This is a genomic window from Atopobium deltae (assembly GCF_001552785.1).
GTDB classification, from domain to species: domain Bacteria; phylum Actinomycetota; class Coriobacteriia; order Coriobacteriales; family Atopobiaceae; genus Atopobium; species Atopobium deltae.
In genome coordinates this window covers 1-54625 of record NZ_KQ959516.1, presented here as the reverse complement: position 1 = coordinate 54625, position 54625 = coordinate 1, and the positions used below count along the sequence as shown (strand labels likewise).

The window sequence follows — 54625 nt, the reverse complement described above, 5'->3', positions numbered from 1 at the left end:
AGTACCACTTGCCGTTAATCTTTTCCCACTTATCGGCAGGATAGCTTCCGTCTTGGTGTTTGTACCACCAGCCTGTTTCGTTTTTAATCCAGCCTTGCGCCGTGGTGCTGCCTTGTGTAATTTGCGCCTTTAGTGCTTGCCCTGTGCGATAAAGTCCCCTGGGCGAATAACAAGCTCCCTAAAGATAAAGACCTTGAAAAGACGAGCAGAGGCGCTTGATATTCGCTCTGAAGTATTGGCAGCGCTTGTAAGTTCGATGCGCGCGTTGTTAATGGTTCTGCGTGACCACAAAGCCTTTTTAGCCGTGCCCGTAGCGTGCCAAAGAGTGAGTGTGTCATGTGCCAGCTCCCACATAATCTAAGCCAATCCGCAGTACAAAAGCCCTGTGCCATAAGGCCAAGGCTCGACTACATCAATGTCGCTTTTTGAGGCTTCTGCGTCGGTGTAGGTCACAGAAGTAGCGCCGACGCTTTGAGACTTAATGCCTGTGTGAGCGCCATCTACTCCTGCGATGTGCTCACACAAAGCGCCCAGAGCGGCTAGCCACTTGTCGTGCCAGCAAGGCTCGATATCTTGTCCTGTAATAGCAACAAGACGAGCATAGGCGGCAGGGAGGAAGACGTTGAAGTCTTCCTCACCAAGACGGCTGTGTGTCTGTTTGTAGACGTCGTATGTCAGCTTAGGAGCCATCGTGTTGCGCCCTTTGATTTAGCCGTTGTGCTTGTTGACGTAGATGCCAGCTTGCTTGTTCTTCTTCACGATGGTGCCGTACACCCAGCGGAACTGCGAAAGCCAGCAGTCACCATTGGGGTGCGTGCCAGGTGCGAACAAATAAGCCACAGCACGCTTCACAATGTAGCGAAGCGTCTTGTTACCGCCGCTCACGACGATAAAGTCGACGTTTTCACCGAGAAGTGCCTGCGGTACCTCGAAGACGGTAAAGCCGTCATAGGAGCCTACGGTGTCGGTGATGTTGGTGTCGTTGGAGAACTGGCGCTCTACAGCGTCCTCAAGGCACGCAAGCGCTGTGGAGCTCATGTAGAGATCTCCACCGACAAGTCCTGCCTCGGTAAACTGCGAGCGAGCCTTGCGGATCTGCTGCTTGATGTTTTCTTTGGTCAAAGCTTCGGTAGCGGTAGTTTTAGCCTTAGCAGCTGCCACTTTGAAGAAGTCCTTATCCACCGCAGGGATAAACACGGTGCGCTGATACTCTGAGGCAGCCTGTGTAGAAAGCACAGAAGCAGTGTCGATGTCCTGTACCGCGTCAATGTTAAACGATGCCTGCTTGTCGTGGTCCAAGGTGTAGGAGGTGTAGCTTAGCGTCACGTCGTTTGTGGTCTTGAAGCCGTCGTAGTCATTGACAGCATCAGAGGAAAACGAGATGTCGGGGACGTTTACGGTTTTTGCGTTCACAAACTCTGCCGCTGCATCAGAGTAGCGAGCTGCGAATGACGAGGTGGTTAAGACCTCGTCCAAGGTCTTTGCAAATACCTCGGGGTACTTGTTGATGGTGTTAGCCATAGCGTGTTACTCCTTACTTTTTAGGGGGAAGCCCTGCAGCCTTGCGAGCAATCTCTTCAAGTGCTTCTTTGTTCGAGATAGCTCCAGCCGACGTGCCTCCCGTGGATGTGGTTTTTGCTTTTTCAAAAAGGTATGGCTTTGCTGCTTTGAGCTTGTCGATATCTCCGTCATAAGCGTCCAGCGCAAGGCGTCCAAGCTCCATGTCTACGCACCCAGCACTTGTAAGCTTTGCGTTGGCTTTTTCGGTCTCAAGGCTTGTCTGCAGTGCTTTGAACTCTTCTTGGAGCTCTTCAAACTCGGTTTGCGAGCTTGTGCTTTCTTCGAGCTTGGCTTTGAGTTCTTGGATCGTCTTGTCGCGATTTGCGATGTCTCGCTCATACTTGTGACGGTTAATCATGTTTTTGACGTCTTTGTCCTCGGCATCTTGGGAATGTGTTTCCTCGTCGTGGAGCTTCTCGTCAGTTTTTGGGTCTTGGGAAATGGTTTCCTCGGCAGCTTTGGTGTCTTGGGAAAGTACTTCCTCGCCAGAAGCGTTTGCCATCTAATCCTCCTTGTTGCTAAGAGTTAAATCTCTTGTCGCATACAAGGCTATACGTGCGGTAACGCTAAAAAAATGCCCTCCACGCAGGAGGGCATAGCTTGGTTATATGCAGTATGGTTTAGGCTATTTTAGCAATAAAGCTCCGCCACGATTCCTTTTTCTGCAAGAGCGGCTTTTTTCATTAAGGAGTTTTCGCATAAGTACTCAAGCCCTTTAATGGTGATGGTTCTTCTTTTGGACCATGTCAGCCCTCCATTTTGGAAGCTTCCAACATCGACGCACTCTACATAGCCTTCTTGAGAAAGCATGTGCCATAAAGCCTTAAGACGATTGGAAGAGATGCCGAGCGCTTGTGCGCTTAGCGAGTCAGGGTCTGCTCCTTCGTCGTAATCCGTTGCTTTTTGTAAGGTTTTAAGCATGCGGTAGATAGTGCGAAAGTCATCTATACAGATCTATCCTTCATCCAGAGACTCTAAATACCGATATGCCTTTTGATATTTTTTCGTGCGTTGCAGGTCTTCCTTTGTCACGTTTTCAAGACGCTCCAAATTCATGTTATCAGTCAGATCAGCCATTTTTATGGCACGTGCGTCAGGATCTTTTGCTAAGGCTTTGATGTAGTTCATATATGAAACGCCTTGAGGACGAGTAAGGAGTTGCACAATCTCAACAACATGCGCATCAACACCTTGTGCCAATAAATCCTGTGCAGTGGTAGAAGTGTCTTCCAAAACATCGTGCAGAAGCGCCGCTACTTTTTGTGTATCGGTTTTGCACGCCGCGCTTACTCGTTTGGGATGCTCAACATAGGGCATGCCCGCTTTATCTACTTGGTTTTTATGAGCTTCTATAGCTATAGATAGGCTCAGTTCGATTTGCGATAGCATCTTTGACCTCTTCCTCGGTGGCTTCGTCGTACCAATCGTGGCATAAAACAATATCGGCGTAGAGATGCTGTGCTGGCACCCACTTTTTGTCTATCCAATCGTAGCGATAAATAAGACTGTCAATTTTTTTTGCCAAAATAAGACGGTCTTCATTCATGTAATATTTCATTTTTCAACTTCTTCTACTTTGTGCGGCGATAGTGCGAAAGTCATCTATCGGTTACCATCCGTGCTTCTCGAGATGCTCTCGTTCTTTAGGGGTAACGTGTGTAGGATAGTCATAGAGTTCATCGCCCTCGTTAACCTCATAGGTAAGATAGTAGGGTTCAGGAATTTGAGCTTTCGACATCTCATAGATTTCTCGATCGAGACGAACTACCTCACTCAGGGGGACACCCTTATAGAGACAATTGAGTCCTTGAGATGGGTGATATGTACCTTTAGGAGGGAAAACTAAAGTCTTCCGCATGATATATCGTAGTCCTTAGATAAGCTCTTAATCGTATTTATCATGATACCACCAGCATCGTTATTAGTAGGGTTTTGCTTTAAAAATTTGTCTGATATCAACCGTGAAGTAATAAACTCACCGCTTGCGGTGTATTCATAGACGCTTCCATTACTGCCAGCGACATATCCCGCCTTGTACTCTTTTCGAGCACATGCTACAAAGTCTTCAGCTGAAGGAGGATACCCACGAGGATGTGTGTGAAGAGCAACCACCACTTTTTCACCTGCTTGTTCGTTCCTTGCTCTAATCTCTTTAATAGCCTCTAGTGGAGCTTCTACGTGTGCGTCTGTCCCGCTAGACTTTACCGACCAGAAGGTTTCGCCGTTTCTTGTATCAATAAACGCCATGCCTTCTTGCAGGGTCCCAGAGTTTGTGATGAGCATGATCTTTGCGTGCCTTAGCAGCTCTTTGCGAGTTTGTTTGTTCTCGTTGATCTTTTTAAACTTAGCAGCGAACTTTTTAGAGTTAATGAGATCAGGGTTTACTGTTGTTTTCGCGATTAAGTCTTTGGGAGCAGATTTTCTCTTGTGCTTAATTGAATTTTCAGACTCTTGAGCACGAAGCGCTCTGTCGTTCTTAAAATCAAATCTACCCAGCCCTCGGGGCTGCTTAGCCACGCCATAAGCACGCTCTCGCTCATAGTTGCGCGTGAGGTTATTCTCTCGGCAATGCTCACGCAGAAGCGCTTGAGTGTGCCCGAGTCTTTGGCGATCTGCCATCATGTCTAAGTCTTGAGCTTGCCCTGTAGCGATTCTGCGCTTGTATTTGCGCACTTCGCGCTCATAAGCGCGCTGCTTTTGTGTCGCCTTCTTTGACGAACACACCAACACGGGCACCATTAAGCGCTGGCTCGCCGCAGATGAAGTCTATCCCGATCGTGGAGACCCCAACACCGACTACGATCCTTCGCATTCCACCTCGTCGGGTCGCCCTGGTTTTCATGACATTGATTCCGCCTCGGTGCAGGCAAAATATGTGATGCAAGGTGGGCAAAGTCTGGGTGAGACTTTCTACTATCCCAAATCCGTTGTGCAAGTCTACTTCAAGCCTGTCAACAAGGGCAAAGCAAGCGCCCGTGTAACGCTGTATAACATGCTGTTGTCGCCCAACATGTTTATGTTTGAGCTTGTTGACGATAAGGACAATGTCATCGATACCGCGGGTAATGACCTGTAAGGTAACGCCTATTTTAAGGACATTTCGTTCAAGCGCGAAGGCAAGATAACTCTACGGGAATATCGTCCAAATCAAAATGTCGTAGGGTTTGTAAGCGCCGCGCCTATCAAAGACAAACCGGTCCACAATCGTGGTCGAGGGGATGACGTAGTGGATAGAAAGGTTGTTGATAGTCCAAAACGACGCGGGCGAAACCGTGGGTGCAAGCAGCAGCGCATACACCAAAAACATCAGCGTAATGCTGCTTCAGATAAACAGAATCCCGCGGAACAGCGCAGCTCTGTTGTGTGTTTTAATGTCTGCCGAGAAGCCGCTCCGCTCGCCGCGTCTGCCGAGAAATTCTGCGTGGTCGCAGCGCTCGCTGCAGCTGAGGATAGGTCCGCCGTAGTTGTCGCGCTGGTATTTGTGCGCTGTTGCGTGTTTGCCTGCATACAAGTCCTTTCTCACGAGGAAATGACGCAAAGGTGAACGACCATTCACCTTATGATGAAAGGTATGCCAGTGCATTGCTCGACCGCGCGGTGAATCTTCATTCACTTATCATGCACTCCGAAACTAAGCTGTAATCTAGGAGTTTGATTTGCTGCTGCTGGAGTTGGAGCCGTCTTCGGGCAAGCTGTTGGAAGGCGCTTCAAAATAGCTCATTGATCCAGCATTCGATCCAGCGCTGTCTTCGGACACATCGGATGCATCTGCCAATGCACCTGTCGGCGAGCTAGACGAGCTCGTCGAGCTAGGCGCGCTCGCCGAGCCGAAGATCTTCTCGGCAACGCCACGTGGTATAGCAGCAGCGGCCAACTTCGCGGGAATTTCTGCAGCTTGAGCACGTTGTTGGCGCGCGGCATATTCATGCATCTCGTCGATGGTGGGGGGCAGCCCATTGTGCAACAGGCTTTTGTAATCGGCTGAGGGCAGGCCAATGTTTTGCACCGCGTGCGCAACGGCTTGCTGAAGCGGCGTCAGCGCGTGCTGCCTAAACTGCCCAATAAAAGAGCGGACGAACTCGTGGAGCAAGGCTTTTTCGGGGCCCTCGAGCTGCGCGATCGCTTCAAAAATTTTGCGCAGCTGCATGCCATTGGCGCCCGCGAGCTCATTTAAGGTTGTGCAGCCCGAAGCTTGTAGGCAGTCAAACAAAAGCTTCGAAAATTGACGGCGTTCCGTCATCGAGCGCTCGCACATAATACGGGTCATAGAGGCACCAAGCTCGAGCACACCTGCGATGGGTTGCTTGGCACGCACAAAGCGCGAGCCCAAAACCGACCAGCTCAGAGCGTCGTGTTGCGCATTGACGGGCGTGCCGTCCTGCACTTGTATGTAGCGGATGGGCACCGCATGGTGCATAAGGCTGCTCACAAAGCAAAACGGCGGCGCAAACAGGCGGGTCTTCTGCGCAATGCGCTGCAATGTATCATGCGGCAATACCTCGTCGAGAAACCCAGGCGAGTCGAAGCACCACACCCTAGCTATGCGCTTTTGCAGCTGCTTGTCGACTGAGGCTGCGCAATAGGCAGCTAGGTTGCCGCCCTTTGAATGCCCACCAAGCTGCAGGGACATCTTGGTACGCGCCGCTACAAACGAAAGATAGCTTAGCGCATCCTTTTGTGCGGGAATGGTCTCGAAACTCATGTTCAGGTCTTCTTGCCAGCCAAAAAGGTTTGCGTCCGTTCCGCGAAATGCGAGGTAGCAAGTCTGGTTATCATCACAAAAAAAACTCACGGCGCCAAACTGCTCGCGTTTGTGTCTGTTATGTTTTTGTCGATAAAACCCCACGCGCACATCCTTAAAACGGCTGGTCTGTGCCGCTTTTTGGAGCAAAAATGGCGTCAGGTGGGAGGTAAGACCGTTGGCTTCGTAGATCTCGGCTTTCGTATGGCGTTCAAAAAAGCGTTGGGCGACCTGTGCCAGGCTATCGCCTGTGCTTGGATGTCCCTGTGGCACGTACCCGCGTAAGTCAAGGTAGGAGAGCTGAGCAAAAATAAGAGCATCGATCTCGTTAAAGGGCATTCCAGCAAAACTCACGTCACCAAGCCAGTCGAGGTAGCCCATGATGTTAGTTGCGGGCGCTATGGTTGTGGTTGCTGCGGCGGGAGTTGCGGCGGCTTGCGTTGCTGGCGCGGCCGCTGGCCCGTCGGTCTTCTCGCCAGCGGGCGCGTCATCGAGTGGCGCGGTCTTCTCGGTAGTTATGTTCATATCCATCCTTTTTAAAAACATAGTGGACGCTATAAGGCTTGTTCATGGTAAAATTATACATTACGAACGAGGTTATTTCGTTGCTGGAATTATTGAGAAGCTTGCTGACCGCTCAAGGCTTGCGCCGCCGTTGGTGGCCGGCCCAGCAGTGCGGAATTGCCTCGGATGTGCCTAGAAATAAAGCTTAACCGTAAAGGGGTACACGATATGCTTCACCGTTCGCGTGCATCGCGTCCTTCGAGTACATCGCGCAAACGTATCGCGTTCATACTAAGTCTGACCATGCTTTTTGTACTGGGGGCGCTGTGTATATGTCTGCCTGTGCAACCCACCGCTGCACATGCGCGCACCACGTTGCAAAAACGGGGAATAAACTTGTATCCTATGTCCCTTTCGGAGGAGATGCTGTACTTTTGCAAGTACGAAAGCAACCTGAATTATGATCAGGGGCTTTCGTATGGCGACGGCTACAATGCCTTGGGATTTTTTCAATTTGACAGACACCACGACTTGGGCAATTTTTTAAAGTCGGTATATACCTACAATCCTTCGAAGTATTGGGCGCTGGCTAGCTTAGGTACGAAGTACAACTGGAACTTTAGCAGTGGTCCCACGCACACAAAAAATGGCTTTACGGCGCTTGGTAATGATTTAAATTCAGCGTGGCATGCAGCATTTAGAGCTGACCCCACGGAATTCTCGCAATTACAAAATTGCTGGGCCTATTATTCGTACTACGATGGCGTTGTTGGCATTCGTAAAAGCATGCGCCACTTTGGTATTAACCTCGATAATCGTCCCGATTGCATCAAGGGCTTGTTGTGGGGCATGTCCAATCTTTTTGGCGCAGGTGGCGGATACGACTATGTGCAGCGCGGGAAGTATTACGGCGCCAATTGGTTTATTCTTAAGTCGGGTATTACCAACACTATGAGCGACGAAGAAATTGTCACTCGCCTGTGCGATACCGTGGTAGCCAACGTCGCTGCTCGCTATTCCAAACAACCACAGTACTGGAATGGGTGGCAAAACCGTTATCGCTACGAGAAGCAAAAATGCCTTGATTACCTGCGTAATTCGACTAAGCTGCAACTTGCAGGCGTGAACGCACCGTCAGTTGCGTATGTAGGACAAACGGTGCAATTCGCGCCACGGATTAGGGGCAACGCCGATGGCGTTCGCTATAGCTATGCATGGTCGTACGAGAACGAGCCTAAGTCGTGGTCGCCGACGACGTTTGCTCAAAAAAGCAGCTTTACGCCACAAAAAGCGGGCCGCTACACGGTATATGTTTCGATGACCGAAAAAAGCGGCGCCACCACGACCCGTCAAGCAACGCTCACAGTCTATAGCCCCTGGAGTTTTGTCGCAGTTCACGCGCCCCTGCAGGCAAAAGTGGGGCAAACACTGTATTATTCAGCTGTCATGCATGGTGATTTTTCTGGCTTGCGCTACAACTATATTTGGTCTCGTAATGGAAGCTGGCAGCGTGGCGAGTGGGGTTCTGCGTCTTCTGCCGAGAAGACCATCGAGCGTGTGGGGAGCTTCACACCACAAAAGGCGGGAACCTATACGCTGTATGTGGAAGTCATTGACCAGCAGGGCAATTCGTGGATAAAGAGCACGAACGTTCATGTGAGCTGATAGTGCGAGCGGGAATAGCCCGCATAGCACCGCGGAGCGTGAAAAAATACGAACGTTCACGTGAACTGGTAGGAGTTGTAAGATATGCGAGTACCAAGGGGAGTACCACAGGGAGCACCAAGCGAAGTGTCGCAGCGAGTACCAAACGGAGTACCACAAGAAACACCGAAGGTATCCAGAAGAAGCTTTGTATCACTGGCATCTGCAAGTGCCCTCACAGCGCTGGCGGCATGCGCAGGATGTACCCGTTGGACAGCGCCTCGCCCCACCGATCCCAAAAAGCCCACAGACACCCGCGACCTAAATAAATACAAAGACTTGGCGATCGCCATGGATGCGTGGAACTACGACCAGGTCAATGACGTGTGGTGGCAAAATGCTCTAACCTACTGCCTAACGCCTGCAACCAAAATGTATGGACGCCTTGCCATCTATGTGCCAGGCCCCTTCTTTACGGGTAAGGCCCATGGTAAAACTTACAGCTGTACCATTAACGAAAAAGCGCAGGTGGGGAATTTCACCCCCAAGACGGCGCCCGTCGTCATGCCCCTTAACCCCATCTTCTTTACGGGTCAAAATGCACCGACGGCCTACTCCTACGAGGGCTTGAAGCCGTATTTGAGCGCCGGGTTTATCTACGTTTACGCTGGCTTTCGCGGGCGCAACAACGGCTACGATAGCGAGAGGAATACCTCATTTGCGGGAGGCATTCCCTGGGGTGCTGTCGACATCAAGGCAGCTATCCGCTATTTGCGCTACAACGCAGAGGCTCTACCAGGCGATTTAGAGAAGATCATTCCTTTTGGCGTGGGTTCCTCGGGTGCACTGGCTTGTATTTTGGGCGCCACGGGCAATGCGCCAGAATACGAGCCTTACCTGTCCGATATTGGCGCTGCCGCTTACGATGCACAAGGACACAACTTGTCCGACAGTATTTATGCCGTCCGCGCGTGGTCGCCTTCGCTGGCGTGCGAAGGTGGCAACGCCGCCTTCGAGTGGTATTGCGGCCAGTACGCTAACGATAAGACCCGCGACGCGAAGTTGTGGACCTCGTCATTATCGTATGATCTGTCACGCGCCTATGCTGAGCATCTTAATAGTCTCAAGCTGACCGCTAACAAAGAGCCCCTTACGCTGGAAAACACGATGGGTGGCCTCTACGTTGATGGAAGCTATTATCGCTATTTGCTTAAGCTGCTCGAAGATGCAGCTTCTAGTTTCTTATCGACCGTCACGTTTCCGTACACACCCGCCCAACCGACGCTGGGCGCGGGCATGTTCCCTGGCGATGGAAACCTCAACCCTCACGAGGCTGAGGCAATCGCGCGTGCAACCACAAAAGATCCTGCCGAGAAGACCCCGCCAGTTTCGTACGCCACGCGCGAGGATTACATCAAGGCGCTTAATGCGGATTATCGCTGGATTACTTTTAACGAGCGCACGAATCATGCCAAGATTACCAGCATCGGTGCCTTTATCGCCCATATGCGTCCCGCGGTCGATGACGTGGCTGCCTACGATTCGCTTTCGGGCAAGTCATACTTTAACCAGCTGTTTGGCACGCTCGAGAAGGACGCCCTGCATTTTGATGGGCCGACGCTCAGCTGCATGACGACGCATCAGGATGCCTACGCCAAAAAGCAAGGCTGGGATCCTGCGCTTATCAAGGCGTGGAAGGATGACCTGGAGCTTAAAGATGGGCAGAAAAAGAACGTTATTTTCCGTCTACACATGAGCGATCCTCTGTACTATCTGACGGGCAAATATGCCGGCTTTGGCAAGGCATCGGTGGCGCACTATTGGAATATTCAAACGGGTTTGGCACAGGCAAATGTCTCGTTTACGCACGAGGCCAATCTGTTGGCTGCGCTGCAAGCCTACGATGGCGTGAAGTCGGCGGTGCTTACTCCCGTATGGAACGAGGGCCTAAGCATGAATCAACCAGGCGTCGAGCCTGTACAAGCTTTTATCGAATGGGTTAGCAATGAATGTAAACAATAACAGCAACACCGCACGCACCGCAACGGCCACCGCGCTCGCTTCGCACGAGTCGCCCGCGGTTTGTGCCGCGTCCGCGCACGAGTCGCATTCCGCTCTTGACGCATTGTTGTGGCTCATGAGCATTGCCGCCGTTATCGCCATTATCTTTTTGTGCGCCTGCTCGGCCGCGCCTGCGTCAAAATCAGGTGACACCAGCAAGTCGGGCGCTGCGGGCTCATCAAGCTCCAGCGCTTCTCAAAACGCAACCCAAGGCCAGTCGGGGCAGTACACACCAGCTGCCGATGATGTCTATGCCAAGGGTACGCATCACGCAACAATACAAGTTGCTGGTCAGGGAGAGATTCAGCTCGAACTGTATGCCGACAAAGCCCCCATCAGCGTTTCGAATTTTTGCCACCTCGCGAAGGCGGGCTTCTACAATGGCTTGACCTTCCACCGCATCATCAATGGCTTTATGATGCAGGGTGGAGACCCGAAGGGCGATGGCACGGGTGGCTCTACCCAAACTATCAAAGGTGAATTTGTCGAGAATGGCGTCGTTAATCCCTTGCAACACAAGCGCGGCACCATTTCGATGGCCCGCTCGAATGAGTTCGATTCTGCGAGCTCGCAGTTCTTTATCATGCAAAAAGACAACGACGATCTTGATGGTCATTATGCTGCGTTTGGTAGCGTGACCAAGGGCATGGAAATCGTCGACGTCCTGTGTAAAAACACGCCCGTGCAGGATAATAACGGCACGGTTGCTCCAAAGGACCAGCCAAAAATCACGAGCATCACCATCAGCGATTAGGCGCCCATCAGGCGAAATTATTCTACGCAACACCCACATCAAGCCCACATCAAGCCCACATCAAGCCCACATGCAATGAAAGGTAGTCGCATGTCCGAAATGAATTCATGTACTGTCAACACCCCTTCCGAGAAGACCGACGAAGCAGCAAGCGAACGCGCTATTATCACCGTACTTGGTGCAGATCGCTCGGGTATTGTTTCTGCTGTTTCTGGCGTGTTAGCCAGTCAAAACGTCAATATTCTCGACATTTCTCAGACTATTTTGCAGGGAATTTTTACTATGACGATGCTCGTAGATCTTGCTTGTGCCACGAACGATTTTTCTGATACGCAGAAGCAGCTTTCAGAGCTTGCAACCAAGCTTGATTTGCAGATCACAATGCAGCGTGAGGATGTTTTTAAATTCATGTATCGCCTCTAGTGCAGAAAGCTGTGATATCCAAGCAAGTAAAAAGCCCGGGCGCGAAGCTCGGGCTTTATTTTACGCTTACTCGGCGCTACCTGCCACGATGAGAAATGAGGCTTTAAGCATGACCTTCAGAGCTGCTGGAGCTGTCATCGCCAGTGCTATCGTTGCTGCCGCTGTCGTTGCTGCCGTCATCAGAATCTGAGTCGGAATCATCACTATCAGAATCATCATCCAACACTAAGGGAGCAAAACTGGCGGTGTCTCCACCGACAAGCTCGTCGGTTGCTTGCGCGACGTTCTTATTGCGCTCCTCTTGCATAGCAGCGGTAAAGATGTCGTCATTGCTATCATCGTTGGCATGAATGCCCACTTGCGCATCAGCGTTGCGTCCAGTGCCAACACCGCCGCAAGCAACGCCACCCGTCACGCTTGGATGACCCGAAGCGGCACCGACGCCGACTCCCGCACCAACACCTGCAACCACACCAGTGCTATGAGCAGTGACGTGTACAGGCTTCACCCGTGGCACCACGAGCGGTTTTCTCGTCAGCTTATGCTCGCGCTTAATGGTCGAGAACAGCGGCACATACTCAAAGAACAAGCTGCTATTCTCAAGACCATACCAACGAGCGGGGGAGCCGCACAAACGGCGGATAAAGTACTTCAGGGTAACAACGTGCTGGTCAAAGCCCGAAATATCCGTCTGTGGCGAAACCACTTTACGAAGCAAGCAAAAACGGAAGTCGCCAACTTTCGAGCGCTCGCGGTAAATCGAATACTTTGGCATCTGCGGCGCAAGCTGCCCCGAGCTCATGAGTTCCTCGACAATCTGATACAGGTAGGTGTTGATGCGCTGGTTTACCCTAAATCCTAGGCGAATCTGCACCTTAAACAAAAAGTCGGTATTAAAGTCATTGACGATAAATTCGCGCGTGTACGGCTCGTCCGTTACCTTCACGTTCAAGAAGTAGTACGCGCGTGCACGCTTGGGGCGCTTATCCAAAATAGAGTACAAAATGTCGCGATCGAGCTTGTCAAACGAGGAATCGTTCGTCAAGAAGACGAGATTATCGGCAATCACCGGATAGCTTTTGTCGTTGATAAGACCCTGAATCTGATCAAGATACTTGTTGACAGGCAAAAAGACCGTTTGCGTACCCTCGACTGCCGTTCCGCGACGCCACACGTACATGACAATAAACAAAGCCAAGCCCATCAGGACGGTCACGTAGCCGCCGTGGAAAAACTTCGTCAAGCTCGAAAGGAAAAACATCAGCTCAATTGCGCCAAATACCAGGATAAACACGAAGGCAAAGGGCGCCTGGCGCATATTTTTGCTTAAATAGGTGAAGAGAAGGACGGTGGTCATGAGCATGGTCACCGTAATGGCAAGGCCATACGCCGCTTCCATGTGGCTGGAGCTTTGGAACAAAAGCACGACGCCAATGCAGCCAGCCCACATAATGTTGTTGACCAGAGGAATGTATAGTTGGCCCTTGGTCTCGGAAGGATAGCTGATCTTGAGGTGGGGCATAAGGTCAAGACGAATGGCCTCAGAAACGATGGAGTACGAACCCGTAATAAGCGCCTGAGAAGCAATAATGGCGGCAAAGGTAGACAAAATAACAGCAAAGGCACGCAGCTGCTCGGGAAGCATCTGGAAGAAGGGATTAAGGTCGGGGATGCTCATGAGTGCCTCGTTGTTGCGATGCAACAAAATCCATGCACCCTGACCAAGGTAATTCAAAATCAAACAGAGTTTGACAAACGGCCAACTGACATAAATATTGGCCTTACCAACATGACCCATGTCGGAATACAGTGCCTCCGCACCCGTGGTACACAAAAAGACATTTCCCAGTACCATGAGCCCCGCGTGGTTAATCGAGCCATCAAACAAAAAGACGATGCCACGAATAGGGTTGAGGGCACGAAGAATCATAATGTTGCCCGTCAGATTAACGAGGCCCGTAATGCCCAAATAACAGAACCACAGCGTCATGACGGGTCCAAAGGCCTTACCGATGGTCGAGGTACCCGCACGTTGCATTACAAAAAGGCCGCAGAGAATAGCGATGGTGATAGTCACGACAATCGACTGCTTGTCACCGATGATGTTGTAGATGGGTTCAATTGTACGCAAGCCTTCAATAGCGGTTGTGACGGTAACGGCAGGGGTCAAAATACCATCTGCTAACAGTGCCGCACCACCAAGCATGGCGGGGATGATCAGCCATTTTGCGTTGCGCTTGACCAGGCTGTACAGGGCAAAAATACCACCTTCGTTGTGGTTATCGGCACGCATGGCAATGAGGACGTACTTCACCGTAGTAATGAGGGTAAGCGTCCAAATAATAAGCGAAAGCGCACCCAAGACGGTATTCTCGGACATGGTCGAAAGACCACCATTACCAGCCATAATAGCCTTGAGGGTATACATGGGGCTGGTACCGATATCACCGTACACAATGCCGAGGGTTACTAATACCATTGCTGCCGATAAGGGAATCGACGTTGATTTACGCTTCTTCGCGGAAGCGCTTGCGTTAGCTTGCACGATTGCTCCATTACTCCAATGTTGTGATCTGCGGGTTTGCCTGTGGTCGTACCTGCGCTTGCGTCTACGTGGCCGATGGTTTATAGATTCTCATTGTAGTTGAACATCTGCGACTTTCAACTGTTAATGAGGGGTACAGTAAAGGCATACGCAGGTAAGTGTTGGTAGGTTTGTTGCTAAAGTAGCATACGCCTTTACAGGCACGTGCGCTATAGCTGTAACAAACGCGCCACGAGCATCATAAGCTTTGCACAATACCAACATATCGAGCACCGCTATATTGCGAGCTATCGTGAGTTATCGCGAGCTATCTCGAACTGCCACAAGCTATCAAGTTATCGCGAGTTTTTTATTGCACGAGCTTTTAAGACGAAGGAGTAAGGCATGTCAGATATCACGAACGATCAAAATGCTACTGGTCAGGTTGCGCCAGCTACGCCCGCCGCTGCCACACCCGCCGCAGCCCCCGCCAAACCCGACGAGTTCCGTACGGTTGCTGCTGATCCGCGTCCCGCGGTTCCCGCTTCCGCATCAGCGCGGCTGACCTGGTCAAACAACGGAAAAACCCTCAACTACACGGCCACGGCAGGCCATTTGGACGTACGTGAAGATACTGGTGCCCTTCTTGCCCAGATGTTCTCGATTGGTTATGTCGTTACCAACGATGGAGCAGCCGACGCCCAGCGCCCCGTAACCTTTGCTTTTAACGGCGGCCCTGGCTCTGCGTCTGTGCCTGTCAACATCGGCGGCATTGGTCCGATTCGCTGCAAAACCGATGGCGTGAAGCACCTGTCTCGTCCCGAAATCGAGGACAATCCTTACACCTTGTTGCAGCAAACGGACCTCGTCTTTTTGGACGCGCCTGGTACGGGCTGGTCAACGCTGGCGGAAGGCGCCGATCCCAAGAAAATCTTTGGTATTGATGGCGACGCATCGGCCTTCTCGCGCGCAATTCAGGACTGGCTCGAGAAGAATAATCGCTGGGACAGTCCCGTGTATTTGTTTGGCGAGTCCTACGGCACCATCCGTAACGCCGCCCTCATGCGCCTGTTGGGCGAGCAGGGCGTGTATGTCAGCGGCGTGATCATGCTTTCGGCCATTTTTGACTGGGTGCAAACGCTTCCGGGCAACGACTTGTACTACCTGGGCATGATGCCGACCTATGCGGCGACCGCACAGTTCTTTGGAAAGGCAGGTACCGAGTTTGACGAGAAGACCTGGTTCGATAAGGCCATGGACTTTGCAGATGATGTTTTGGCGCCCGCGCTTTTGAAGGGCGATCGTTTATCTGCTAAGAAGGAGCGTGAGGTTGCAGGCCAGCTTTCGGAGTTCGTTGGGCTTCCTGCGGAGTTTATTGCCGCTTCGCACCTGCGCATTAGCCTCGAGACCTTCCGCGCCAAGTTGCTTGAAGCCGAAGGAAAGATTGCGGGTCGTCTGGACACGCGCTTTTCTTCGGATGCGTATCATCCCGCACAAAGTTCCAGTGAGTTTTTGGCCAGCGAAGACGCGTCCATCGATGCGGTTGATGCCACTTGGAATGTTGCCTTTTTGCACTTCCTGCGCGATAAGCTCGGCTATGTGGCACCTAGTCGCTACCTGGGCAGCAATTATGGCACGATTGGTGTCAACTGGGATTGGAACCATCAGGCAGCAGGTACGGAAGAGAAGGTCGGCGCTCCTAACGTGAGCTTTGACATTGCTGCGGCGCTGCGTCGTAGCCCTCGCACCAAGCTTGCTATTTTGGGTGGACGCTATGATGCGGCAACCACCTATTGGAATGTGGTGCATGACATGAGCGCACAGTTCTTCTCGGATGAGATTAAGGCCAATATTGAGTGGCATCTGTACAACTGCGGTCACATGGCCTATGTTGACGTGCCAACGCTTATTGCCATGTATGACGACCTCAAGGCATTTTACGCAAAGCAGGCGTAAAGGTCAGCGGGTATAGCTACTGCTTTCTCCGTCGCAAGAGCTAGCTAAACATAAAGTTTTAAAGGCACCCCTTCTAACACGAAAGGGTGCCTTTTGTGATTCTGGCGGAACATATACCATGGAAGAACTTAATACAGCGAAGAGGCAGCGTAGAGATCATTCACGACTTTGCAGATCCTGGATGGGAACAACGTGCTGAATATCCAAGCTTTTGGGATTGGTTTAAAGAGGCAATCAATCTCCTCATTGAGAAGAGCTAGGTCGAGAAGGATGAAGCCGAGAAGAACCAAAAAGCATACTAAGCTTTGCAATTAGGTTTTGTGAAGAGCTCTGCGGCTAAGCTCGACGAACCAAAAAGCAACGATGGATCTTTGGGTTGCGCTTAAAATCCTCTGGTATGGTGTTTGAACTTATATCTTCGACGGAAACGCCTGTTTTTTGCAGGGCCTTCTCGTCAAGCTTAAAGCTGCGCAAGTTGCACGAAAAAACGCACACACCGTCTTTCGCAAGCATTCTTGATAAAGAAATGAGCAGTTCAGCGTGGTCGCGCTGCACGTCCCAGCCGCGCTTTCGCATGCGCGCGCTGTTGGAAAAGGTCGGGACATCGCAAAAAATAAGGTGATAGCGGTTGGGGCTGTGTCGCTGCTCATCAACCCATTTAAGGACATCTGCCTGCACAAATTTGTGACTCTCGTCCGCAAAACCGTTGCAGCGCATGTTGCGTTGTGCCCAGTCGAGATACGTTTTGGACATATCGACGGTCACGGTGTTGGTGACACCGCCGTCCGCTACGTAGCAGCTCGCGCTACCCGTGTAGGAAAACAGATTGCAGAAGTAGCCGTTGTAAGGAACCTTTTTTGCGAGCTCACGAAGCATGTTGCGTGTGTCGCGGTGGTCCAAAAAGAGCCCTGTGTCGAGCGCCGCATCAAAGTTTACTTCAAAAAGCAGGCCATTCTCGTCAACCAGGCGAGTGATTGGGCGTGCACCACGCGCGCCCGCACCTTGTGTGCCCGCTGTTTGTGCATACTGAGAGCCACCCTTTGAACGCATGCGAGTCTTCACAAAAATATGTTCGGGCTGGATGTCACAAATGCGCGCCGTAATAGTGAGCATATCCAACAGACGTTGCCAAGCATGCGCTGGATTAATCATTTTTGGCGCGGCATACTCGGCGATAACAGCCCAGCGTTCAGGCTGATTGTTTGGACGGGCCGAAGGACGGCTGGAGGCGCGACTGTTGGGATGCTTGGACGATCCTATACCACGGCGAGGTTGCTGGGGAAGCGTTTCGTATAAATCGATTGCTGCAGCGTAATCGGGTAGATCAGCATCATACACGCGGTAGCAAGAAATAAGTTCGCGAGAAGCCCACTTTTTGCGGAGTCTGTAATTTTTTGCAAGACGTGCTGCAAATTGCTCAGAATTTTGCATAAAAACGGGGAGCTGTTGCCCGTCTTTATAGGTGATGTGGGGGACGTGCAACTGTATGTCAGCAGGGTTGTAGCAGCTTAGCACCGATGGCGTCTGACCCAACAAAATATTGATTGTGCTCAGAGGCTGCACCTGCAATATATCACTTGTGGTGTTGGTGGGGTCGATAATACCAAGCGTGCGTGCAGTGCTTAGCTGCGGTACGAGTGCACGAAACTCGCTGAGCATAGTAGCCTCAACAGCAGGTTTAGCATTTTGTAAAAAGGAAAGGTCTGCCACGCAGATGCTTTGATCAGCAAGGCGTTGCTGGGGGAGTGTTGAGACGGCTGCTGTTGAGCTTGTTGTTGCTGCTGGCGCCGCTGTTGTTACCTCGGTCATTTCTTTGAAGTTCTCGGCAGACATGAGCGTGGGTTCATAAAACATGCCAGCTGAGCGCAGCATGTGACGAACGGAGGTTTGCCAACCCTCTCGGGTATCGATCGCCATGATGCTGAACTGTTTGTTTGGAGCGGTCTGTTGAGTGGCTTGCTGCGGCTGCTCAGTAGTCTGCTGCACCCGTTGCGCCCGTTGTTGAGCGTCATTGTAGATGCGCTTCCAGCAGGCTTGATCATGCAAAAGCCACTTGTCAAAGCCCCAGCGCGCGTGAAGTAATCCAGCCGCTCGTCCCAGCGCAATACTTGTTGCTTCACACACAAGCGTACCTTCGCCAGGATAGAGTACGACAAGCGAGGGGACTGTATCGTCTGACGTGGCAGACTGACATGCATCGATCCAACCCGCTTGTGCAAGCAGCGCGCACGCATAGTCGGGACGCAAAAAGCCAAGTTTATTGCGTCGACGAGTGTCCTGCAGTTCATAGCCACGTTTAAAGAGGGGTTCGCCCGATATATCAAGTCCGACCATTGCTGTGTTGTTATGCAGGCGTACTACAAGGCGTATGTCAGGATCGGAAGGATTGGTGGTAATGCGCACCGCCCTTTTAGCAAGCATGCGGTCTACAATAGCGTCCTTTGTGCGCAGCGCAATAAACTGCGTATTGCGCAGCTCTGCATTGGTGCCATGCGCCTGTACAGCAATGCTCGCATCAACAGGAATATGGGTTTCCCATGAGATGTCAAAAATCTGCTGATACAGCTCATCTGCATTCGCTGCACCCACACGAGCAAGCATAACCAAAACACGCGAAGCAAGGCGAGACCACATGCATGCTCGATAAGCATCCGCAAGCTCGGCTCCAAAGCTCACCTGACCTGTCAGGGGTCGAATTTGTGTGCAGTGAAGCTCTTTGAGCTCGAGCGCCAAGAGTTTCTCAAAACCTTTTGGACAGGTTGCAATACATTCCATCGGGTCACCTTTCGCCCGTAGCAGCTATAATATATGCTTACATTGTACAACATGCATAATAAGCACCATACACAAGTAACATGCGCAAAAATGCTACGCCACTTGCGATGAGGAGTATTCACATGGATCAACGTATTGCACCAACTGTTGAGCTTTGGTCAAAAAACGTGACTGACAAGGATTTATTAGACGAGCTCCAGCAGCTCAGAGCGGATGATTCCGACGAGTTGTACGACGCTTTTTATAAGGATCTGGCCTTTGGTACGGCGGGTCTGCGTGGCACACTTGGCGTTGGCACCAACCGCATGAATGTGCATGTTGTTGCGCGCGCTACCCAGGGCGTTGCCAACTATTTAAACGCGCATTACGACAATCCCACCGTGGCGCTCGGACGCGATTCTCGTAATAAAGGAGAAGATTTTCAGCGGGTCGCAGCTGGCGTTTTGGCAGCAAATGGCATTAGAGTTTACGTCTATCCGCGCATTGAGCCCGTCCCTGCGATTTCGTTTGCCGTGCGCAGGCTCCAAACTTCGGCTGGCATCGTATTGACCGCCAGTCATAACCCCGCTAAATACAACGGTTACAAGCTCTACAACAACCATGGTGGACAAATTGCCAACGAGGCGGCCGACGAAATCAGTGCTTCTATCGCAAAAACCGACATGTTTGACGGTATTCTCTGCATGGACTTTGACGAGGCTCTAACGCAAGGTCTTATCGAATGGACGCCCGAGTACGTGCTCGACGACTTCATTAAGGCGGTCATGAAGGTTTCGATTCCCGGCTTTAAGGCAGCGCCTGGCTACAAAGTGGTGTACACACCGCTCAACGGCACAGGCATCGAGTGTGTGAAGCGCATTCTGGCCGAAATTGGCGTCACCGACGTCACTGTGGTGCCCGAGCAGGCATATCCCGATGGTAATTTTCCGACCTGTCCGTATCCCAATCCCGAGTTTCGTGAGGCACTTGAGCTGGGCCTCAAGCTTGCCGAGAAGGTCAAGCCGCAGCTACTCGTTGCGACCGATCCTGACGCCGACCGCATGGGGGCTGCCGTTCCGCATAAGGGTGAGTACAAGCTGATCACGGGCAACGAAATGGGTGTGTTGCTCATGGACTGGCTGGCCCGCATGGCCGCGCAGTCCGGCAAGGACGTGCGCTCCAAAGTTGCCGTTACGAGTATCGTGTCGAGCAGCATGTGCGATGCGCTTGCCGCCGATGCGGGCTTTGAGCTGCGCCGCGTTCTTACGGGCTTCAAATATGTTGGCGAGCAGATTGATCAGCTGACAGATGCGGGTGAAGAGCAGCGCTTTTTGATGGGCTTTGAGGAGTCCTACGGATACTTGGTGGGTACGCACGCGCGCGATAAGGATGCCATTGTGGCCACCATGCTTTGCATCGAGATGGCTTCCTCTTATGCCGAGAAGGGCATGGATTTGTACGAGGCTATCGAGGCGCTGTACGATCGCTATGGCTACTACCTGAACGGAGTGGTCAATGCTGCTTTCCCAGGAGCCGCGGGTGCTGACCGTATGCAGCAGATTATGGAAGAGTTGCGTCAAAACGCGCCCGACAGCTTTGCGGGTTACAAGGTGTTGCAGGTGCATGATTTTGCGCAGGGTCTTATGATGCCTCGTGTTGGTGGCTTGCAAAAAGAGGCGCCACAGTACCTGCCGCAGGCCAACGTCCTCGAGTTTGTGCTTGAGGGTAACAATAAGCTCATCTTCCGCCCCTCGGGTACCGAGCCTAAGATTAAGGCATATCTGTTCTCGTGTGGCGAGACTCGTGAAGCCTCCGAAGCAGCGCTTGCTGCACTGCGTCAGGCTGCGGAAGACGTGCTCAAGTAGCGTTACGACTTCGCTTGTTGCTGCGCTGCCTTTATGACGTAGATGCTGCCTTCCAGCGAATTGGTAATAGTTGACATTGCCCACGGGCGAGAAGACACTGAGCTGCTCAAAGGATCGTACACCGTCAGCGTGCCATCAGCATTGACTGCGGCGATGATGAGGTAGTGAGGTTGCGCGCTGAGGCTGTCCTTTTTGGTCAGGCCGATAACAAAGCCACCCTTTTTAAGTGCAGAGGTGATGTTGTCGGCTGAGGTCTCTTTTGCTTGACCCGAAAGTTTTACATCGGCGAGCTTCTCGCTGGTAAATAACTTTGGATCGGTGTAGGTATCACCTGTAGCAAAACCATTGTCGGTCGCAAACTTTGCAATAGTGGCAGGTGTTTGCTCGGCGCTGCCCGTCAAAGCCATAAAAGCCATCGAAAGGCAGGTTGGACCTGATCCCGTCACTCCTAAGGGCATGCCAGCGTAATCCACGAAGCCCCAGCGCTTGTCGTAGGTATAAAGCGCAGGGACGCCTCCTTTGGTAATGGCATCGCTGTAGGCTTGTGACTTTTTGTCGGCTGTTGGAATGGCAGCTACAAAACTGGTGGCAGCGGGCTCGTTAAGTGCGAGTTCGATGATCTTCTCGTTAGCGTAATGCGAAGCATTTTTGGCAATCGCCGCAAGCTGTTTGTTGGTTTCGAGCTGCGCATCAAGGCGTTTTTGCAAGCCGTTCGAAAGCTTTGGCGCAGTTTCTTTTTTCTGCTGCGTTGCCTGTACGGTCTTGTTTTTATTGGCAGTGCAGCTGCGCACACAACTGGTTATGCCTACCACGAGCAAAATGATGATGAGTAAAATGCTGCCAAAAAAGACGATCATGCGCCCGCGCCAGGTTGATAAAATCCCGCCAAAGCCAGCGCGCGAACCTATACGGGCGCCCATGCGACTACCTGCGCCCGAGCGACCCATGCGTGGTCCTCTACCACGACGATGGCTGGTAGCTTGTTTTTGTCCACGTAAGGAATAGCCCATTGGGCGCTTAGCGCTCAATGGGCGGTGCTGCACGGGGGAGACGCCCGCAATGCCCATTTGTTTGCGCTTGCGTAAGCTGCCTTGCGGCGCGTCCCGCGAAGCGCCCTGTGCTGGTGCTTGTTGCGACGAAACGTCTTGTGAAGATTGTGAGGCACGACGTGATGTTCGCGATTCAAATGGCTGCATCATAGGGCTCCTTACCTGAGAAGCGAAGCGTGAAAGCATAAGGTTTATGAATAATATACCGCTAAATGCTATAAAGCGCAGCTGTAGTATGGTATAACGTGGCAATAAAGCAGCTGAAAGGTCAAAAGAGGTCAAAAGCGCACCGAAGCTTCGAGAAAAGCGAGCGTTATAGAGGTACATGCGATAAGCCTACGCACGATAGGAATGTGTACGACGCGCATGTGTGCGGTAAAGATGCGGAGACTTTTTGCCAAGGTCTTCTTGGGCAAATGATCAAATTTGGGATCGTAGGGGTTGTGGCGACCTTTGTTGATCTTATCGGTAATCGGACTTGACATTAACGCCATCATTATGTGATGGGGCGAAATCTGGTTTGGTTCCATCGGCGTTGATTATTCGCAAGGCCTGTATTATGTGCTGGTAAAAATACTTGCAACGGTCGTCGTAATGATTTGGAATTTTGTCTCACGCAAGCTGTTACTTGATACCGATAAACGCCGATAACTGCTCATAAATGCAACGTTCCATGCTAAATGAAGCATAATATACAAAATATATAGAAATATCCTTTTGCTATTTCATACAATTTTGATATGATTTTATGCGTAAAACGCTAAATGACCATAAAACAGTGGTCATTGTCAAACTGTATATTTTAAGGGTATTTGGCAAGGAGTCGAGCATGGTTAAAAAACGCAATAGTAGGCAAGATACTATTAGAGATATTGTCCGCGGTAAATCAATTCGCACGCAACGAGCGCTGGTGCAAGAGCTTACCAACGCTGGTTTTAATTGCACACAGGCAACGGTTTCTCGCGATATTGCAGACATGGGTCTGCACAAGCTTCCCGAGGGTATTTATGTGTTGGCAGAAGACCTGCACCTGCAGCGCATGGTTTCTGATTTGGTGTTAAGCGTGCGTCGTGTGGGCAACCAGATTCTGATTAAGGCACAGCCAGGAACAGCTCCTGGCATCGCCGCCGCAATTGATGCTGCTGACCTACCAACGGTTGTCGGATCTCTGGCAGGTAATGACACCATTTTGGTAGTGACTGATGCCGTGCAAACGGGTGAAGATTTTGAAGTCATGATTAACAAACTTCGTCACGGTCAGTAGGCTGTTTACTGTTTGTTTCCGATAAGATCCGCGAAGTATCACAATAAAAAGAACAACGGCTGTTACCAAGTGTGGCAGCCGTTGTTCTTAGCAAATTCCAGAAGACGATTCCAGAAGACGCCTCCTGCGTCAGAACGTCGCTGCCAGTTATTCTGAGTGCGCCCCTTCGCCGCCATTGGCATTGTTTGAGTTACCCTCATTATTTGTGTTGGTTGTTCCGCCTTGACCGCCCTGGGTGCCCTGCTGACCTTGTCCACCTTGCTGTTGCTCAGCGGGTGCTTCAGGAGCCTCGGGTGCCTTCTGTTCAGGCTCAGGTGTTGACGGCGCAACATGTGTGGCAAAAGGCCACGCGCTGTAGGGCTTATAGGTAGGAGCGGGAGCCGTTGGGAATTCTTCTCGTGCAGCACCGCCCAGCGTTAATGCCAAATAGCGTCCAAAAATGGGGCAAGACGTGTTGGAGGGATGACCCGCAGAGCCCCAGACACGCACGGGCTTCTCTTGACGATGACCCGTCCATACGGCAACCGTTGTTTGGGGCGTGTAGCCAACAAACCACAGGTCACGTGTATTGGTGGTCGTACCCGTCTTACCAGCAATGGGCTGATTGACACCCTTAGCATACTGACGAACCGCCGTTGCTGTTCCGCGGCTTACGACGCCTTCGAGCACCTGCGTAGTGGCATAGGCTACTTCACTTGGGATCGCTTGGTTGGTTTGCTGTTTGTGCTCGTAGACCACGTTATCGTTACGATCTTCAATTTTGGTAATGGCAATCGCATTGCGATGTACGCCGTTGTTGGCAATGGTGGAATATCCTTCAGCCATTTGCAGCACAGGAACACCAATCGTACCCAAGGTGACCGAGGCGTACGAAGGAATATCCACGCCAATACCGAGCTTTTTAGCAGCGTCCGAAATAGCGCCACCTCCAATGGCCTGCGCAATTTGTACGTAGCCCGTGTTGGACGAAACTTCTGTCGCACGCGCTACAGAAATGTGACCGTAGCTCCTATTGCCATAGTTTTGCACGCGCCAGGTTGGTGTGACCTGAATAGGGGAGTTACAGTTCAAGTGTGTATCGGGGTTGAGCCCCGCTGCAAGTGCTGCCACCAGCGTAAAGGTCTTAAAACTGGAGCCAGGTTGACGCTGGGCTTGCGTGGCAAGGTTGTACTGGTTTTGGTTATAATCGCGCCCGCCGACCATAGCGTCGATGTAGCCATTTTTGTTGTTGATGGCGACCATTGCGCTTTCGAGGTCCTTGTTGCCGATGGCATCAAGTTGCTTTTGTACGGCTGTCTCTGCCGCTTTTTGTTTATCGGGATCGAGGGTGGTGTAGACCTTCAAGCCACCACGGTAGATGGTCTTTGAGTCAAAGTCCTTCAAGAGCAGCGTCTTGACGTAGCTTGTGAAGTAGGGATAGCTGTTCTTCTCGTCAGTAACCGACTTACCACGATTGAGCACAATCTCTTCTTTTGAGGCAGCATCAAATTCTTCCTGGGTGATAAGACCAGCCGAAAGCATACGGTTCAATACGACGTTGCGACGCGCCTTTGAGTTTTTGGGGTTCTTCACGGGGTCATAGGCTGTGGGTGCGTTGGGAATACCAATGAGGGTTGCGGCCTCGGCAAGCGTCAAATCATGGGCTGACTTGTTGAAATAGGTTATCGAGGCGGCCTCAATACCATAGGCGCCCTGGCCATAATAAATGGTGTTGAGGTACATCATTAAAATCTGCTCTTTGGTGTAAATCTTTTCCATCTCGACAGCGAGGTAGGCCTCACGAATTTTACGACGCAAGGTCTTATCGAATTGTTCATCCGACAGGATGGTATTGCGCACGAGCTGTTGCGTAAGAGTGGAAGCACCCTCGGAGCGACCAGAAGCGTTCGAGAAAACTGCACGTAAAATGCCCTGTGGGTCAACACCGCTGTGCTTATAAAAGCGCTTATCTTCGGTGGCAACAGTGCCTGTTAAAACATAGGGAGATACTTTATCGATGGTAATGCTTCTGCGATTTTGCAGATAAAAGCTGGCAATAGTGTTGCCCTTCACGTCGTAGACGGTCGTTGGCTCCGCCGCGAGGTAAGCGTCAGCCGATTTGTAGTCGGGAAGGTCTTTGAGCCAAAAGGCCGTGAGCGACCCGAGCGAAAATGTGAGCGCCAATGCCAGCAAACCAATAAAACCAAAGACGCCAAGGACACCAAAGCCAAAAGCATGGGTACGTGCGTGTCTTTTAGCTCTACGTGTGCGAACACCCATCAAGTTCCTCCTCTGTTCGCCTCATGCGCGCGAACGTTCATAATTGATTTATTTTGAACTATCCTGCGCCTCAGCGTCTAGGGTCATACACAAATCAAGAAGCTTATCTGCTATTTTAGCGCTAAATAAGCGTCAATTTCACATACCTACCACGAGCTGGTGGCAATATGTCCACAAAAAGCGTGCTGAGAATGGCGGCGACTTACTGCGCGGTGCTTGGCGTGACGGGGGAAGTGGTGTCCTACCGAGAAGCTCGACGACTTTGTGTAATTTACGCTCGTACAATTCTCGTGTATCTGTGGTGGTATTGTGTATAAAATACAACAATACGAACACACACGATCGTGGAGGGTAGAGCATTGCCTTGTGTTGAAGAGCAACTAAAAGTTATTACATCTGGTACGATGCAGATTGTTCCTTTGGAGGAGCTCAAAGCGAAGCTTCAAAAAGGAGAGCCTTTAACCATTAAGCTTGGCGTCGATCCAACCAGTCCTGACCTGCACTTGGGCCACGCTGTGCCCTTGCGCAAGATGCGTCAGTTCCAGGATTTGGGTCACAAGGTGACGCTTATTATCGGCAACGGCACCGCCCTTATCGGCGACCCCTCGGGGCGTGACTCCACTCGTCCTCCGTTAACGGAAGAGCAGGTCGAGGCTAATGCGCAGACCTACGTTTCGCAGGCCATGAAGGTGCTCGATCCCCAAAAGACGACCATCGTACACAATGGCGATTGGCTGAAGTCGATGCAGCTGGGCGACATGCTTGACCTCATGAGCAAATTTAATGTCGCGCGCATTTTGGAGCGCGAGGATTTTCATAAGCGCTACACCAACGGCCAGTCGATTGCGCTGCATGAGTTTATTTACCCCGTGCTGCAGGCTTACGATTCCGTGGTTGTCAAGGCCGATGTCGAGATGGGCGGCAACGATCAGATCTTTAACCTGCTTGCGGGCCGCGATTTGATGCGCGCGCAGGATCTGGAGCCGCAGGTTGCGCTTACCGTGCCCCTGCTTGTGGGCTTGGATGGCACCAAAAAGATGTCGAAGAGTTACAAAAATTATGTGGGCTTAACCGACCCCGCCGACGACATGTACGGCAAGCTAATGTCCATTACCGACGAGCTTATCCCCATGTATTATCGTCTGTGCTCGACGCTTTCGGTCGATGAGGTGGATGCTATTGACGCGCAGTTTGCCAACCACACGGCCGATCCCTACGAGCTCAAGCGCTCGCTTGCACGCAATATTTGTGATTTGTATCACGGGCAGGGCGCAGGGCTTTCGGCGCAGGCAGCCTTTGACGCGCAGTTTAAGCGCAACGAGGTACCCGAGGATATTGCCACCTTTGATCTGGGTCTTGTCGAGAAGACCGATGAAGGCGATGTGTATCTCGCGAAGCTTATGGTCGAGCTCAAGCTTGCCACATCGACAGGTGAAGCGCGTCGTTTGATTGACGGCGGTGGTGTTAAAATCAATGGTGTTGCCGTTGAGGCCAAGCAGTATAGCGTCGCATTTGATCTGTTTAGCGCTGGAACCACCGTGCAGGCGGGCAAGCGTCGCTGGGCACGCTTGGCGTAAACACACTATGCAAGATATGCCAGAACTTTTAGCTCCTGCTGGTAGCTACGATGCGGCTCGTGCCGCACTTGCCGCAGGAGCTGATGCTATCTATTGCGCCCTTGGACATGCGTTTAATGCACGCCGCTCGGCCGACAATTTTGACGAGAATAGCTTTGCTGTCTTTTGTAGGCAGGCACATCTCGCGGGTGCGCGCGTCTACGTTCCCATTAACATTGTCATCAAATCGGACGAGTTCACGTCTGCGTTGTCGCTGGTAAGCACAGCGTGGCGCCTTGGCGCCGATGCGTTTATCATCCAGGATTGGGGCCTATTTCTTGAGGTTCACAAGCGTTGGCCTCAGATAGAATGCCACATTTCCACCCAGGCCAATATTCACGACGCACGCGCCGCCGCCTGGTGCGCGCACATGGGTGCGACCCGCGTGACCTTATCGAGAGAGTTGTCGCTTGTCGAGATCGCGCGCATTTCTGCGCTGGACATCGAGACGGAAGTTTTTACACATGGCGCTCTGTGCTTTTGCTATTCGGGTGAGTGTGGGCTGTCGGCCGCGTTTGGTAAGCGTTCGGCGAATCGTGGCATGTGCGCGCAGCCCTGTCGTTTGGAGTACAAGCTTTTGGACGAGAAGGGCGACTGCGTGCAAAATCGTCGCTATTCTCGGCTGCTTTGTCCTAAGGATATGTGCGGCTTCGACGATGTTGGCGCGCTGGCGCGTGCGGGTGTTGCGTCATACAAAATCGAAGGCCGGATGAAGACAGCCGAGTACGTGTATGCGGTGATCAAGGCGTATCGAGGCCAGATTGATGCGTGCGCGCAGCGTGAGTTGGGGGACGGTCTCGCGCGCTGCGCCACCGCCGCCACCCCAGCGTGCGACGATAACACCACACCAGACGTGACCGCAGCCGACGCTCGCGCCAACCAGCGCAAACGCCTGTTGGAGCGCAGTTTTAATCGCGGCTTTACGGACTCATATTTGCACGCGCGCGCCGATAATTCCATGATGAGTTATGAGCGCTCCAATAATCAGGGCCAGCTGGTAGGGCAGGTTATTGCGTCGCAAAAATTGGACGACGTGTTTCGTACGACGACAGGCGCGCAAGGAGGTCGCCCCCGCAAAAGGCGCTTTACGCAAGCACGCATTACGGTGCAGCTTACGCAACCAGTCGATAAGGGCGATCTGCTCGAATTTCGTCCCGAATCCGACCCCGCACAATTTTTAACAGCAACGGTCGAGGCCCCTGGTAAGGCGGGCGGCCAGGTCAGCTGTATTGCCGCTCGCGTGATGCCTTACGGTTGCTCAGCCCGTCTCATTCGCAGCCAGCGTATCAAAGATGACACTTCACAGGCGTTGAGCTGCGATATTGTACGAAAGCGTCTCGTGCACGTGCAGGTGCAATGCCACCGGGGTCAGCCCTTTACATTGAGGATGACGACTGTCGATGGACATGCGTCAGTGTGGGTGGAGGGCCCGCAGATAGAGCGCGCGCGAACCCGTGCCCTCACGCAGGATTCGATTCGCGAGCACGTGTGTCGCATGGGTGCAACGCCGTTTGAGCCCGCCACCATCGACATTGCACTTGATGATGACTGTGGCATGAGTTTCTCGGCGATTCATGCGCTCCGCGCGCAGGCAGCAGATCTTCTTGTCGAGAAGATCCTCCAGCCGTATACCATGCGCCAGCTGCTACGCTCTGCGCCGCGAGAGTCAGCAGGTAAGACGACACGCAAGCCGACAAGCGACTTGACATTGCACGCACCCACACCCACGCTGCGCACTGCATATGACCCCGAACTTTGCGTGCTGGCAACTTCGACCGAGGTAGCATGGGCCGCCGTCCGCGCTGGTGCAGATCGCATTTATGTTCCGTATGATGAGCTGTCAACAAAGCTGGCGACATCCGCATACCCCGACAACTGCATTCCTCTATTTGACGAAGTGTGCCGCAATGCCGACCATGACCGTCTTGCCCAGTGTGTCCAGGCGCATCACGCTCAGTCGCACCGCCTCTCAAGCGTGGTAGTGGGCACGATGAGCGAACTTATCGCCGCCCGCGAACAGGGGATAGACGTCGAAGTTTCATCAGCAATTCCCGTGCATAATCCTTCCTGCCTACAATTCTTAGAAAGCATGGGCGCAACAGGAACCTGGCTTTCGTTTGAGCTGACGCTGCGAGAGATCGCTCGTATCGCGCAGCGCGCACACAGCCACCTCGGACTGGTTGTGTATGGCCGACCTCGCGTGATGACCTCGGAGCATTGCGTGTTTATGGCTGCTGATCGCTGTATTCACGATTGCAAGCACTGTCGGTGGCGCCACCGCCGCATGATGCTACAAAATGACACAGGCGCCTTGATGCCTGTGCAAACGGATTGCCACGGTCGTTCGCGAATTTACGGCCCGCACATCATCAATACCATTGCCTACGTCGATAAACTCAAGGAAGCAGGCATTAGTCGTTTTGCGATTGACGCGAGGTTCTTATCGCCTGACGAGGTGGCTGCTCAGATTGCCCGCTTACGTTTGGCACTTACAGGCGGCGATGTGTCTGATGCCGCAGCCAGCTGCGCGCATGCTATCACCACCACGGGTCATCTGTTTGTGGGTATCGAATAAAACTCGCACAATTATGAGGATCTTCTCGTCCGCCACGCCGCAGCTGGGTACAATATCGCTAATGAATATCGTGTCCAAAACGCGTGCTAGCAAGGAGATAATTCATGAGCGCCGATACGTTTGATACCAATAAGCCTTATACGAATGCACAGGGCGATGCCGAGAAGCCCGACGAAGTCGCCGAAGCTTCCAAACCTGCCAGCGACAAGGTGACTAAAACCAGCAGCACCGCTGCAACAGGCATCGACGCCGCCGCGCACACCGCCACCGATGCGGGTGCCGACGCGCCTACCACTGGCGTATCAACTGATGACACCTCCTCCACTGACGAGGATGATTTTGCCGCAAACTATGCCGAGGATTATGGCATCGGTTACGGCACGGGCTATGGTATGGGTTACGGCGCAGATTATGGATCGGATTACGGTATGGGCTATGGTATGGGTTACGGCACTGGTTTTGGTGCAGGTTCGCCCGTTGCTAGCGCGTACACTTCGCCGCAGCAATCCGCGGCGGGCTCTTCTGATGACAATTTCTTTGACGATGATGAGCCTGGAGAGAAGGTCAAGGTTGACGAGGTGCTTCTGCGCGAAACGCTCGAAATTATCCGCCCGAGCCTTATTGCCGATGGCGGCGACATGGAGCTGGTAGGCGTGGACGACGATGGTGTGGTAACACTGCGCCTGACGGGCGCTTGCATGGGCTGCCCTTTGAGTTCGCTGACACTCGGCATGGGTATTGAGCGCATTTTACGTGACCATGTTCCTGGCGTAACGCGCGTCGAGGCCATTATGTAAATACCGCTCAAACAACATTCTGCACGCCTGCAACGCCCCGTCTGTAAATAACATCCGACACAAGAGTAACGAGAAACTATGTGGCTCAATGAACTGTATCAAAATCTAAATCCCATCGCGTTTTCGATAGGACCGTTCGTGGTGCGCTGGTATGGGCTTGCATACCTATTTGGTGTCATTGGCGCAGGATTTGTTATGTATCGCGTTGCTGCTCGTTGGAAGCAGCGCCTTGTGCTTGATGATTTGGTAACGCTGCTTGTCAGCGCTGCGTTTGGCATTATTATTGGCGGGCGCTTAGGCTACGTGCTCTTTTATGGTGCGGGATATTATGTGGCACACCCGCTTTCGATTTTTATCTTAAGCGAAGGTGGCATGAGCTTTCATGGAGGGCTTGCAGGAGCTGCGCTGGCTGTGTTTTTAGCGTGCCGTTACTTGGGTTTCTCGCCAGCTACGGTTGCCGACTTAGCTGCCGTTGGAACACCTGTTGGATTGTTGTTTGGTCGCTGCGCTAATTTTATTAACGGAGAGTTGTGGGGCAAGCCTACGGATTTGCCCTGGGGCGTAGTGTTTGTGCCAGGCGATGTTGCGCGTCATCCCTCTCAGCTGTACGAAGCAGTGTTGGAAGGCCTCGTGCTTTTTGTGGTGCTCTATGCGTTGTCGCGCCGCACAAAGCCGCTGCCTAAGGGCAGCTATATGGGGCTTTTTTTGGCGCTCTATGGCGTATTTCGCTTTGCCGTTGAGTTTGTGCGCTTGCCCGATGAGCAGCTTGGATATTTGTTGGGCACGCAATGGCTCACCATGGGCATGGTGTTAAGCATTCCCTTGGTGGCGCTTGGGGCAGTTATGGTGTGGCTCGCGCTTGCGCGCAAGGTGTCGCAGCAACTGAGGCGTTAATTTACCACGTGGCTCATAGTGAGTCTGTGCGCAAGGGGCGTTAGTTGTCGAGTTCGTTATCAAGCGTGAAGTCTAAGAACGGCTCTTCCTCAACGTCCTCGAGCTCGTCGATCTTCTCGATATCGGGAGTTTCGAACTCAGTTTCGAGCTCATCGGCATGATCGTCCACAAAGCTGTAGGCAGCACCGTCGACCTCGTCTGCTTCGGGCAACGCTGACGAGATGGAGCACAAACCCTCATCGGTGGTAGTAATCTTTTGCCAGTTGAGGACCACGGGTGTCTCGCCATTGGCGGTAAGCTCGAGTAACGAATCCAGATAAATGCGATCGGAGCCGTTGATAAGACTCGAGTCATTGTGGAGCTCCACGAGTTTGAGCGCGAACTTGTCGAGCGCATCATCAAGGTTTTGGGCCTCCACCAAACAGGGGATAAGGCAGTAGTTTTCGTTCTCGTCCGTTGCATCGATGTAACTAAAATTTCCAACGTACAACATAGCTGCTCCTTTAGCCGCACGGTGCGTTTTGCACGCCGCCATTGTCTCTGCTGCAAGTGTACTATAGTCTATAGAGCGTGGAGGCCGTGACAATAAAAAGTCCGCTTGATTTTGGATGATTTTGGATGATTTCGCATGATTTTTGCCGTCCGCCGCTGCAGCACTTTTCTCTTGTGCGCTGCAAGAGTAATATATACAAGGTTAGATGAGTTATTAATTTGATGTAGGTCTACCGCAAGGTCTACGGTAGGTCTACCGCAAGGTTTTATCGTAAGGAGACATGAATGTCCGGACACTCAAAGTGGGCTACCACAAAGCATAAGAAGGCTGCTATTGACGCAAAAAGGTCTTCGCTTTTCTCTAAGCTTTCCCGTAACATTACCGTTGCTGCTAAGCTCGGTGGCGATCCCAACCCGGATAACAATGCTACGTTAGCTGCAGCTATTGCCCGTGCACGCATGGTTTCGATGCCCAATGCAAAGATCAAGGGCGCTATCGATAAGGCCTTCGGTTCGGGTGCCGACGCTTCGGTGTACGAAAACATTTCTTACGAGGGTTATGGCCCCGCGGGCGTGGCACTGTACGTCGAGTGCCTTACCGACAACCGCAATCGTACCGCCGCTGATGTTCGCTCGGCCTTTACCCACGCAGGTGGTAACCTGGGAACATCTGGTTCGGTAGCGTTCCAGTTTGAGCGCAAGGGTTCAATTGCGGTCGAGAAGATCATCGAAAGTGACGATAAAAAAGTCCCCTCGAAACAAAACGCCGTTGATGAGGATGAGTTCATGATGGCTGTTGCCGAGGCTGAGGGTGACGATTACGAAGACGCTGGCGATCAGTGGATTGTCTACACCGCCTATGACAAGCTGCAGTCCGTACAAAAGGGCTTGGAAGCTGGAGGTATTGAAGTTAAGGGTTCCGAGCTGACGATGGTTCCCACCACGCCCACCGATGTAAGCGTTGCTGATGCAAAGAAGGTTCAGCGCCTCATCGATCGCTTGGAAGAACTGGAAGATGTACAAAACGTCTACAGCACGATGAACGTCACTGACGAGATTGCCGAGGCACTCGCGGAAGACGAGTAAGCGAAGCGCTCGCGGCTTTGCGTTGTCGTTGCAGGCTGTTGCCGTCCGTCGTTTTATCACGCCTTCGTCGGTCTTCTCGGCAGCGCGAGCATAAGCTTTGTACGAATATATGTGTGAACAGCAGCCTAACCTGTAGTTGGGCTGCTTTTTTAGATATAATAAGACGTATGGGTAGTGCTCGCCGTCGCTACACCCGTAGGAGCAAAAGGTATTGCAAACCCCTTAAAGGAGGGTGTCTTGTGAAGATCTTTCGAAGAATATTTTTATCAATCTATGCCATCATCGGGCTTTTGTTGACGGCTGTACTTGCGTGCATGTGGTACAACGTGTTTCCGCCGCAGATAGTACGTTTTTTGCAAACTGACACCATGGTCTACAGCCTGTTTGCCTGCCTGGGCATCGTAGCAGCAGGCTTTATCGGTGCCTTGTGGTACGCCCTGTTTTATCGCACGCCTAAGGTGCTCGTGCTGCGCGATTCTCAACAAGGCATTATCACCATCACGCAGGCTGCGCTTGCTTCGCAGGTTACGCATATTGTCGAGGCGCAGGGCGACATCTCGGTGTACAAAGTGCAGATCCATATTTACAGGAACAACACGGTGTTTGTGGCTGTATGGGTTTCGCCCCGCCTTGTGATGGATGTTGCGCGTCGCGGGGAAGAGCTCCTCAATGCGCTGACGCGTGAGCTAAAGCTTTTATGCGGCGACCACCTGGCAAAGGTGCACATCAGCTACGTGCAATTCCAAACTCGCCCCGAGGACCAGCGCGATGATCAGTATGACGACAGGTCAGATGATAAGATCAGTGCTGCCGAGAAGAACAACGCTGTCGAGAAGCATGCGAGGGCCGAGAAGCACTCCGTTGACGCAAAGCCAGCAGCGTCATCGCAGTCACAAGCGCCTCAAAATGAGCCCGTGCAAAGTCACTATAATGAAATTACGTATACACCTACGACGCATACTCAAAACGAGTAGACCAACCGCAGCCAACGCCGCGACCACGGCGAGCTAAACAACGACGACAGAAGCATAGCCACAACGCTTAAGAAAGTGAAACACAATGAACCAAGACAACCTCTATACCAAAACTGTTAGGTGGTTTGAACAGCGTTTTCCTGGCAAGGGACATGCACTGACCTTTGCCTGCGTCGGCTGCGCCTGTGCACTTTTCATCCGTTTTGTCGGCTTTTGGCCGACGATGTTCATGCTTCTGTGCGTTTTTATCGGCTATGCCTTTGGCCAAACGCTCGACGGCAAACCGACCATCATAAAAGCGCTCAAACGTCGCATTCGACAACTCATGATACACATCAATGGGAACGATGCTTCAGGAAGGGATTTTTTCTATGACCGATCAGACAAACACCCCAAAGACTGACCAAGTGCTCTCGTCAAAAAACGATCCCCAAGCATCCGAGCAGCTTGTCGGCGATGCAGCTGCCGAGAAGATCGACGCAGTTGACACTGGCGCCGCTACCGATCCCGCTGCCGCCGACACCACCAACACAGGCGACGCAAACGACGCCGCAACCATCGAGGTCGTCCCCAATCTCGACGACGAAGCCACCGATGAGGATTTGAACAGCGAAGATTCGTTGACTTTCTCGAATGGGGTTATCGAAAAAATCGTCATGCTTGCCGTACAAGGTGTACCAGGTGTTTTGGGCATGCGTGGCGGTTGGGTCAATCGCGTGTACGAAACCTTTGGTGCGGTCAGCCCGACGCGCGGCGTCACCGTTGAAGTTACGCCCGACAATGCCGTTCGTGTCAACGTGGCGGTGCTCATCGAATACGGCGCCTATGCCCCTCAGATTTTTGAGGATGTCAAAAAGGTGGTTGTCAAACAAATCGTCGGCATGACTGGTTTGGAAGTGGCTGGCGTTAACCTGCGCATTGAAGATGTGCTCACTGCGGACGAATATGAGGCAGGCAAGCGCGAAGTGTCCGAAAAGCGCACTCGTGATAAGGACGGCGACGACGAGTAGTATCAAGCGTCGCGATCGTCTTGCAGCGGCAAAATGTCAGCGCAGTGTCATGATAAATTGTCGACGACGAGTAACACACGCGTCACACAACTGCGCTATACTGCTCATAACAACATCATACAAAGGGAGCTGCTAATGGAAGCACTCGCGTTCATACGAGTGCCCATGGGAGCGGCTGAGAGGAATGATCCCAATCATTCGACCTATAACCTGATCTGGATAATGCCAGCGTAGGAACAAGTCATACTTCTTGCTCTTGAGCTCGGCTACAGCATAGAGGAAGTAAGGATGACTTGCATACGACCTCATAAAAAAATTCTTTACCCGTTAGCGTCGTTGGGCGCCTTGGTGCTTGTATGGCATCTGGTGGTGGCGCTCGAGTTGGTGCCGCATTACTTGCTTCCTTCACCTGTCGAAGTTGTTTTTGCCCTGATTAACGAGTTCTGCCTTCTTGTTATGCACGCCCAAACAACCCTTGTTGAAGCGTTGTTGGGTTTAGTTATCGGCGTTGTGCTCGCCGTTATATGTGCCATCATCATGGATCGCTTCGAGGACTTTTACCTCGCCTTTGAGCCGTTGGCGACACTCTCGCAAACCATTCCCACCATTGCCATTGCACCGCTTCTTGTGTTGTGGTTTGGCTATGGGCTGCTTCCAAAAATTATTCTTGTCATTCTAACCTCGTTTTTCCCCGTGCTCGTTTCGTTTGTGAGCGGCCTTGCGTCGGTCGATCACGACATGATTGACCTCATGCGCATTATGCATGCCTCGCGCTGGCAAATCTTTTGGCACGTCAAAATGCCCGCCGCACTCGAACAATTTTTTGCGGGGCTTTCTATTGCGGCGGCCTACGCCATCGTGAGCGCCGTCATTGCCGAATGGCTCGGTGGCATCGCAGGTCTGGGTGTGTATATGACCCGCGTGCGTAAGTCTTTTGCCTACGATCGCATGTTTGCTTCGATCATCGTCATCTCGAGTTTGTCGCTGCTTTTGATGGCGGCGATGCGCGGTCTGGCGTATGTCGGCATGCCGTGGAAACACCGAGAAACCCAACGCAGCGGGCAAGAAACCCACGCTGCTGGCCAAGAAGAGCACCGTCCCACGCAATCCAACGCTAATCAACAACGGTAACCCACAAGGAAAGGATATACACCATGGCACACACACAAATTTCTCGACAGCAGGATGCTGGACAGCAAGGCGCTCGGCAGCAGCTTGCTGGACGGCGAATTTCTCGTAAGCAATTTTTAGCAGGTACGGGTGTTTCGTTGCTAGCGTTCGCCGCACCCATGCTCGGCTGCAGCCAGCAAAAACAAAAAGGCGACGCCGCCAAAGGCAGCGCAGCTGCAAAGCAAAAAACAAAGCTCACCCTGTGCTTGGACTACACGCCCAACACGAACCACACGGGGCTGTACGTCGCAAAAGAAAAAGGCTTTTTCGCTGATGAGGGGCTTGAGCTGGAGTTTATCCAGAGTTCCGAGAACTCTGCCGAAGCGATGGTCGGCACTGGCCAGGCCCAGGTGGGTGTTTCGTATCAGGATTACGTGGCCAACGCGCTGTCTCAGGATAATCCGTTTCCCGTTACGGCTGTTGCTGCAATTATCCAGCATAATACCTCGGGCATCATGAGCCGCGCCGCGGATAGCATTACCTCGGCAAAAAAGATGGAAAACCACCGCTACGCGACCTGGGATATGCCCGTCGAGCAGGCCACGATTAAGCAGGTCGTGACCACCGACGGCGGCGATTTTTCGAAGATCACGATGGTGCCCTACAACGTCGACGATGAGGTGTCGGGCCTCAAAGCCAACATGTTCGACGCGGTGTGGGTCTACGAGGGCTGGGCGTATCAAAATGCCAAGGTACAAAAATACGACGTGAATTACTTCTCGTTTAGCTCGATGGATCCCGTTTTTGACTTCTACACGCCCGTTCTGATCGCCAACAACAGCTTTATGGAGAAGTCCGCTGACCAGCTCAAAGGCTTTTTGCGCGCCGTGAAGAAGGGCTACGAGTTTGCGATTTCGAATCCGAACGATGCGGCGTCCATTTTGCTGAAGGCAGTTCCCGAACTTGACGAGAAACTCGTGCGAGCCAGTGCGCAATTTTTGGCGAAACAGTATCAGGCGGACGCTTCGAGCTGGGGCGTTATTGATGCGAAGCGCTGGAGCCGCTACTTTACGTGGCTCAACGACAACAAACTGGTGAAGCATGCGCTGGATGTGAATGCGGGTTGGACGGATAAGTATCTCGAGAAGACCAAATAAGAAAGCGGGGGAGCGTCTGTGCAAAAGGCTCCACAAAAACAAGCAGCACTGTGTGCAAAATCGATAAGCGTCTCGTGGGACAACAAGGTGATCGTACAAAACGTATCGCTAGAGGTTTTTCCTGGCGAGATCGTCGGGCTTATCGGTAAGTCGGGTTGCGGTAAAACCAGCTTGCTGCATGCTCTTGCTGGTTTGGTTGCACCAACCGCTGGCGCGGTTACCATTGAGGGCTCCGATCATACCGCTCGCCCTGGCGCTGCGAGCTATATGTTCCAAAAAGACCTGCTCATCCCTAGTAAAACGGTTATCGACAACGTCTGTTTGCCGCGCGTTATCGCGGGGGTGGCCCCCGCGCAAGCTCGGCAAGAAGCAACGGATTTTTTCAAGATCTTTGGTCTTGACGGCACGCAAGAGCTGTGGCCGTATCAATTATCGGGCGGCATGAAGCAGCGAGCCGCATTGCTTCGTACCTACATGATGGGAAATCGCGTGGTTTTGCTCGATGAGCCCTTCTCGGCGCTTGATGCGCTTACCCGTACTGAGCTGCGCGAATGGTACAGGGCTATGGCTCGCAAGCTCGGTCTTGCATCGCTTATCGTGACACATGATGTTGATGAGGCGTTAGTGCTGGCAGATCGTATTTACGTCCTGCATACTGGCGGTGCTTCTGGCGAGAATGGCGGTGCTATCGATGGTGGAAACCCTGCGCACGCGCCCGCGCATATCTCGTATGAATTACGTGTTGAGCGCCCTTGCGAGAGAGGCGTTTTGGATCTAGACGCACCTGCAGATATGGTTACAGAGCTAGATACATGCCCAAGCGCAAGCGAGCAAGTAAGCGCAAGTGCAAACACGAGCGCAAATGCTACGCTGGCAGAGTCCTTCTCGCTCACTCCACGCTTTTTGCAATACAAAAAACAACTGCTCGAACAGCTTGCCTAAATCGTCGAGCAGCTTGCTTAAGTGCTTGGACAAGCCTTGTCCAAGTCGTGCGCCTTGGCGTTGAGCCTTGCTCTATTAACTCTATATGCCATTACGCGTCACCGCGCGCCAAAACATCACTACGTCGTTTACGGGGTAGTGGTGTTGGTTTTTGTGTCACCTGAGTTATTGCTGTTATTTTGCGAGTTGTTCGTACTGGTATTGGTGTTGTTAGATCGCTCGGACGGCTTCTTTGGAGTGGTTCCATCACCTGTATTGTTATTTGAAGGTGTATTCTCCGACGAAGAAGGTGTCTCGGGTGAGGGGGTAGCATTTTGCTGCTCTTGCTGAGCGGAGCTCTTTTCGTCCGTCGAAGGCTTATGGGGTTCGGACGAGTGTTCGTCGTGCTTCTGTGATTTTTCTTCTTGCGTTGGTGTCTGTTGTTGTTCTGTTTGCTCTACCTGCTGAGGTGCAGTCTGTTTAGTTGTCTTGGGCTGAGTAATGACAGGTACGTTTACCTTTGTTCCAAAACCTTGTCCCGCAGAAAGCGTATCGACAAGCCAGGCGGTGATCCCCATGGCGCCAAGCGCTGCTACAATGATGCCCGCGGCAATCATGCGATAGTGTATCTGCTGATCTTTTTGCAGTTGGCGATAGTAATCGGGTGCGATGCGAGCACCTTGTTTTTGCGCACGAGCAGTATTGCCAAGCATCTCATAGGGGTTGTTTTGTGCTGTAGTCGCCGCGTTGGTGGGAGCAGGCTCGCTGTCGTTTCCATACGGCGAGAGCTCCTTGAGCTTATCGGCACTTACACTTATAAGACTTCTAAACAGTTGGTTGGCAATCGCCGCCACACCCGCGCCGACTGCGGCCCCTAAAAGACCTCCGTAAATACCAATGCGTGACGATAAGACCACCGAAATGATCGTGGTTAATATTGAGGCAAATACCTGCACAAACGAAAACTCTCCGAAGATGCGCGCTCGAACGCTTTGGGGAGCTTTGTTGGGTGGCGTTGGTTGCGAGGTCGGCTGCGATTGCAGCTGCACATGCGTCTGCGGCTTTTGCCACTGTTGCGGCTGATGAGGCTGAATCTGTGGTTGCATCTGCTGAGGTTGGGACTGCACTTGTAGGTGTGTTTGTTGTTGCGTTTGAGATTGCGGTGTTTGAGTGGTGTGCACAAAATCCTCCAACAAAAGTTTGTGTGCAATGTACGTTTGCTACGATGTCTTGCGTCACTTCGCGCTATACAAAGCATTCCCGCGGGACTTGCTTATAACAAAAGTTCTCTAAAAATCTGTAAACTAACACGGAGAGCCTGTAACAAGATAGCTCGCCGTAAAATCGGAACGTAACTTCCTCAATCAAAAGGCATGGATGGAGGAAGATATGAGTGATGTTGTTGCAAACAACGGCAAGATCGTTACTGGCAAGAAGATCGCTAGCTGGAAAAATGCACTTGAGCATGATGAATGGCCCAATGGATGGGTTAACGTTGGGGAGATCATCGAGGGCAAGCTTCCAAAAACAACTCCCGAAATGGCAGAGTAGATTATGCAACGTTTAGGTTACACTGCGCGCTTTTGCTCTTTCTTCTTGGCAGCCACCAGCCAACGACCCGTGCGATAGTACACGATATAAATGACCGCCGTAATAAACCAAGTGATGGGGTAGCTAAGCAAAACCGTCTCGATGCTGTGATAGATAGGTACGACAAATAGCAGCCACACGACGCGCAACAGGCAGGTGCCAAACAGCGTGATGACCATGGGGCGCACGCTCTCGCCGCTGCCGCGGATGATGCCCGAAATGTTGACGGTCAGCGCGTAAATCACATAAAACGGCGCGATGAAGCGCACGCTAAAGGTGGAAAAGCCCACGACCGCCGCATCATTGAGGAAGAAGTAGCCCGCTTTTTCGGCATACACAAATACGAGTATCGAGAAAACACCTACCAATACCAGCGATAAGGCCGTGGAAACTTTAACGCCTTGACGCATACGATCGTAGCGTCGCGCTCCGAAGTTTTGTGCCGAGAAGGCCGTGACGGCAACACCAAGGGCGTCCGCGCTCTGCCAGATAATACCGTCGATGCGTGCACCAAGGCCCCAACCTGTCGCGGCGTCCACGCCAAAGGCGTTGATGTCAGCCTGTGCAATGATGTTCGAGATGGAGTAGGCTGCAGACTGAACTCCCAGCGGCAGCCCTGTGAGAAGCATGATGCGAGCGATTTTTTTATTGATGCGAATTTGCGATATCACAAGGCGCCATGGACCTGATGCGCGCGACAGTTTCCAGACCACCAACCCCGCTGCAAAGCAGTACGAAAGCAAGGTGGCGATACCGCAGCCGACGGCCTGCCAGCCAAGAAGTGCAACAAAAATAAAATCCAGAATTAGGTTGAATACCAGTGCCGCGGCAATAATGACTGACGGGGTGCGCGAATCACCGAGTGCGCGCATAAGGCTGGAACCCATGTTGTAAATGAGTGAAAAAACAAGCGCCGCAAAATAAATCTGTGCATAGATAGTGGCTGTGGGCATGAGGTAAGCGGGCGTGCTCATAAGACTCAAAAGCCAGGGTACTAACAGGACGCCTCCGACAGCAAATAAAAATCCACCCACTATCGAAATACCCATGGCGGTATGGATTGATTGCGCCAGACGCTTGTAATCATGCGCGCCAAAGTGCTGCCCAACAATAACGGCGCAGCCAGCCCCGACGCCTATGGCAAAGCCGACGGCTAAATCGGTAAGAGGCATGGTCACTTGAATGCCACCAACGGCCTCTTTACCAGCGAATTGACCAACGATCCACGTATTCATAAATGCATAAAGCTGCTGCATAAAAGCGCTCAAAAAGATGGGGAAGTACAGCTGTATAAGCTGCTTCCAAATCACGCCTGAGGTTACGTCAAGCGTCTCGTCCTTTGCGGCTTTTGCTATATCGTCGGTCTTCTCGGCCATTAACACCTTCACTATACGCTTGCTTGCTCACCCAACACTAACGTACACTCCATACCGCGTATGCTGCGCGCGGTAGCACTAAATGTAAAAGAGAATCTTATTATACGAGGGTACAGGCCAAAAATCGTGGCTGCACAACTGCTCCATCGTATCTACGAGATTTCGCAAGTGCTCCATGCGCGCGAGCACCTCATCGCGATAGGCGTAGTTTTGCTGCTCGGGATCGACAATCGTGCCTGCCGCGGCGTTCGCCTTTTCCAGCGCGTCGACTGTATCAAAAATAGCGTCGATGCCGCCGGTCAGACGCTCGACAAGCTGCTTTTCTGCGCGCGCTTTAAGTCCAAGTTCAAGCTTGGTGGCAACGCCCGTCGCGATATCTTTGGAGTAGTCGATAAGGGCAGGTAAATACATGTGTCGAACCATGTAGCTCATGGTGTTTGCTTCGATATTGATGAGTTTGCTGTACTGCTCGGCATACGAAACATAGCGCGCTCGAACTTCGGATTCGTTCAGCACGCCATATTTGGCAAAGAACGCAATGTTTTCGGGGCGCACGATGCAAGGCAGCGCGTCGGGTGTGGTGGGATAGTTGGGAAGGCCACGCTTTTGCGCCTCGGCTGCCCACTCCTCGGAGTAGCCATTACCATCAAAGATGACACGCTCGTGCTCGGTCAGTGATGCTTTAATCCAGCTCATTGCCTGCTCGACGAACTTCTCGGCAGGCACATCGGCAAGCGCGCTCGCAAAGGCGTCGAGCTGCTCGGCTACTGCCGTGTTGAGCACCGTGTTGGAGTCGGAGAGGTTTTGCTGGCTCCCGCACATTCTAAATTCAAACTTATTGCCCGTAAACGCAAAAGCGCTGGTACGGTTGCGGTCGGTTGTGTCCTGGGTAATGTCGGCCAGCTGCGGAACGCCTAGGTCCATGGTGGCGCGATTGGCCGAACACAGGGTCGTTCCGTCGATAAGTGCCTTGACGATGCCACTCAAATCGTTGCCCAAAAAGACCGAAATGATGGCAGGAGGCGCTTCGTTGGCACCCAGACGATGGTCGTTTCCAGCCGAAGCGACGCTTGCACGCAGCAGGTCGGCGTGGTCATCGACAGCCGCGATTACGCAGGTGAGAAACACGAGGAACTGCAGGTTTTCTTCGGGGGAGTCTGAAGGATCCAACAGGTTTTTGCTGTCGGCAGCGACGGACCAGTTATTGTGTTTGCCTGAGCCGTTGACGTACTCAAAGGGGCGCTCGTGCTGCAAACAGACCAAGCCGTGACGCGAGGCCAGCAAGCGCATTTTTTCCATCGTGAGCAAGTTATTATCAATGGCGATGGAGCCTTCTTCGTAGATGGGCGCCAGCTCGTGCTGGCAGGGGGCTGCCTCGTTATGTTTGGTTTTTGCGGGAACGCCAAGCTTCCACAGCTCGTCGTCGAGCTCCTTCATAAACTCGTTGACGGTGGGACGGATGGCACCAAAATAATGTTCCTCGAGCTCTTGACCTTTGGAGGGAGCACAGCCAAACAGTGTGCGTCCCGTCAAAATCAGGTCGGGGCGTGCGGCGTAGTCTTCTTCGCGAATCAAAAAATACTCTTGCTCGGGGCCGACCATGGTGGCCACGCGCACGGGCTTTTTGCCGAAGAGCGCAAGGACGCGTTTGGCCTGCGTATCGAGGGCGACCATCGAACGCAAAAGCGGTGTTTTTTTGTCGAGTGCCTCGCCCGTGTAGGAAATAAAAGCTGTTGGAATGCAGAGCACCTCATCTTTGATAAAGACGGGGCTGCTGGGATCCCATGCGGTATAGCCTCGCGCCTCGAAGGTGGAGCGCAGTCCTCCCGAAGGAAAGCTCGAAGCATCGGGTTCGCCCTGGATGAGTTCTTTTCCCGAGAAGGTCATGAGGCTGGTGCCGTCATGCTTAAGGGTTAAAAAGCTATCGTGCTTCTCGGACGTAATGCCCGTCAATGGCTGGAACCAGTGCGTAAAGTGGGTCGCGCCCTTCTCGAGCGCCCACTCCTTCATGGCGTGCGCCACCTCGTTGGCGATGCTCAGATCCAGCGCGCGGCCCTCGTGAATGACCTTCGAGAGCTCCTTGTAGGTTGGCTTGGGGAGGCGCTCCTGCATCACCAGATCCGTAAAAACGAGACTTCCAAATTCTTCCGAAACCCTATTTTTGAGCATGGTGACCTACCTTCGCGACTTCGTCCTACACTTGTCTGCGTTTCGCATTCTGCACAGCGTCCCAATACGCGCTCACGTGTACCTACGTGGCCGTCTACACGGCGTTTCTAAATGCGCTTACGTGTACCTACACGGTGTTCTTGCACGGTGTTCTTGCACGGCGTTGCTAAACAGCGTCCTAAATAGCTGATTTATGTATTGTATACTGCAGCGATGCACGCTAGCGAGAAGCCCGCGCGTGGGTGCAAAAAAACATATTTGTAGAGTGGTGCGGGGTGGCGGGTGCTTGCGAGTGGTCGTGGCTGCGGTCGCAGCAGCGTTTATGCTGGCAAGCCTGCGGTCTTCTCGGGAGATAAAGTTTCCCAGGTAAACGCAAGCATTTGGTCGAGGTACTGATTCATGTCGTCGACCTCGTGCTTTGAGGCGTTGGTGACCAGCATCTCGATGGGCGCGTAAATGATGGGGATGTACAGCGCCTCGGGAATGTCTTTGATGACGTCCGCGACCTCGCCTTCGTTCATGAAGTCGATCAAAAAGTCGACGAGTGCCTGACGTGCCTGCTTGCTGGCGTCCGAGATGTAGCGCGCTCGCCTGTTGTATTTGAGGAAGAGGATCATGTTTTTTTGGCGATCAGCGGAATGGTCATGCCGTCATACTGAAGCGTCGCAAAGGGGTCGAGTGTCGCTCGAGTGATTTTTTCTTCGATGCTGCTCATAGCTGCTATACCTTTAGTTTCTCGTTGTGGTGTGTGCGTCGTGGCACGGGCGCATCGAAGTACGGTGCGTGTGCTGTGGCGCGGTGTCATGTGGTGCGGCGCACTCGAGTCGGAGTCGCCCGCACTCGAGTCGGAATTGCGCACAACTGCGTCATGAGCAAACAGCGCATTGCACGCCGCCAGGGAAAGCGAGCGTCAGTACAAACTTCTGCTTTGGTTTCTCTACTGGTTTAGATGACTTTTCCTTACCAACGCTAGACTCATCAAATAGCGTTTTAAGGTGAGCTGTTAAGTTTTCCAAGTCTTTGATGACTTCTTTCATGATTTCCTTGTTCACGGTTTTTCCTCCTTAAACTTCTTTGACATCAACTGACTGAACACTCTTTCCTGGATCTAATAGGTAGACTTGCGAGTAATCACCAAACAACCAGCGGATAAACCGTTGAGGTAATCGCATCACAGCTCCACGTAGAACCTGTTTCTTCTCACCGTTTTCACCGGTGACGTTAATAACGATCTTGTGTTTCATGGTTTACCTCCTTTCTATAAGGGGTTTCTTCCTTACACATCACAGGCAAAGAAAAAGGAGGAGTTTTTAACCTCCTCCTAAAAAATTTCTAGAATTTTTCTGGTAAAACTTTTTTAAGATTTACGATGGCACTATCAAGATGCTTTTTCACACCGGTAGACGAAATGCCAAGCATGCTTGCAATCTCTGACTGAATATAGCCATCAACAAACATCAAACAAATAACCTGAAGCTGCTTGTCAGTAAGCATTGAAAGTGCATGCTCCATTTCTTCTGACCATTCAAACCATGGTCATCAGCACTAAAACCATAATCATCAGTAGTACTAAGAGCTTCAGCAAGATGGCTTTTATCTACTTCAAGCTCGCCATCTGCATCAAAATCAAGCGAAAGATTATAGTTACGTGGGAAACGCTCTTCAGCAACATCATTCACGTCATCCTTGTTAGGCTCATAACCATGCTTAAGATTAAAACGCCGGATATATTCTTCTTTCCAAGCTTCAATCTCAGCTTTTTCTTCAGCAGTTCTAGTTGGACGCAGGTTCTTATTGTTGTAGTAAACCTCTCTGTCATCTATTGAGTGAAGCATTTTAATATCCGCAACGGTTACACCATTCTCGCCAGGTTTAATCTCGAGCGTTTTTTCATCATAACCACCTAATTTGTTCGGAACAAAATAGGTGTACTTATAGGTTGTGCGATTGTTACTGTTTGTTTTTCGAGTCTTCATACTCGCTCCTTTCCGCCTGTAGCGGTCGGAGCGATGGAGATAACATACAAAAAGAGCTGGCACCTTGTGAAGTACCAACTCTTAAGACCTAAAATTAGCCATAGGAAAATAGAGGTACTTCACATAGCACTCCACGGAATAAATCCGTGGAGGCTCTATGCATGTATCCCATCGCCCTATAGCTAATCAGGCTTTGTGATATTTGAATTTTGCAGGCCGATTATCCAATCAGTCGCTGCTCGTGCTCAGATTTTTTAGAGTGGTTACTTTCCACTTTTCTTCGTCTGTGCCAGAGCACTACCCGCCACAGACTTAGACGTTTTGCTGAAACGTCCGTCTCGCAAAACTTTGCTTGCCTTAGAAGCGACTCGCTTCGAGGTCTGCTTAGTATTCTTATGCATTTTCATCACCTCACTTTCTGTATTGCAGTAGAGTGAGTTTGAGTGATTTAATAACTTTTTACGCATGTTTTCGTTGAATTCCATACGATTTGTTCTTATAATGATTGTTAATAAGTCACTCATTTTTTGTCTCTTTCTATCTGCTTGATTAGAAGATAACCTGAAAAAATTGGACTTACACTCGATTCAAAATGGACTTATTGGACAAAAAATGGACTTTTAAGGTGGAGGATTTTTAGCATGGAATTTTCATCCTGCAGTGAACCTGTTCAGAAAAGTTGTAAACCTAAAATCAATAATCAAGGTTTCTTCATAGCTAGCTTATTCAATGCCATGGGGAGTAAGTTTTTTCCTAAAAACACACAAACACCGCGTGATTATGAAATAAAAATTTTTAAGGGAATTAGGCCCCTCACTATTGATATGAAACGTTCTGTTGTAAGCCCTTTTCCTATTAAGGAAGTTACTACATTTCTATCCAGCCACATGCAAGACGATAAAATTCAAGACGTAGCTTCAGCCTTTGGCTTTCCAAGCTCGATAGAACCCAATAAAGACTTTTTAGCCCAAGCTATTGCTCGTCAATATGAGCTGATTTTTACTAGCGATGGCAGCGAAGTAGAAAATATTGTGTGGAATGAATACCAAAGAATAGCCAATGATCAAGAGGAATCTGATTTTAGTAAATACATGCCTCTATACCCTGGTGATGCAGTTAATGATTATTCAAATATAAATTGGATAGAAGCAAACACATACGAGATAATAAAAGTTAAATTCGATATTCAAAATATTGGTTCAGTAACGTGGCTAAACCGGAAATTAGTTTTTATAAAAGAAAAAACATCCTGCCCTATTCCAAGGACAGAATGTGAAATAGCTATTCCGAATATTGAGCCACAACAAAATTTTACAAAAGAGATAGAAATGGAAACTCGAGGATCTGAAGGAGATTTTTGTTGTCATTTTGAAATGATTGATTCCAATGGTAACAATTGCTTTCCAAATAGAAGCATATTCGATATACGCTTAAGAATTTCTTTTCCATCATAACAACGGAGGCTTTTAATGAATAACAAAATAGAAAAGTGGACAAACCTAAAAGATGTTCAAGCTTATTTAGGTGTCGGACGCGAAACGATCCTACAGTGGATAAACAAACGAGAAATGCCTGCTTATAAGGTTGGAAGATTATGGAAATTTAAGCTATCTGAAGTCGATGAGTGGATTAGATCAGGTGGTGCTTGCGATGATGAGAGCGAAAAAGACCATGAAGAAGTAAAATTAGATTGTATAGAAAGCCTCGCTCAAAGCAATGAGGCAAAAGTGAGGGATAGCAATGGCTGCAATTAACGATTTGATCAATCAAATAGATGATCGTGAGCTGCGCGAGCGCATTAAAGCTGAAGTTGATAAGCTATCTAAGCAGAAAAAATTCGGTCTTGTTTTTGAAGACCATGTGCCTGAATGTACCGCACTCTATGATGTTCCTGTTCATGTTGGTAGCAAAGTAGCTCTTAAAGATAAAAAGATTAATAATGTATATGTCGTTAAGGCTATAAACGATAATCAAGCAATTTGTGTGAACACTCAGACGAAAGAGACTACAGAATTCACCGTTGATTCTCTTGTATCTCTTGCTGAATTTGGTGAGGCAATTTACCCTTACTTAAAGCCGGTTGATAGCATCGAAAACGCACCGGATAGCAGTCTTTGGCATACGCTTATTGAAGCAGACAACTACCACGCACTTCAGCTTTTAGAATACCTTTATGCCGGTAAAGTGGATTGCATATATATCGATCCTCCTTATAACACGGGAGCAAAGGACTGGAAGTATAACAACGATTACGTGGATTCTTCTGATGCGTACCGTCATAGCAAATGGCTGTCTATGATGGAAAAACGTCTAAAGCTGGCTAAAAAGCTCCTTAATCCAGCTGACTCTGTGTTAATTGTGACTATTGATGAAAAAGAGTATTTGCATTTGGGGTGCTTGTTGGAAGAGCTGTTCCCTGATGCAAGAATGCAGATGGTGAGTAGTGTTATCAACCCAGCAGCAGTCGCACGTGATAAAGAGTTTGGTCGCACGGATGAATACATATTCTTCGTATTTTTAGGTGAAGCTGGTCCTCAAAAATTACAACTAGAAAAAGAATGGAATGGTGCTGTTCAAACAACAGTAAAAGGTAAATTGCATTGGAATTCCCTAATACGTACTGGAACTGATGTATTACGTACAGACTCTCCGAATTTGTTTTACCCAATATTTGTTAAAAAAATTGATGATAAAACATCAATTATTCATTCTATTGGTGAAACGTACTTTGGGAACAATAGAAGTGAAATAGATATTCCAAACGATTGTGTTGCAGTTTGGCCAATTCGAAGTGATGGTAAAGAAGGCAGGTGGCAAGTCAGCTTTTTAATGCTGCGAAACCTTTTACAAAAAGGCTATGTACAGATTAAAAGCTATCGTGCTGAAAACACAACAATTTATTACTTGAAAAAAGGTGAACAGAAAAAAGTAGAAGATGGATTATTCCCTATCATCGGCCATAATCCAGATGGCTCTATCATTGTTAATGAGGATTCATATATTCCAAATTTTGTCCCAGGTACGGCATGGCAAATACCATCTCATGATGCGTCAAGAAATGGTTCTAATTTATTAAATAAAATTTTCGGAACTAAATTGTTCTCTTTCCCAAAATCCCTCTACGCTGTGCATGACGCTATTCGTTTCTTTGTTGCCAACAAACAGAACGCCCTCATCCTCGACTTCTTTGCAGGTTCTGGCACAACGCTTCACGCTGTAAACCTACTCAATGCTGAAGATGGCGGACATCGCCGTTGTATTATGGTCACCAATAATGAAGTTTCGGATGAAGAAGCCAAAAAGCTCAAAAAAGACGGTTTCAAGCCTGGAGATCCAGAATGGGAGCGGCTTGGTATTGCTCATTATGTAACGTGGCTACGTACTGTTTGCTCGATTAAAGGCGAAGACATAAATGGTAATCCACTTAAAGGCACGTATCTTGATAGTGAACGAGCAATGACAGATGGTTTCAAAGCGAATGCTGCATTTTTCAAGCTTGGCTTCTTAGATAAGAACGCTGTTGCGCTTGGTAGACAGTTCAAAGAACTCTTGCCTGTTCTTTGGATGAAAACAGGTTGTGTTGGCTTATGTCCTAAGCTCGAAGAAGAATCGTTGCCTCCTATGCTGATTTTGCCACAAAACGCTTTTGCAGTGCTGATTGACGAGCATGCTTTCCCAGAGTTTATGACAAAAGTTAATGATGAGGATAGAATAAAACAAGTTTTTATCGTCACTGATTCTACAAGCGGTTATCGTGAAATGATCTCTCATCTTTCGATCAAAAAATCCTATCAACTATACCGCGATTATTTGGATAACTTTCGTATTAATACGGGGAGGTAAAGCATGAAAGTATCATTATTCCCATTCCAGGAAATAGCACTCAGGAATCTCCGTATGAAAACGACAGAAGCACTAGGCGCATATCAAAGAACACATACACCGCAAGTAATTTCTTTTACTGCCCCAACAGGTGCAGGTAAAACAATCATTATGACTGCTTTTATTGAAAACATTTTGTTTGGTGATGAAAGCTATCCTGAACAGCCTGACGCAATCTTTGTTTGGTTATCTGATTCCCCTGAGCTTAACGAGCAATCGAAATTAAAGATTGACACTAAAGCGGATAAAATACGACTTGGTCAATGTGTCACTATCACTGATGAAAACTTTGATAAAGAGTTCTTAGAGGACGGGCATATTTATTTCTTAAACACTCAAAAAATTGGTAAGGATAAGAATCTTACCAAAATGGGTGACAATCGTACCTATAACATTTGGGAAACATTAGGTAATACCGTTTATGAAAAATCTGATCGCCTGTACTTTATCATTGACGAAGCACATCGCGGAATGAAAGATAAAGCGGCTGCTAAAGCTACAACAATTATGCAAAAGTTTATAAAAGGTAGCGAAGATGACAATCTTGTACCTATGCCTGTCGTTATTGGCATGTCAGCAACATCAGAACGTTTTAATAAACTAGTTGAGGAAACTTCTTCCACTATACAAAAAGTTGTTGTTTCTCCTGATGAAGTTAGAGCTTCAGGTCTTCTAAAAGATCGTATTGTTATTTCATACTCTGAAGAATCCTCTGTTAATAAAGCAATGGCTGTTTTACAAGCAGCTGCTGATGATTGGAAAAACAAGTGGGATCACTGGTCACAGTACTGTTTTGAGCAGCACTATGCATATGTAAATCCGATTTTTGTAGTTCAAGTAGAAAACGGTAGTGCCTCTCAAAAATCTGCTACAGATTTAGATGAATGTCTTCATAAGATAGAGGAGCGTACGGGTATTAAATTTGCCGAAGGAGAAGTTGTCCACACTTTTGGAGATACGGATTCAACGATCACCATAGCAGGCCTATCAGTTCCTTACGAAGAGCCATCCAGAATCCAAGATAATAAGAAAATTAAGGTTGTATTTTTCAAAGAAAACCTTTCAACTGGATGGGATTGCCCTAGAGCCGAAACCATGATGAGCTTTAGGCACGCTAAAGACGCAACGTATATTGCACAGCTTTTAGGACGTATGGTAAGAACACCTATGCAAATGCATGTGCAGGTAGATGACACCTTAAATGATGTACACTTATTTTTGCCATTCTTCGAAAAAGATACCGTGGAAGATGTTATTAGTGCATTGCAATCGGATGAAGGTGGAAATATTCCCACTGATATATATGGGGAACCAATTGAAAACAAAAGACTAGTTACACTAACAGTCCGTCCAAGAAAATCATCTCCTTCGGTTTCAAAACAGATTTTGGGACAGGGTATATTAGATGCATTTGTTGCACACACTTCATCTAATACATCATCTAATTTATCTGACCATGCACAAGAAAATACGAAGGAACTCCAAACGGCCTCAGATGTCCAAACATTAGATGTGCCTGAAAAATTACAACCCACAGCCATGTCTATAATGGACAATCCAAGGAAAATAAATAATATACCTGCAAACATAAATGATTCTACTGCAGAAACAGATGCTACATATGTAAATGACCCTAAAGTAGCAACCACATGGGTAACTTGGAATAAGCCAAGCGATGATATGAGTGATAAGGCTCCAATAGAAGCAAAATTCTTTGACCTTGATCGAGAAAAAATCGTAAGAGCAATTAATGATTCAGGACTTCTTACATATGACGTAAGAAGAATACGTATCAATGACTACCTTAAATCTATGTTTGCTCTCGTTCGTCTTTTGACACAAGCAAATATAGATTCTGCTGCTTTGTCAGGTGTGCAGTCTGACATTGTTCAGCTTATTTCAAACCATGTTGAAGAACTTAAGGCACAAGGAATATATGATGAGCTTGTGCAAAAAGCGAAGGAATTTAAGCTTGCAACTAAAGTATTTGATGTGTTTGGAACAAGTATTAAAACAAGCCAAGATGAAACTTCTTTCTTCACAACCGATGCAGATATTGATAGACAATTTAGAGTTGCAGAGACACGTCTTGGCTCTGAAGGCGTAGGTAATGCCTACCTTAACAAATACCTTGACTTTGATAGGCTTCCTGAGCTTAAAATCAACGTTATTCTTTTTGCAGCGGATGATGAAAGCATTGAAAAACTAAATAACTATGCAAAAGAGAAATATCATACCTTAAATGATAAATATCGCAGGTACATGGTGAACTTAACTGAATCTTATAGAAAACAATACGATAGGATTGTGTCTGATGGTGATATTATCAGCAAGCATAATCTAAGACTTCCCGAAACTATTACAGTTCCAGATGATGCTAACGGCAAAGTTTATTATGATCATCTTTTTGTAAATGACGAAGGATTCGCCAAAATTAAACTTAATGATTGGGAAATGGGAGTTTTAAAGGAAGAGTCAAGACGAGATGATTTTGTATGTTGGTTAAGGAATCCTTCGAGGAGCTCTTGGTCTCTATGTATTCCATACGAGCAAGACGGCGAAATAAAACCAACATATCCTGACTTTATTATTATTCGTAAAGATCCCGTTACGGATGGTGAATTCATCATTGACGTGTTAGAGCCTCATAACCCCGCTTTTAATGACAACCTTGGTAAAGCCAAAGGTTTCGCTGAATACGCCAGACAAAATCCAGGAGTTGGCAGAATAGAATTGATTCGAAAGAGTAAAGATGCAGCAGGTAATGTGCGTTTTAAGAGGCTTGATATGTCCATGAGTTCTGTGCGTGACAAAGTATCTAAAGCTATGACCGATGAAGAACTAGTTCATATATTTGATACTGATGGAAAATTTGAATAGTTATAGTTCGAATTAAGATGAAAGGAGGCGCAAGATGAGTCCAATTCTCAATTTCTCAAATCAAGGGAATAACCTTAGCTCTATATTTACTGAAGTAAAACATAGCGAAAGCTTAGGGCTTGTAAATCCGGAACAGCTTCGCCTCTTCCACCTTAATGTAAGTAGCAACCTGTTTAATTTTGCAAGTTTAAGCAACTATCTAATAAATATTGTAAGCGAATATGTGTTTTCCAGAGCACAAGTAGAAAAATTAAGCCAGTCATCCAATCCACGCTCAATTGGCATACAAGCTCTAAGAATAATGAAGAAAAACGGAGCTGCTGATGTTAGAGGAACAGGAAATGAGCTAGGAGAAATTTTACTCTATGCTTTTTTGGAAGATATTCTCGGAGCACCAAAGTTATTCAGTAAAGTAGAGCTGAACGCCTCTTCTACTTCGTTTGGCAAATCAAGCGATGCAGTACACCTACTAACACTAGAAAACACACCATTCCCTTGTTATCAAACAATATTCGGTTCTTCAGATATTGCTGGGGACATACGTTCTGCTATTGACCATGCTTTTACTACTATCGAGAAGGTGGAGCATGATATAAAAAGAGTTGATTCTATACTTGTAGATAGTCATATTTTTGAAGAGGCTTTTGATACTAAAACTGCTGAAAAAATAAGAAATATTATGATTCCATCAGCCAATACTAAGATGGCTAACGACATAGCTTATGGCGTCTTTCTTGGGTATTCCTTGGGATTAAACCCTCAAAGTAGATCTAATTTGGATTTTCTTAAAGCTATGGACGCAAAAATGCAAACCGATATTAAACAGCATGCATCTTACATTGCAAATAAAATAAAGCAATTTAATCTTGGCACACACTCCTTTTACTTTTATATCGTCCCATTCAATGATGCTGAAAAAGATAAAAAAGAAATAATGGAAGATTTGCTAATGTAAGTGAGGTGTTACTATGAGCGATGATAAAGTTAAATTAGGCGAAATAATATTTAATTCAATTAGTGAAAACGAATATCTAAATAGGTTATATAAAAAAGCACTGCTCTCTTACGCACGAAAAACGCTAAGCATGCCCATTGATAACTCTTCACTAAATAGCACCGAAGTCCATGACCTTTTACGATTTGCTGATTTACTCTCAAAATCAAATCATGCAACAAAATATGAAGAACATAAAATGTGGGCACAAGAGATTATCGTGCTACTCAATTTCTTATTCCCTGATAATAAGAACATTAAAGCGTTTGGTGGCTCAGTATTTTCAAATACTGACAATACACGTGGCATTAGCATTTTGAACACTGATTTTGAGGATCCTTTTATTCTAAGTAGACTATTCCAAGAATACAAAAAGTCGTATCTACGCATTCCTTACCAAGAAAATATGCACTTTTTCTCTGCTCAAAAACAAGCTTATGACCATCTTAATGATAAATATTTTAGCTATTCCGCGCCGACATCCATGGGTAAGTCATTCTTGATGAGAATGTTTATAAAGGAACAGATAGCAAATGAAAGTCATCAAAATTTTGCCATCATTGTGCCAACTAAGGCATTAATTAACGAGGTGTCTCAAAAAATAATACGAGAAGATTTGAATGATCTGCTAAGTAAGAAAAACTATAAAGTAATAACTGCCTCCACAGATATTGCCTTAGAAGGAAAGCATGATTTTGTTTATGTATTAACGCCTGAGCGTCTCTTATATATGCTCATCGCTCATCCAAACCTTAAAATTGATTATCTATTTATAGACGAAGCACATAAGCTCTCTGCTAAAAATGGCAGAGCTCCTTTTTATTATAAAGTAGTCGATATGCTTAGGAAACGTAAATGCCCACCAAAGTTTATCTTTGCATCCCCTAATATACCTAATCCAGAAGTATATTTACGCCTTTTAACCGATATAAGTGAAGGAAATGTATCGGCATTAAAAACATCATTTTCTCCTGTAACGCAGATTAAGTTTTTGCTTGATCTTAAAAACAAGAAAATGTCTGTTTATAATCAGCATTCCAAGAATCTTATCGAAGTGGCGGATGTCAAATCAGGAAATATACAACTTGAAGATTTCCTACAAATAGTTGAATCCCAAAATAGGTCCAGTGATATTCCTAATCATCATCAAACTATCGTTTATTTCAATTCTAAAAGTAAAGCTGTTAATACTGCTAAAAATTTTGCTGATAGATTAAATGACTTAAACGATAAAGATCTCAATGCTTTATCTAATGACATTGCTACATCAGTACACAAAGATTATTATCTAGCTGACATCATCAAAAAAGGTATTGCCTATCATATTGGCTATTTACCTTCTTCAATTCGTATGAGAATTGAAGATCTATTTCGTGCTGGTAAAATTACGACCCTATTCTGTACCAGTACACTTCTCGAAGGCGTAAATCTTCCAGCTGATAACCTATTCATAACTACTAAAAAAGTATTTACTCGGAAAATGACACCTGTAGACTTTAAAAATCTTATAGGCCGAGTAGGAAGAATTGAATATAATCTTTATGGCAACGTCATATTTGTTACAGAATCCGACGACAAAAGCCAAGCATCAGAATACGTAGATATGCTAAAAACTGACGTCCCTCCACAATCGTTATCAATAGAAGCTGGTGCTGGTATTCTTACAAAACCAGAAAGAAAATATATCGTTAATACGCTTAAATCTGGAAGCGTTGTAATCGAAAAAAGAAAAAATGGGAAGTAGAAAAATGAGTGTCGCACCAAACGA

Annotated in this window: 52 protein-coding genes; 26 read left to right on the top strand and 26 right to left on the bottom strand. The window is 49.4% G+C overall.

What is annotated here, in order from left to right; all coding sequences use genetic code 11:
- Positions 1-129: 129 nt before the first annotated feature.
- The 9 genes from HMPREF3192_RS05460 to HMPREF3192_RS05425 form a co-directional block, all read right to left on the bottom strand.
- Positions 130-354 carry a hypothetical protein gene (locus HMPREF3192_RS05460; protein ID WP_066306224.1) on the bottom strand — a complete coding sequence of 75 codons (225 nt, stop codon included), beginning with the start codon at positions 352-354 and terminating at the stop codon, positions 130-132.
- Between the two features lie 3 nt (positions 355-357).
- Positions 358-690, bottom strand: coding sequence for a head-tail connector protein (locus HMPREF3192_RS05455; RefSeq protein ID WP_066306222.1), 333 nt, complete (start codon positions 688-690; stop codon positions 358-360).
- An 18-nt stretch (positions 691-708) separates the two neighbouring features.
- The gene (locus HMPREF3192_RS05450; protein ID WP_066306219.1) at positions 709-1521 is read right to left on the bottom strand and encodes a hypothetical protein; all 813 of its coding nucleotides are present in this window, start codon (positions 1519-1521) and stop codon (positions 709-711) included.
- A gap of 13 nt (positions 1522-1534) precedes the next feature.
- Positions 1535-2062 (bottom strand): hypothetical protein, encoded by a 528-nt coding sequence (locus HMPREF3192_RS05445; RefSeq protein WP_066306216.1) that lies wholly within the window; start codon positions 2060-2062, stop codon positions 1535-1537.
- 128 nt (positions 2063-2190) lie between these two features.
- Positions 2191-2481, bottom strand: coding sequence for a YjcQ family protein (locus tag HMPREF3192_RS05440; protein ID WP_066306214.1), 291 nt, complete (start codon positions 2479-2481; stop codon positions 2191-2193).
- Between the two features lie 33 nt (positions 2482-2514).
- Positions 2515-2949, bottom strand: a complete 435-nt coding sequence (locus HMPREF3192_RS05435) for an HD domain-containing protein (RefSeq protein WP_066306212.1) — start codon at positions 2947-2949, stop codon at positions 2515-2517.
- Positions 2900-3106 carry a hypothetical protein gene (locus tag HMPREF3192_RS06840; RefSeq protein WP_156422891.1) on the bottom strand — a complete coding sequence of 69 codons (207 nt, stop codon included), beginning with the start codon at positions 3104-3106 and terminating at the stop codon, positions 2900-2902. Before HMPREF3192_RS06840 ends, HMPREF3192_RS05435 begins: the two co-directional genes overlap by 50 nt.
- Before the next feature lie 63 nt (positions 3107-3169).
- Complete coding sequence (locus tag HMPREF3192_RS07050; protein WP_269447692.1) at positions 3170-3298, bottom strand: hypothetical protein; 129 nt, start codon at positions 3296-3298, stop codon at positions 3170-3172.
- 104 nt (positions 3299-3402) lie between these two features.
- On the bottom strand, positions 3403-4299 hold the full coding sequence (locus tag HMPREF3192_RS05425; RefSeq protein WP_156422890.1) for a phage minor capsid protein: 897 nt from the start codon (positions 4297-4299) through the stop codon (positions 3403-3405).
- Here HMPREF3192_RS05425 and HMPREF3192_RS07185 point away from each other — a divergent pair.
- Positions 4298-4636, top strand: a complete 339-nt coding sequence (locus tag HMPREF3192_RS07185; RefSeq protein WP_456236297.1) for a DUF7604 domain-containing protein — start codon at positions 4298-4300, stop codon at positions 4634-4636. The two genes, HMPREF3192_RS05425 and HMPREF3192_RS07185, sit on opposite strands and share 2 nt — an antisense overlap.
- 51 nt (positions 4637-4687) lie before the next feature.
- Here HMPREF3192_RS07185 and HMPREF3192_RS05415 read toward each other — a convergent pair whose 3' ends face one another.
- Entirely contained in the window at positions 4688-4867 is a 180-nt protein-coding gene (locus HMPREF3192_RS05415; RefSeq protein ID WP_066306203.1) for a Pr6Pr family membrane protein, read from the bottom strand.
- A 336-nt stretch (positions 4868-5203) separates the two neighbouring features.
- Positions 5204-6826, bottom strand: coding sequence for an Mbeg1-like protein (locus HMPREF3192_RS05410; protein ID WP_066306201.1), 1623 nt, complete (start codon positions 6824-6826; stop codon positions 5204-5206).
- Between the two features lie 384 nt (positions 6827-7210).
- On the opposite strand from HMPREF3192_RS05410, the gene HMPREF3192_RS05405 reads away from it, so the two are divergent.
- The 4 genes from HMPREF3192_RS05405 to HMPREF3192_RS05390 all read left to right on the top strand — a co-directional run bounded on the left by HMPREF3192_RS05405 (position 7211) and on the right by HMPREF3192_RS05390 (position 11687).
- Positions 7211-8470, top strand: a complete 1260-nt coding sequence (locus HMPREF3192_RS05405) for a PKD domain-containing protein (RefSeq protein ID WP_156422888.1) — start codon at positions 7211-7213, stop codon at positions 8468-8470.
- Positions 8471-8554: 84 nt separating this feature from the next.
- Positions 8555-10471 carry a subtype A tannase gene (locus HMPREF3192_RS05400; protein WP_331696508.1) on the top strand — a complete coding sequence of 639 codons (1917 nt, stop codon included), beginning with the start codon at positions 8555-8557 and terminating at the stop codon, positions 10469-10471.
- Complete coding sequence (locus HMPREF3192_RS05395) at positions 10455-11264, top strand: peptidylprolyl isomerase (protein WP_231723375.1); 810 nt, start codon at positions 10455-10457, stop codon at positions 11262-11264. The genes HMPREF3192_RS05400 and HMPREF3192_RS05395 overlap by 17 nt, the downstream gene beginning before the upstream one ends.
- Before the next feature lie 90 nt (positions 11265-11354).
- A complete protein-coding gene (locus HMPREF3192_RS05390) occupies positions 11355-11687 on the top strand; it encodes an ACT domain-containing protein (protein WP_082715675.1) in 333 nt (110 codons plus the stop codon).
- Between the two features lie 103 nt (positions 11688-11790).
- Here the strand turns inward: HMPREF3192_RS05390 and HMPREF3192_RS05385 are convergent, their stop codons facing one another.
- Complete coding sequence (locus HMPREF3192_RS05385) at positions 11791-14232, bottom strand: KUP/HAK/KT family potassium transporter (RefSeq protein WP_231723374.1); 2442 nt, start codon at positions 14230-14232, stop codon at positions 11791-11793.
- Between the two features lie 384 nt (positions 14233-14616).
- Between HMPREF3192_RS05385 and HMPREF3192_RS05380 the strand changes: the two genes are divergently transcribed.
- Positions 14617-16167 (top strand): S10 family peptidase, encoded by a 1551-nt coding sequence (locus HMPREF3192_RS05380; protein ID WP_066306191.1) that lies wholly within the window; start codon positions 14617-14619, stop codon positions 16165-16167.
- Between the two features lie 336 nt (positions 16168-16503).
- On the opposite strand, the gene rlmKL is transcribed toward HMPREF3192_RS05380, so the two are convergent.
- On the bottom strand, positions 16504-18942 hold the full coding sequence (gene rlmKL / locus HMPREF3192_RS05375) for a bifunctional 23S rRNA (guanine(2069)-N(7))-methyltransferase RlmK/23S rRNA (guanine(2445)-N(2))-methyltransferase RlmL (protein ID WP_066306184.1): 2439 nt from the start codon (positions 18940-18942) through the stop codon (positions 16504-16506).
- Between the two features lie 122 nt (positions 18943-19064).
- On the opposite strand from rlmKL, the gene HMPREF3192_RS05370 reads away from it, so the two are divergent.
- Positions 19065-20786 (top strand): phospho-sugar mutase, encoded by a 1722-nt coding sequence (locus tag HMPREF3192_RS05370; protein WP_066306182.1) that lies wholly within the window; start codon positions 19065-19067, stop codon positions 20784-20786.
- A 2-nt stretch (positions 20787-20788) separates the two neighbouring features.
- On the opposite strand, the gene HMPREF3192_RS05365 is transcribed toward HMPREF3192_RS05370, so the two are convergent.
- Together HMPREF3192_RS05365 and HMPREF3192_RS05360 are read right to left on the bottom strand one after the other, a co-directional pair.
- The gene (locus HMPREF3192_RS05365; protein ID WP_066306181.1) at positions 20789-21985 is read right to left on the bottom strand and encodes a cysteine peptidase family C39 domain-containing protein; all 1197 of its coding nucleotides are present in this window, start codon (positions 21983-21985) and stop codon (positions 20789-20791) included.
- A gap of 128 nt (positions 21986-22113) precedes the next feature.
- Positions 22114-22320, bottom strand: coding sequence for a hypothetical protein (locus tag HMPREF3192_RS05360; RefSeq protein WP_156422886.1), 207 nt, complete (start codon positions 22318-22320; stop codon positions 22114-22116).
- A 344-nt stretch (positions 22321-22664) separates the two neighbouring features.
- Here HMPREF3192_RS05360 and HMPREF3192_RS05355 point away from each other — a divergent pair, with 344 nt between their 5' ends.
- Complete coding sequence (locus HMPREF3192_RS05355) at positions 22665-23099, top strand: arginine repressor (RefSeq protein ID WP_066306177.1); 435 nt, start codon at positions 22665-22667, stop codon at positions 23097-23099.
- A gap of 147 nt (positions 23100-23246) precedes the next feature.
- Here HMPREF3192_RS05355 and HMPREF3192_RS05350 read toward each other — a convergent pair whose 3' ends face one another.
- The gene (locus HMPREF3192_RS05350; protein ID WP_066306175.1) at positions 23247-25358 is read right to left on the bottom strand and encodes a transglycosylase domain-containing protein; all 2112 of its coding nucleotides are present in this window, start codon (positions 25356-25358) and stop codon (positions 23247-23249) included.
- Between the two features lie 359 nt (positions 25359-25717).
- On the opposite strand from HMPREF3192_RS05350, the gene tyrS reads away from it, so the two are divergent.
- From tyrS to lgt, 4 genes are all read left to right on the top strand, one after another.
- Positions 25718-26935, top strand: a complete 1218-nt coding sequence (tyrS, locus tag HMPREF3192_RS05345; protein WP_156422885.1) for a tyrosine--tRNA ligase — start codon at positions 25718-25720, stop codon at positions 26933-26935.
- Positions 26936-26951: 16 nt separating this feature from the next.
- Positions 26952-29549, top strand: a complete 2598-nt coding sequence (locus HMPREF3192_RS05340; protein WP_197414578.1) for a U32 family peptidase — start codon at positions 26952-26954, stop codon at positions 29547-29549.
- A 578-nt stretch (positions 29550-30127) separates the two neighbouring features.
- Entirely contained in the window at positions 30128-30346 is a 219-nt protein-coding gene (locus HMPREF3192_RS07140; RefSeq protein ID WP_066306621.1) for a NifU family protein, read from the top strand.
- A gap of 78 nt (positions 30347-30424) precedes the next feature.
- On the top strand, positions 30425-31240 hold the full coding sequence (gene lgt / locus HMPREF3192_RS05330) for a prolipoprotein diacylglyceryl transferase (RefSeq protein WP_066306166.1): 816 nt from the start codon (positions 30425-30427) through the stop codon (positions 31238-31240).
- Positions 31241-31280: 40 nt separating this feature from the next.
- Here the strand turns inward: lgt and HMPREF3192_RS05325 are convergent, their stop codons facing one another.
- Entirely contained in the window at positions 31281-31733 is a 453-nt protein-coding gene (locus HMPREF3192_RS05325; protein ID WP_066306163.1) for a hypothetical protein, read from the bottom strand.
- Between the two features lie 284 nt (positions 31734-32017).
- On the opposite strand from HMPREF3192_RS05325, the gene HMPREF3192_RS05320 reads away from it, so the two are divergent.
- The 7 genes from HMPREF3192_RS05320 to HMPREF3192_RS05290 all read left to right on the top strand — a co-directional run bounded on the left by HMPREF3192_RS05320 (position 32018) and on the right by HMPREF3192_RS05290 (position 38011).
- The gene (locus HMPREF3192_RS05320) at positions 32018-32818 is read left to right on the top strand and encodes a YebC/PmpR family DNA-binding transcriptional regulator (RefSeq protein WP_066306160.1); all 801 of its coding nucleotides are present in this window, start codon (positions 32018-32020) and stop codon (positions 32816-32818) included.
- A 239-nt stretch (positions 32819-33057) separates the two neighbouring features.
- Positions 33058-33792, top strand: a complete 735-nt coding sequence (gene amaP / locus HMPREF3192_RS05315) for an alkaline shock response membrane anchor protein AmaP (protein WP_066306158.1) — start codon at positions 33058-33060, stop codon at positions 33790-33792.
- An 85-nt stretch (positions 33793-33877) separates the two neighbouring features.
- On the top strand, positions 33878-34195 hold the full coding sequence (locus tag HMPREF3192_RS05310) for a DUF2273 domain-containing protein (protein WP_066306157.1): 318 nt from the start codon (positions 33878-33880) through the stop codon (positions 34193-34195).
- Positions 34164-34802: an Asp23/Gls24 family envelope stress response protein gene (locus HMPREF3192_RS05305; RefSeq protein WP_082715673.1), complete on the top strand. Its 639-nt coding sequence runs from the start codon at positions 34164-34166 to the stop codon at positions 34800-34802. The genes HMPREF3192_RS05310 and HMPREF3192_RS05305 overlap by 32 nt, the downstream gene beginning before the upstream one ends.
- A gap of 288 nt (positions 34803-35090) precedes the next feature.
- Positions 35091-35933, top strand: a complete 843-nt coding sequence (locus HMPREF3192_RS05300; RefSeq protein WP_082715672.1) for an ABC transporter permease — start codon at positions 35091-35093, stop codon at positions 35931-35933.
- Between the two features lie 23 nt (positions 35934-35956).
- Positions 35957-37069, top strand: a complete 1113-nt coding sequence (locus HMPREF3192_RS05295) for an ABC transporter substrate-binding protein (protein ID WP_082715671.1) — start codon at positions 35957-35959, stop codon at positions 37067-37069.
- Positions 37070-37087: 18 nt separating this feature from the next.
- The gene (locus tag HMPREF3192_RS05290; RefSeq protein ID WP_066306156.1) at positions 37088-38011 is read left to right on the top strand and encodes an ABC transporter ATP-binding protein; all 924 of its coding nucleotides are present in this window, start codon (positions 37088-37090) and stop codon (positions 38009-38011) included.
- 128 nt (positions 38012-38139) lie between these two features.
- Here the strand turns inward: HMPREF3192_RS05290 and HMPREF3192_RS05285 are convergent, their stop codons facing one another.
- A complete protein-coding gene (locus HMPREF3192_RS05285) occupies positions 38140-39171 on the bottom strand; it encodes a hypothetical protein (RefSeq protein WP_066306155.1) in 1032 nt (343 codons plus the stop codon).
- Between the two features lie 208 nt (positions 39172-39379).
- Between HMPREF3192_RS05285 and HMPREF3192_RS06835 the strand changes: the two genes are divergently transcribed.
- On the top strand, positions 39380-39541 hold the full coding sequence (locus HMPREF3192_RS06835; protein WP_156422882.1) for a hypothetical protein: 162 nt from the start codon (positions 39380-39382) through the stop codon (positions 39539-39541).
- Positions 39542-39558: 17 nt separating this feature from the next.
- Here the strand turns inward: HMPREF3192_RS06835 and HMPREF3192_RS05280 are convergent, their stop codons facing one another.
- The 8 genes from HMPREF3192_RS05280 to HMPREF3192_RS05250 all read right to left on the bottom strand — a co-directional run bounded on the left by HMPREF3192_RS05280 (position 39559) and on the right by HMPREF3192_RS05250 (position 45625).
- Positions 39559-40968, bottom strand: coding sequence for an MATE family efflux transporter (locus tag HMPREF3192_RS05280; RefSeq protein WP_231723373.1), 1410 nt, complete (start codon positions 40966-40968; stop codon positions 39559-39561).
- A gap of 66 nt (positions 40969-41034) precedes the next feature.
- Positions 41035-43125: a glutamine synthetase III family protein gene (locus HMPREF3192_RS05275; protein WP_066306150.1), complete on the bottom strand. Its 2091-nt coding sequence runs from the start codon at positions 43123-43125 to the stop codon at positions 41035-41037.
- A gap of 320 nt (positions 43126-43445) precedes the next feature.
- Complete coding sequence (locus HMPREF3192_RS05270) at positions 43446-43742, bottom strand: TetR family transcriptional regulator C-terminal domain-containing protein (RefSeq protein WP_066306148.1); 297 nt, start codon at positions 43740-43742, stop codon at positions 43446-43448.
- A 249-nt stretch (positions 43743-43991) separates the two neighbouring features.
- Positions 43992-44177 carry a hypothetical protein gene (locus HMPREF3192_RS05265; RefSeq protein WP_066306146.1) on the bottom strand — a complete coding sequence of 62 codons (186 nt, stop codon included), beginning with the start codon at positions 44175-44177 and terminating at the stop codon, positions 43992-43994.
- Between the two features lie 12 nt (positions 44178-44189).
- The gene (locus HMPREF3192_RS05260) at positions 44190-44369 is read right to left on the bottom strand and encodes a hypothetical protein (protein WP_004114712.1); all 180 of its coding nucleotides are present in this window, start codon (positions 44367-44369) and stop codon (positions 44190-44192) included.
- 88 nt (positions 44370-44457) lie between these two features.
- Positions 44458-44583: a sigma-70 RNA polymerase sigma factor region 4 domain-containing protein gene (locus tag HMPREF3192_RS07135; protein WP_407921951.1), complete on the bottom strand. Its 126-nt coding sequence runs from the start codon at positions 44581-44583 to the stop codon at positions 44458-44460.
- Positions 44583-45101 (bottom strand): hypothetical protein, encoded by a 519-nt coding sequence (locus tag HMPREF3192_RS05255; RefSeq protein ID WP_197414576.1) that lies wholly within the window; start codon positions 45099-45101, stop codon positions 44583-44585. The genes HMPREF3192_RS07135 and HMPREF3192_RS05255 overlap by 1 nt, the downstream gene beginning before the upstream one ends.
- A gap of 263 nt (positions 45102-45364) precedes the next feature.
- Positions 45365-45625, bottom strand: a complete 261-nt coding sequence (locus HMPREF3192_RS05250) for a hypothetical protein (protein ID WP_066306144.1) — start codon at positions 45623-45625, stop codon at positions 45365-45367.
- Positions 45626-45742: 117 nt separating this feature from the next.
- On the opposite strand from HMPREF3192_RS05250, the gene HMPREF3192_RS05245 reads away from it, so the two are divergent.
- Genes HMPREF3192_RS05245 through HMPREF3192_RS05220 form a run of 6 tightly spaced genes read left to right on the top strand, consistent with a single transcriptional unit; the run spans position 45743 to position 54601 of the window.
- Positions 45743-46555: a hypothetical protein gene (locus tag HMPREF3192_RS05245; RefSeq protein WP_066306139.1), complete on the top strand. Its 813-nt coding sequence runs from the start codon at positions 45743-45745 to the stop codon at positions 46553-46555.
- A gap of 15 nt (positions 46556-46570) precedes the next feature.
- Positions 46571-46855 carry a helix-turn-helix domain-containing protein gene (locus HMPREF3192_RS05240; RefSeq protein ID WP_066306138.1) on the top strand — a complete coding sequence of 95 codons (285 nt, stop codon included), beginning with the start codon at positions 46571-46573 and terminating at the stop codon, positions 46853-46855.
- Positions 46842-48944, top strand: a complete 2103-nt coding sequence (locus HMPREF3192_RS05235; RefSeq protein ID WP_066306133.1) for a site-specific DNA-methyltransferase — start codon at positions 46842-46844, stop codon at positions 48942-48944. The genes HMPREF3192_RS05240 and HMPREF3192_RS05235 overlap by 14 nt, the downstream gene beginning before the upstream one ends.
- A 3-nt stretch (positions 48945-48947) precedes the next feature.
- Positions 48948-51863 carry a DEAD/DEAH box helicase gene (locus HMPREF3192_RS05230; RefSeq protein ID WP_066306130.1) on the top strand — a complete coding sequence of 972 codons (2916 nt, stop codon included), beginning with the start codon at positions 48948-48950 and terminating at the stop codon, positions 51861-51863.
- 34 nt (positions 51864-51897) lie between these two features.
- Positions 51898-52818 (top strand): HamA C-terminal domain-containing protein, encoded by a 921-nt coding sequence (locus HMPREF3192_RS05225; protein ID WP_066306127.1) that lies wholly within the window; start codon positions 51898-51900, stop codon positions 52816-52818.
- Between the two features lie 13 nt (positions 52819-52831).
- Positions 52832-54601, top strand: a complete 1770-nt coding sequence (locus HMPREF3192_RS05220) for a DEAD/DEAH box helicase (RefSeq protein ID WP_197414575.1) — start codon at positions 52832-52834, stop codon at positions 54599-54601.
- The last annotated feature ends 24 nt before the right edge of the window (positions 54602-54625 follow it).

Excerpts from the sequence above, each read along its gene's own strand:
- HMPREF3192_RS05460 (WP_066306224.1), bottom strand. The coding sequence starts at position 354 with ATGTGGGAGCTGGCACATGACACACTCACTCTTTGGCACGCTACGGGC.
- HMPREF3192_RS05455 (WP_066306222.1), bottom strand. The coding sequence starts at position 690 with ATGGCTCCTAAGCTGACATACGACGTCTACAAACAGACACACAGCCGT.
- HMPREF3192_RS05450 (WP_066306219.1), bottom strand. The coding sequence starts at position 1,521 with ATGGCTAACACCATCAACAAGTACCCCGAGGTATTTGCAAAGACCTTG.
- HMPREF3192_RS05445 (WP_066306216.1), bottom strand. The coding sequence starts at position 2,062 with ATGGCAAACGCTTCTGGCGAGGAAGTACTTTCCCAAGACACCAAAGCT.
- HMPREF3192_RS05440 (WP_066306214.1), bottom strand. The coding sequence starts at position 2,481 with ATGCTTAAAACCTTACAAAAAGCAACGGATTACGACGAAGGAGCAGAC.
- HMPREF3192_RS05435 (WP_066306212.1), bottom strand. The coding sequence starts at position 2,949 with ATGCTATCGCAAATCGAACTGAGCCTATCTATAGCTATAGAAGCTCAT.
- HMPREF3192_RS06840 (WP_156422891.1), bottom strand. The coding sequence starts at position 3,106 with ATGAATGAAGACCGTCTTATTTTGGCAAAAAAAATTGACAGTCTTATT.
- HMPREF3192_RS07050 (WP_269447692.1), bottom strand. The coding sequence starts at position 3,298 with ATGTCGAAAGCTCAAATTCCTGAACCCTACTATCTTACCTATGAGGTT.
- HMPREF3192_RS05425 (WP_156422890.1), bottom strand. The coding sequence starts at position 4,299 with ATGGTGCCCGTGTTGGTGTGTTCGTCAAAGAAGGCGACACAAAAGCAG.
- HMPREF3192_RS05415 (WP_066306203.1), bottom strand. The coding sequence starts at position 4,867 with ATGTTTTTGGTGTATGCGCTGCTGCTTGCACCCACGGTTTCGCCCGCG.
- HMPREF3192_RS05410 (WP_066306201.1), bottom strand. The coding sequence starts at position 6,826 with ATGAACATAACTACCGAGAAGACCGCGCCACTCGATGACGCGCCCGCT.
- HMPREF3192_RS05405 (WP_156422888.1), top strand. The coding sequence starts at position 7,211 with ATGTCCCTTTCGGAGGAGATGCTGTACTTTTGCAAGTACGAAAGCAAC.
- HMPREF3192_RS05400 (WP_331696508.1), top strand. The coding sequence starts at position 8,555 with ATGCGAGTACCAAGGGGAGTACCACAGGGAGCACCAAGCGAAGTGTCG.
- HMPREF3192_RS05395 (WP_231723375.1), top strand. The coding sequence starts at position 10,455 with ATGAATGTAAACAATAACAGCAACACCGCACGCACCGCAACGGCCACC.
- HMPREF3192_RS05390 (WP_082715675.1), top strand. The coding sequence starts at position 11,355 with ATGTCCGAAATGAATTCATGTACTGTCAACACCCCTTCCGAGAAGACC.
- HMPREF3192_RS05380 (WP_066306191.1), top strand. The coding sequence starts at position 14,617 with ATGTCAGATATCACGAACGATCAAAATGCTACTGGTCAGGTTGCGCCA.
- rlmKL (WP_066306184.1), bottom strand. The coding sequence starts at position 18,942 with ATGGAATGTATTGCAACCTGTCCAAAAGGTTTTGAGAAACTCTTGGCG.
- HMPREF3192_RS05370 (WP_066306182.1), top strand. The coding sequence starts at position 19,065 with ATGGATCAACGTATTGCACCAACTGTTGAGCTTTGGTCAAAAAACGTG.
- HMPREF3192_RS05365 (WP_066306181.1), bottom strand. The coding sequence starts at position 21,985 with ATGATGCAGCCATTTGAATCGCGAACATCACGTCGTGCCTCACAATCT.
- HMPREF3192_RS05360 (WP_156422886.1), bottom strand. The coding sequence starts at position 22,320 with ATGTCAAGTCCGATTACCGATAAGATCAACAAAGGTCGCCACAACCCC.
- HMPREF3192_RS05355 (WP_066306177.1), top strand. The coding sequence starts at position 22,665 with ATGGTTAAAAAACGCAATAGTAGGCAAGATACTATTAGAGATATTGTC.
- HMPREF3192_RS05350 (WP_066306175.1), bottom strand. The coding sequence starts at position 25,358 with ATGGGTGTTCGCACACGTAGAGCTAAAAGACACGCACGTACCCATGCT.
- HMPREF3192_RS05340 (WP_197414578.1), top strand. The coding sequence starts at position 26,952 with ATGCCAGAACTTTTAGCTCCTGCTGGTAGCTACGATGCGGCTCGTGCC.
- lgt (WP_066306166.1), top strand. The coding sequence starts at position 30,425 with ATGTGGCTCAATGAACTGTATCAAAATCTAAATCCCATCGCGTTTTCG.
- HMPREF3192_RS05325 (WP_066306163.1), bottom strand. The coding sequence starts at position 31,733 with ATGTTGTACGTTGGAAATTTTAGTTACATCGATGCAACGGACGAGAAC.
- HMPREF3192_RS05320 (WP_066306160.1), top strand. The coding sequence starts at position 32,018 with ATGTCCGGACACTCAAAGTGGGCTACCACAAAGCATAAGAAGGCTGCT.
- HMPREF3192_RS05310 (WP_066306157.1), top strand. The coding sequence starts at position 33,878 with ATGAACCAAGACAACCTCTATACCAAAACTGTTAGGTGGTTTGAACAG.
- HMPREF3192_RS05305 (WP_082715673.1), top strand. The coding sequence starts at position 34,164 with ATGACCGATCAGACAAACACCCCAAAGACTGACCAAGTGCTCTCGTCA.
- HMPREF3192_RS05300 (WP_082715672.1), top strand. The coding sequence starts at position 35,091 with ATGACTTGCATACGACCTCATAAAAAAATTCTTTACCCGTTAGCGTCG.
- HMPREF3192_RS05295 (WP_082715671.1), top strand. The coding sequence starts at position 35,957 with ATGGCACACACACAAATTTCTCGACAGCAGGATGCTGGACAGCAAGGC.
- HMPREF3192_RS06835 (WP_156422882.1), top strand. The coding sequence starts at position 39,380 with ATGAGTGATGTTGTTGCAAACAACGGCAAGATCGTTACTGGCAAGAAG.
- HMPREF3192_RS05275 (WP_066306150.1), bottom strand. The coding sequence starts at position 43,125 with ATGCTCAAAAATAGGGTTTCGGAAGAATTTGGAAGTCTCGTTTTTACG.
- HMPREF3192_RS05270 (WP_066306148.1), bottom strand. The coding sequence starts at position 43,742 with ATGATCCTCTTCCTCAAATACAACAGGCGAGCGCGCTACATCTCGGAC.
- HMPREF3192_RS05260 (WP_004114712.1), bottom strand. The coding sequence starts at position 44,369 with ATGAAACACAAGATCGTTATTAACGTCACCGGTGAAAACGGTGAGAAG.
- HMPREF3192_RS07135 (WP_407921951.1), bottom strand. The coding sequence starts at position 44,583 with ATGTTTGTTGATGGCTATATTCAGTCAGAGATTGCAAGCATGCTTGGC.
- HMPREF3192_RS05255 (WP_197414576.1), bottom strand. The coding sequence starts at position 45,101 with ATGAAGACTCGAAAAACAAACAGTAACAATCGCACAACCTATAAGTAC.
- HMPREF3192_RS05250 (WP_066306144.1), bottom strand. The coding sequence starts at position 45,625 with ATGAGTGACTTATTAACAATCATTATAAGAACAAATCGTATGGAATTC.
- HMPREF3192_RS05245 (WP_066306139.1), top strand. The coding sequence starts at position 45,743 with ATGGAATTTTCATCCTGCAGTGAACCTGTTCAGAAAAGTTGTAAACCT.
- HMPREF3192_RS05240 (WP_066306138.1), top strand. The coding sequence starts at position 46,571 with ATGAATAACAAAATAGAAAAGTGGACAAACCTAAAAGATGTTCAAGCT.
- HMPREF3192_RS05235 (WP_066306133.1), top strand. The coding sequence starts at position 46,842 with ATGGCTGCAATTAACGATTTGATCAATCAAATAGATGATCGTGAGCTG.
- HMPREF3192_RS05230 (WP_066306130.1), top strand. The coding sequence starts at position 48,948 with ATGAAAGTATCATTATTCCCATTCCAGGAAATAGCACTCAGGAATCTC.
- HMPREF3192_RS05225 (WP_066306127.1), top strand. The coding sequence starts at position 51,898 with ATGAGTCCAATTCTCAATTTCTCAAATCAAGGGAATAACCTTAGCTCT.
- HMPREF3192_RS05220 (WP_197414575.1), top strand. The coding sequence starts at position 52,832 with ATGAGCGATGATAAAGTTAAATTAGGCGAAATAATATTTAATTCAATT.